General features: G+C 72.5%; 52 protein-coding genes (1 of these 52 cut by a window edge). 31 read left to right on the forward strand and 21 right to left on the reverse strand.

Translation table 11 applies throughout. The features are described 5' to 3' along the window. The first annotated feature begins 40 nt into the window (after window positions 1-40). Window positions 41-979 (forward strand): LysR substrate-binding domain-containing protein, encoded by a 939-nt coding sequence (locus ACIRVF_RS03855; protein ID WP_402813234.1) that lies wholly within the window; start codon window positions 41-43, stop codon window positions 977-979. A 68-nt stretch (window positions 980-1,047) separates the two neighbouring features. Here ACIRVF_RS03855 and ACIRVF_RS03860 read toward each other — a convergent pair whose 3' ends face one another. Together ACIRVF_RS03860 and ACIRVF_RS03865 are read right to left on the reverse strand one after the other, a co-directional pair. Further along, the gene (locus ACIRVF_RS03860; RefSeq protein WP_402813237.1) at window positions 1,048-1,434 is read right to left on the reverse strand and encodes a hypothetical protein; all 387 of its coding nucleotides are present in this window, start codon (window positions 1,432-1,434) and stop codon (window positions 1,048-1,050) included. A gap of 543 nt (window positions 1,435-1,977) precedes the next feature. Continuing rightward, window positions 1,978-2,712 carry a L,D-transpeptidase family protein gene (locus ACIRVF_RS03865; RefSeq protein WP_402813239.1) on the reverse strand — a complete coding sequence of 245 codons (735 nt, stop codon included), beginning with the start codon at window positions 2,710-2,712 and terminating at the stop codon, window positions 1,978-1,980. A 423-nt stretch (window positions 2,713-3,135) separates the two neighbouring features. Here ACIRVF_RS03865 and ACIRVF_RS03870 point away from each other — a divergent pair, with 423 nt between their 5' ends. Then, window positions 3,136-4,398, forward strand: a complete 1,263-nt coding sequence (locus ACIRVF_RS03870; protein ID WP_402813242.1) for a hypothetical protein — start codon at window positions 3,136-3,138, stop codon at window positions 4,396-4,398. 115 nt (window positions 4,399-4,513) lie between these two features. Here ACIRVF_RS03870 and ACIRVF_RS03875 read toward each other — a convergent pair whose 3' ends face one another. Beyond that, window positions 4,514-5,422, reverse strand: coding sequence for a LysR family transcriptional regulator (locus ACIRVF_RS03875; RefSeq protein ID WP_402813245.1), 909 nt, complete (start codon window positions 5,420-5,422; stop codon window positions 4,514-4,516). Window positions 5,423-5,709: 287 nt separating this feature from the next. Here ACIRVF_RS03875 and ACIRVF_RS03880 point away from each other — a divergent pair, with 287 nt between their 5' ends. The 5 genes from ACIRVF_RS03880 (at window position 5,710) to aspA (ending at window position 11,330) form a co-directional block, all read left to right on the forward strand. After that, window positions 5,710-6,498: a gamma-glutamyl-gamma-aminobutyrate hydrolase family protein gene (locus ACIRVF_RS03880; protein ID WP_402813248.1), complete on the forward strand. Its 789-nt coding sequence runs from the start codon at window positions 5,710-5,712 to the stop codon at window positions 6,496-6,498. Between the two features lie 86 nt (window positions 6,499-6,584). Further along, on the forward strand, window positions 6,585-7,265 hold the full coding sequence (locus ACIRVF_RS03885) for a FadR/GntR family transcriptional regulator (protein WP_402814591.1): 681 nt from the start codon (window positions 6,585-6,587) through the stop codon (window positions 7,263-7,265). Then, window positions 7,262-8,716 (forward strand): amino acid permease, encoded by a 1,455-nt coding sequence (locus tag ACIRVF_RS03890; RefSeq protein ID WP_402813251.1) that lies wholly within the window; start codon window positions 7,262-7,264, stop codon window positions 8,714-8,716. Before ACIRVF_RS03885 ends, ACIRVF_RS03890 begins: the two co-directional genes overlap by 4 nt. A 107-nt stretch (window positions 8,717-8,823) precedes the next feature. Then, window positions 8,824-9,864, forward strand: coding sequence for an asparaginase (locus ACIRVF_RS03895; RefSeq protein WP_402813254.1), 1,041 nt, complete (start codon window positions 8,824-8,826; stop codon window positions 9,862-9,864). A 56-nt stretch (window positions 9,865-9,920) separates the two neighbouring features. Then, complete coding sequence (gene aspA, locus ACIRVF_RS03900; RefSeq protein ID WP_402813257.1) at window positions 9,921-11,330, forward strand: aspartate ammonia-lyase; 1,410 nt, start codon at window positions 9,921-9,923, stop codon at window positions 11,328-11,330. 480 nt (window positions 11,331-11,810) lie between these two features. Here aspA and ACIRVF_RS03905 read toward each other — a convergent pair whose 3' ends face one another. Both ACIRVF_RS03905 and ACIRVF_RS03910 read right to left on the reverse strand, forming a co-directional pair. Continuing rightward, window positions 11,811-14,609: a hypothetical protein gene (locus ACIRVF_RS03905; RefSeq protein WP_402813259.1), complete on the reverse strand. Its 2,799-nt coding sequence runs from the start codon at window positions 14,607-14,609 to the stop codon at window positions 11,811-11,813. Next, a complete protein-coding gene (locus tag ACIRVF_RS03910) occupies window positions 14,606-14,845 on the reverse strand; it encodes a hypothetical protein (RefSeq protein ID WP_402813262.1) in 240 nt (79 codons plus the stop codon). The genes ACIRVF_RS03905 and ACIRVF_RS03910 overlap by 4 nt, the downstream gene beginning before the upstream one ends. A gap of 675 nt (window positions 14,846-15,520) precedes the next feature. Between ACIRVF_RS03910 and ACIRVF_RS03915 the strand changes: the two genes are divergently transcribed. From ACIRVF_RS03915 to menC, 6 genes are all read left to right on the forward strand, one after another. Continuing rightward, entirely contained in the window at window positions 15,521-16,240 is a 720-nt protein-coding gene (locus ACIRVF_RS03915) for a hypothetical protein (protein ID WP_402813265.1), read from the forward strand. Between the two features lie 381 nt (window positions 16,241-16,621). Beyond that, on the forward strand, window positions 16,622-18,199 hold the full coding sequence (locus ACIRVF_RS03920; protein WP_402813267.1) for a serine hydrolase domain-containing protein: 1,578 nt from the start codon (window positions 16,622-16,624) through the stop codon (window positions 18,197-18,199). Window positions 18,200-18,409: 210 nt separating this feature from the next. Further along, the gene (locus ACIRVF_RS03925; protein WP_402813270.1) at window positions 18,410-18,598 is read left to right on the forward strand and encodes a hypothetical protein; all 189 of its coding nucleotides are present in this window, start codon (window positions 18,410-18,412) and stop codon (window positions 18,596-18,598) included. Further along, a complete protein-coding gene (locus ACIRVF_RS03930; RefSeq protein WP_402813273.1) occupies window positions 18,595-20,193 on the forward strand; it encodes a PucR family transcriptional regulator in 1,599 nt (532 codons plus the stop codon). Before ACIRVF_RS03925 ends, ACIRVF_RS03930 begins: the two co-directional genes overlap by 4 nt. 53 nt (window positions 20,194-20,246) lie before the next feature. Next, window positions 20,247-21,056: a GNAT family N-acetyltransferase gene (locus ACIRVF_RS03935; protein ID WP_402813276.1), complete on the forward strand. Its 810-nt coding sequence runs from the start codon at window positions 20,247-20,249 to the stop codon at window positions 21,054-21,056. Continuing rightward, a complete protein-coding gene (gene menC / locus ACIRVF_RS03940; protein WP_402813279.1) occupies window positions 21,053-22,162 on the forward strand; it encodes an o-succinylbenzoate synthase in 1,110 nt (369 codons plus the stop codon). Before ACIRVF_RS03935 ends, menC begins: the two co-directional genes overlap by 4 nt. Before the next feature lie 209 nt (window positions 22,163-22,371). Here the strand turns inward: menC and ACIRVF_RS03945 are convergent, their stop codons facing one another. Further along, window positions 22,372-22,500 (reverse strand): hypothetical protein, encoded by a 129-nt coding sequence (locus ACIRVF_RS03945; protein ID WP_402813281.1) that lies wholly within the window; start codon window positions 22,498-22,500, stop codon window positions 22,372-22,374. 218 nt (window positions 22,501-22,718) lie between these two features. Continuing rightward, the gene (locus ACIRVF_RS03950; protein WP_402813284.1) at window positions 22,719-23,225 is read right to left on the reverse strand and encodes a hypothetical protein; all 507 of its coding nucleotides are present in this window, start codon (window positions 23,223-23,225) and stop codon (window positions 22,719-22,721) included. A gap of 389 nt (window positions 23,226-23,614) precedes the next feature. Here ACIRVF_RS03950 and ACIRVF_RS03955 point away from each other — a divergent pair, with 389 nt between their 5' ends. Next, window positions 23,615-24,286: a fasciclin domain-containing protein gene (locus ACIRVF_RS03955; protein ID WP_402814594.1), complete on the forward strand. Its 672-nt coding sequence runs from the start codon at window positions 23,615-23,617 to the stop codon at window positions 24,284-24,286. Between the two features lie 12 nt (window positions 24,287-24,298). On the opposite strand, the gene ACIRVF_RS03960 is transcribed toward ACIRVF_RS03955, so the two are convergent. Then, the gene (locus ACIRVF_RS03960; protein WP_402813286.1) at window positions 24,299-24,757 is read right to left on the reverse strand and encodes a hypothetical protein; all 459 of its coding nucleotides are present in this window, start codon (window positions 24,755-24,757) and stop codon (window positions 24,299-24,301) included. Window positions 24,758-25,328: 571 nt separating this feature from the next. Between ACIRVF_RS03960 and ACIRVF_RS03965 the strand changes: the two genes are divergently transcribed. The 4 genes from ACIRVF_RS03965 (at window position 25,329) to ACIRVF_RS03980 (ending at window position 28,295) form a co-directional block, all read left to right on the forward strand. Then, window positions 25,329-25,679 carry a hypothetical protein gene (locus ACIRVF_RS03965; protein ID WP_402813289.1) on the forward strand — a complete coding sequence of 117 codons (351 nt, stop codon included), beginning with the start codon at window positions 25,329-25,331 and terminating at the stop codon, window positions 25,677-25,679. Between the two features lie 191 nt (window positions 25,680-25,870). Further along, the gene (locus ACIRVF_RS03970; RefSeq protein WP_402813292.1) at window positions 25,871-27,514 is read left to right on the forward strand and encodes an MFS transporter; all 1,644 of its coding nucleotides are present in this window, start codon (window positions 25,871-25,873) and stop codon (window positions 27,512-27,514) included. After that, a complete protein-coding gene (locus tag ACIRVF_RS03975; RefSeq protein ID WP_402813294.1) occupies window positions 27,511-27,975 on the forward strand; it encodes a DUF6325 family protein in 465 nt (154 codons plus the stop codon). The genes ACIRVF_RS03970 and ACIRVF_RS03975 overlap by 4 nt, the downstream gene beginning before the upstream one ends. A 50-nt stretch (window positions 27,976-28,025) precedes the next feature. Continuing rightward, a complete protein-coding gene (locus ACIRVF_RS03980) occupies window positions 28,026-28,295 on the forward strand; it encodes an SHOCT domain-containing protein (RefSeq protein WP_402813296.1) in 270 nt (89 codons plus the stop codon). Window positions 28,296-28,332: 37 nt separating this feature from the next. On the opposite strand, the gene ACIRVF_RS03985 is transcribed toward ACIRVF_RS03980, so the two are convergent. Both ACIRVF_RS03985 and ACIRVF_RS03990 read right to left on the reverse strand, forming a co-directional pair. Beyond that, complete coding sequence (locus ACIRVF_RS03985) at window positions 28,333-29,196, reverse strand: YhjD/YihY/BrkB family envelope integrity protein (RefSeq protein WP_402813299.1); 864 nt, start codon at window positions 29,194-29,196, stop codon at window positions 28,333-28,335. A 14-nt stretch (window positions 29,197-29,210) separates the two neighbouring features. Beyond that, the gene (locus ACIRVF_RS03990) at window positions 29,211-30,560 is read right to left on the reverse strand and encodes a chloride channel protein (protein WP_402813302.1); all 1,350 of its coding nucleotides are present in this window, start codon (window positions 30,558-30,560) and stop codon (window positions 29,211-29,213) included. A 704-nt stretch (window positions 30,561-31,264) separates the two neighbouring features. Here ACIRVF_RS03990 and ACIRVF_RS03995 point away from each other — a divergent pair. After that, window positions 31,265-32,128, forward strand: coding sequence for a hypothetical protein (locus ACIRVF_RS03995; RefSeq protein ID WP_402813305.1), 864 nt, complete (start codon window positions 31,265-31,267; stop codon window positions 32,126-32,128). A 152-nt stretch (window positions 32,129-32,280) separates the two neighbouring features. Here the strand turns inward: ACIRVF_RS03995 and ACIRVF_RS04000 are convergent, their stop codons facing one another. From ACIRVF_RS04000 to ACIRVF_RS04025, 6 genes are all read right to left on the reverse strand, one after another. Beyond that, window positions 32,281-33,186: a class I SAM-dependent methyltransferase gene (locus ACIRVF_RS04000; protein WP_402813308.1), complete on the reverse strand. Its 906-nt coding sequence runs from the start codon at window positions 33,184-33,186 to the stop codon at window positions 32,281-32,283. 83 nt (window positions 33,187-33,269) lie between these two features. Further along, window positions 33,270-34,373: an NAD(P)-dependent alcohol dehydrogenase gene (locus ACIRVF_RS04005; protein WP_402814597.1), complete on the reverse strand. Its 1,104-nt coding sequence runs from the start codon at window positions 34,371-34,373 to the stop codon at window positions 33,270-33,272. Window positions 34,374-34,375: 2 nt separating this feature from the next. Then, a complete protein-coding gene (locus ACIRVF_RS04010) occupies window positions 34,376-35,779 on the reverse strand; it encodes an aldehyde dehydrogenase family protein (RefSeq protein ID WP_402813310.1) in 1,404 nt (467 codons plus the stop codon). Window positions 35,780-35,787: 8 nt separating this feature from the next. Further along, window positions 35,788-36,543: a (5-formylfuran-3-yl)methyl phosphate synthase gene (locus ACIRVF_RS04015; RefSeq protein WP_402813312.1), complete on the reverse strand. Its 756-nt coding sequence runs from the start codon at window positions 36,541-36,543 to the stop codon at window positions 35,788-35,790. A gap of 673 nt (window positions 36,544-37,216) precedes the next feature. Then, the gene (locus ACIRVF_RS04020; protein WP_402813315.1) at window positions 37,217-38,287 is read right to left on the reverse strand and encodes a site-specific integrase; all 1,071 of its coding nucleotides are present in this window, start codon (window positions 38,285-38,287) and stop codon (window positions 37,217-37,219) included. A 371-nt stretch (window positions 38,288-38,658) separates the two neighbouring features. After that, window positions 38,659-39,603: a pirin family protein gene (locus tag ACIRVF_RS04025; protein WP_402814600.1), complete on the reverse strand. Its 945-nt coding sequence runs from the start codon at window positions 39,601-39,603 to the stop codon at window positions 38,659-38,661. Between the two features lie 183 nt (window positions 39,604-39,786). Between ACIRVF_RS04025 and ACIRVF_RS04030 the strand changes: the two genes are divergently transcribed. Next, window positions 39,787-40,275, forward strand: a complete 489-nt coding sequence (locus tag ACIRVF_RS04030) for a carboxymuconolactone decarboxylase family protein (protein WP_402813318.1) — start codon at window positions 39,787-39,789, stop codon at window positions 40,273-40,275. A gap of 339 nt (window positions 40,276-40,614) precedes the next feature. Next, the gene (locus ACIRVF_RS04035; protein WP_402813321.1) at window positions 40,615-41,715 is read left to right on the forward strand and encodes a serine hydrolase domain-containing protein; all 1,101 of its coding nucleotides are present in this window, start codon (window positions 40,615-40,617) and stop codon (window positions 41,713-41,715) included. Between the two features lie 49 nt (window positions 41,716-41,764). Here ACIRVF_RS04035 and ACIRVF_RS04040 read toward each other — a convergent pair whose 3' ends face one another. Then, a complete protein-coding gene (locus tag ACIRVF_RS04040) occupies window positions 41,765-42,517 on the reverse strand; it encodes an acetoacetate decarboxylase (protein ID WP_402813323.1) in 753 nt (250 codons plus the stop codon). Between the two features lie 200 nt (window positions 42,518-42,717). Between ACIRVF_RS04040 and ACIRVF_RS04045 the strand changes: the two genes are divergently transcribed. From ACIRVF_RS04045 to ACIRVF_RS04065, 5 genes are all read left to right on the forward strand, one after another. Further along, window positions 42,718-43,647 (forward strand): 3-hydroxyacyl-CoA dehydrogenase family protein, encoded by a 930-nt coding sequence (locus ACIRVF_RS04045; protein WP_402813326.1) that lies wholly within the window; start codon window positions 42,718-42,720, stop codon window positions 43,645-43,647. 992 nt (window positions 43,648-44,639) lie between these two features. After that, window positions 44,640-45,305: a TetR/AcrR family transcriptional regulator gene (locus ACIRVF_RS04050; protein WP_402813329.1), complete on the forward strand. Its 666-nt coding sequence runs from the start codon at window positions 44,640-44,642 to the stop codon at window positions 45,303-45,305. A gap of 84 nt (window positions 45,306-45,389) precedes the next feature. Beyond that, window positions 45,390-46,124 (forward strand): leucine-rich repeat domain-containing protein, encoded by a 735-nt coding sequence (locus tag ACIRVF_RS04055; protein WP_402814603.1) that lies wholly within the window; start codon window positions 45,390-45,392, stop codon window positions 46,122-46,124. Between the two features lie 274 nt (window positions 46,125-46,398). After that, the gene (gene thrS / locus ACIRVF_RS04060) at window positions 46,399-47,673 is read left to right on the forward strand and encodes a threonine--tRNA ligase (protein WP_402813332.1); all 1,275 of its coding nucleotides are present in this window, start codon (window positions 46,399-46,401) and stop codon (window positions 47,671-47,673) included. Between the two features lie 129 nt (window positions 47,674-47,802). Continuing rightward, a complete protein-coding gene (locus ACIRVF_RS04065; RefSeq protein WP_402813334.1) occupies window positions 47,803-48,345 on the forward strand; it encodes a hypothetical protein in 543 nt (180 codons plus the stop codon). 99 nt (window positions 48,346-48,444) lie between these two features. Here the strand turns inward: ACIRVF_RS04065 and ACIRVF_RS04070 are convergent, their stop codons facing one another. Next, the gene (locus ACIRVF_RS04070) at window positions 48,445-48,855 is read right to left on the reverse strand and encodes a VOC family protein (protein WP_402813336.1); all 411 of its coding nucleotides are present in this window, start codon (window positions 48,853-48,855) and stop codon (window positions 48,445-48,447) included. Between the two features lie 67 nt (window positions 48,856-48,922). Here ACIRVF_RS04070 and ACIRVF_RS04075 point away from each other — a divergent pair, with 67 nt between their 5' ends. Beyond that, a complete protein-coding gene (locus ACIRVF_RS04075; protein WP_402813339.1) occupies window positions 48,923-49,399 on the forward strand; it encodes a MarR family winged helix-turn-helix transcriptional regulator in 477 nt (158 codons plus the stop codon). A gap of 2 nt (window positions 49,400-49,401) precedes the next feature. On the opposite strand, the gene ACIRVF_RS04080 is transcribed toward ACIRVF_RS04075, so the two are convergent. Further along, the gene (locus tag ACIRVF_RS04080) at window positions 49,402-50,016 is read right to left on the reverse strand and encodes a C40 family peptidase (protein WP_402813342.1); all 615 of its coding nucleotides are present in this window, start codon (window positions 50,014-50,016) and stop codon (window positions 49,402-49,404) included. A 233-nt stretch (window positions 50,017-50,249) separates the two neighbouring features. Between ACIRVF_RS04080 and ACIRVF_RS04085 the strand changes: the two genes are divergently transcribed. Then, complete coding sequence (locus ACIRVF_RS04085) at window positions 50,250-50,654, forward strand: RidA family protein (protein ID WP_402813345.1); 405 nt, start codon at window positions 50,250-50,252, stop codon at window positions 50,652-50,654. A gap of 81 nt (window positions 50,655-50,735) precedes the next feature. Here the strand turns inward: ACIRVF_RS04085 and ACIRVF_RS04090 are convergent, their stop codons facing one another. Beyond that, window positions 50,736-51,230 carry an SRPBCC family protein gene (locus tag ACIRVF_RS04090; RefSeq protein WP_402813348.1) on the reverse strand — a complete coding sequence of 165 codons (495 nt, stop codon included), beginning with the start codon at window positions 51,228-51,230 and terminating at the stop codon, window positions 50,736-50,738. Beyond that, window positions 51,227-51,694, reverse strand: coding sequence for an ArsR/SmtB family transcription factor (locus tag ACIRVF_RS04095; protein WP_402813351.1), 468 nt, complete (start codon window positions 51,692-51,694; stop codon window positions 51,227-51,229). The genes ACIRVF_RS04090 and ACIRVF_RS04095 overlap by 4 nt, the downstream gene beginning before the upstream one ends. 364 nt (window positions 51,695-52,058) lie before the next feature. On the opposite strand from ACIRVF_RS04095, the gene ACIRVF_RS04100 reads away from it, so the two are divergent. From ACIRVF_RS04100 to ACIRVF_RS04110, 3 genes are all read left to right on the forward strand, one after another. Continuing rightward, a complete protein-coding gene (locus ACIRVF_RS04100; protein WP_402813354.1) occupies window positions 52,059-52,724 on the forward strand; it encodes a ScbR family autoregulator-binding transcription factor in 666 nt (221 codons plus the stop codon). Between the two features lie 479 nt (window positions 52,725-53,203). Continuing rightward, complete coding sequence (gene ligA, locus ACIRVF_RS04105) at window positions 53,204-55,315, forward strand: NAD-dependent DNA ligase LigA (RefSeq protein WP_402813357.1); 2,112 nt, start codon at window positions 53,204-53,206, stop codon at window positions 55,313-55,315. 348 nt (window positions 55,316-55,663) lie between these two features. After that, on the forward strand, window positions 55,664-55,964 hold the 5' portion of the coding sequence (locus ACIRVF_RS04110; protein WP_402813359.1) for a putative protein N(5)-glutamine methyltransferase. It continues 491 nt past the right edge of the window; only the first 301 of its 792 coding nucleotides appear in the window; the start codon lies at window positions 55,664-55,666; its stop codon lies off the right edge, out of view.

The following is a 55,964-nucleotide window of genomic DNA, read 5'->3' on the forward strand; positions in this document are numbered from 1 at the left end:
GTCCAAGGCATGTCCTCTACCGCTGCCATAAAATCCCTTCATGGCAACACCGACGCTCCGACAGCTCGAATACCTGGCGGCCGTGGTCGACACCGGCTCGTTCACCCGCGCCGCCGAGCAGCTGCACGTCACCCAGCCCGCGTTGTCCCACCAGATCCGGGCCCTGGAGACGGCGCTCGGCGGCCCACTGCTGGAACGCCTGCCGCGCTCGGTGCGGCTCACCCCGACGGGCCGGGCGGTGCTGCCGCACGCCCGTGCCGCGCTGGCCGAGGCCGACCGGCTGCGGGTGGTGGCCCGGCGGGCCACCGGGCTGGAGGAGGGCGAGTTGGAGGTCGCCGCCGTCTACTCGATCAGCCTCGGCATCCTGCCGCCGGTGCTACGGGCCTGGCACCGCCGGCACCCCGGCGTGCGGATCCGGCTGCGCGAGTACGCGCACGCCGAGCGGCTCCAGGAGGCCATGGCGGCGGGCCGGGCCGACCTCGCCATCGGACCCGCGCCGGCGGGCTGGGAGGGGCCGATCCGGGAGCTCGGCGTCGAGGAGTTCACGGTCGTCCTGCCCGCCGACGACCCGTTGACCGACCGCGGTCCGGGTGAGGGCAGTACCGCTGGAACCGTCGCACTCGGCGCCCTCGCCGACCGCGACTGGGTCCACTACGCCCCCGACAACGGCCTCGCCGAGCTGCTCGACCAGGCCTGTGCCCGCGCGGGCTTCCACCCCCGGGCCGCGGTCCGCGCCGAACAGACCTCCGCCGCACCGCTGCTCGCCGCGGCCGGTCTCGGCCCGGCCCTGGTGCCCGCCGACATCGTCCCGCCGCACTTCGACGGGCTCCTGCTCCGCCCCGACCCGCCGATCCGCCGCACCCTCACCGCCTACACCCGCACCCGGCCCGACCCGCTGACGGTGGCCTTCGCAGAACTCCTCGCCCAGCGCGCCCGGATCAACCCGGCCGGGGAGGGCCCGGGCCTCCAGAGCCGGTGAGCTCCGGAGCCCGGTGGCTGGAGCCCCCGGCGCTACCTCCCCTGCTCACAGGGCGGGCTGACGCTCCCTCACACCGCGGCAAGCACGTCCTGGTGCACGCCGTCGAGGACGAGGCCGTTGTCCAGGCGGATGCGGACCGTCACCCGGGTCCCGCGGGCCCGGTGTGCGGTCCACTCCGGTTCCAGCGCCGCGATCTGCGCCTCCAGGCGCTCCCGGCTGGCCTCCGGCATGGTGTGCCCGTAGTCGTCGAACAGTGCCTTGAGCCGCTGGTACTCACGGACCTCCTCGCTCTCCGGGAGTTCGCCGTCCACCCGCTCGACGGTGCCCTCGGTCCCGGCTCCCAGCGAAAGGAACCCGACGACGGTCCCGGTCCCGGCCCCGGGATCCCTGCTGAGGGCCTCGCCGATCCCGAGGTCCGCCGTCAGCCTGACGCGCCGTCCTTCCTCCAGGGTCATCCCGTCCTCCGCCTCTCTGATCGCTCGGTGCCGCGGGCTCGGGGCGGCCGGCGGTCCGGAGCCATTATCCGTGGCCGCGGGGAGCGCCGGGTCAGGCGCGGCCCGCCCGCGGCGCGGAGCTCCGTCCTTCTTCGGGCCCTGCCCTCCGAAGGCAGGGGTCAGCCCTTTCCCGAAAGGGGGGGCCGGAGTTACCGGAGCAGCCTCTCGGCCACTCGAATTCCTGGCGGGCACCGACCGGTTTTTCCCTTCTCGCAGCAGGGCTCTGCCGTTCCATCGATCGTCGGCACCCCGTTTCCGTCGACGTCGTGCCGCGTGCCCGAGTGCCTTCCGCGGATCTGCCGGAGCCAGAGCATTCGGGCACAGCCGTGGAGGGGGGAAACGAACCTCCGCAAGCGCACGGCATCGTGCACCGCCGTTCTTGCCGGGCACATTGCGTTCCGTACGGAACGGCGGCCGAATCGCCGCCTTCGAATGATTTCCGGCAATGAGGGGACCTGATCAGCCTGATCGCACCATCGCAGTGGCCCTATGGCCCGTCCGGCCCTAGGCGATCGCGATCACGGGGTGGTCCGCGGGGTCGACCCACTGCATCGTCCGGGCCATGAAGTCGGCGGGGACGGCGACGCATCCGGCGGTGGCGCCGGCTCCGGGACCGAGGTCGTGGAGGAAGATGCCGGCGCCGCGGCCCTTCACCACGGGTGAGGTGTTGAAGTCGATGACGAGGACGTTCTCGTACTGGACCGGGTAGTTGATGAGGTGTTCGCTGCCGAGGGGGCCCTGATCGGTGAGGTGGAAGCCGCCCTCGGTGTCGGTGCGCATGCGGTTGTAGTAGGCGGAGGAGGGGTCCTGGACCCACCAGTCGTGCGCGGTGACGTGGTGGTAGGGCATCCTCGTGCCCGGGTCCGGGGAGATGCCGAAGGCCTGGGTCAGGGTGTACGTGCCGGTGGGCGTGGTCCCGGTCCCCTGGACGCGGCTGAGGCCGTCGTGCACGCCGCCGGACCCGATGCGCGCGTCGGTGGTGGAGTCGAGGGAGCTCCAGCGCCCGCCCTTCCGGGCCCACAGGGTCACGACAGCGCGCGTGCCGTCCGCCTTGACCGTGATCACCTGGTGGGCCTGGCCGGCTCTCACCGGTACGGGGAACGGGTCGTCATCGGCCCGGGCCCTCGGGGCGGGGCTCGCGCCGGTCAGCGTGGCGGCGACACCGAGCGTGAGGACCACGCTGACGCGACGGAGTGCCGAGCCGCGGCGGTCGGCGGCGGGTGTCCGGGAGACGGCCATGGGGGAGGGGCCCTTCGGGTGGGGGTGGCACGGGCGAAGCGCGACAGGGCGCGGTGGGCGGGGGCGGACGTGCGCCGCCGCAAGCCATCGGGTGGTGCTCCGGTCGGTCTCCCCGGCCAGGGTCCTCCGACCACGCCTGGCCATGATCGGCTGGCCCGGGCCGTCGCGCCAGCACCGACACCGCCGGGCCGAGGACGCGGTCGACGGCGGGCGGAGCCTCGACCGCCGGTCCCTCTCCCGGATCGTCGACGAGCGGAGTTTCGCGACCGGGGGCGCTCCGGCCGGGCCGCCGGAAGGACGTATACGGACCCTCATTGGGGGACAAGTCCACAACTGATCGGATTTGATCGGACAGGCTTTCGCACGGCAGGCTCGGTGCGCACAGTGGCGGGTCAGCCACGGTCCGCCACGGAGGGGAGCCGCATGTCCGGGACCGAACACCACAACAACCCAACCGCACACGTCGTCGTCGGGTACACCCCCCAGGAAGGGTTCGTCGCCGTCCAACTCAACCCGCCACCGGCGGAATACGTGTGGCACGACCGCCAGGCCGAGCACCGGCAGGAGCGTTTCGGGCCGGGAAACGGCTACCAGCAGTGGCTGGCCGTCGACGTCGCCACCGGCGCCGTGTGGTTCGGGGACACCGACTGGCGGACGAGGGAGGAGGGCTCCGGCGCCGGGCTCCCGGGACGTCGCCGGTGCGAGGCCGGAGACGGGGCCCTCCCCTCGCCGGCCGTCCTCGTCGTCCCGCTCACCCACCGCGCCACCGACGGCCAGGGCACGTCCACCTGGCGCTTCTTCACGGCCGAGGAACTCCACGCACTCGCGCAGCGCACACTGCCCACGGTCCAGCGGGTGGTCGACTCCCTGCACCGGGTGGGCCCGGCCTCCGACCTGGAATGGTCCGCAGAGGCCGCCACGGCCTGGGCCGACCTCGAACAGGCCTGCCGCTGCACCTCCGACGCGGCGGGAGCGGTGACCTGGGCCGAACCCCGTACGAGCCGGGTCCGCGGAACGCGCGTCGAAGTGGCGGACTTCCTCGCCCGGAACCCGGAGTTGTGCGATCCGTCCTGGGCGACGGCCACCGACGCGGAGCTGGACGCCTACGCCGCCTACGAACCCGAATCCGGTTACGGCGGCGTACCGGGGCGGATGTGCGCTCCGGCGAACGTCCGGATCGAGGAGGGCTACACGTTCTACGGCCACCGCGCGGCGCTGTACGCCTACCGTGCGGCCGCTTGCGGCGACCGTACGCCGGTCGAAGCCGGGACCTGGTTCCGGACCAGCGAGGCCGGGCGCGCCAGTTGGGAGGCGGCCAAGGTCGTGGGCGCGAGCCTCGCCGACGTCCCGGACTGCGGGCTGAGCCAGCTCGCCGACACCTTCCGCGGTGCCGCGGCGGACGACGGCGTGGTCCTCACCGGGCTGAACGCCTACCTGTGGCAGCAGCGCGCCGAGGAGCGGACGGCGGTCGACGAGACGCTCGCCGCCACCGGCGAGGAGCTGGAGCGGCTGGAGGGGATGGTCAAGGAACTCCGCCGCGTCCGCAACACCGTCCTGACCCGGGTCCTCGCCTGGACCGACGGGCGGGACGACGAAGAGATCGCCCGACTGGCCGCGACCACCCCGACGGCCGTGGCCGAATGGCGGGAGCGGCTCACCGCGAACCCGAGCGGCCAGCCGGAGTAGCGGGGCCGGAACAGCGCTGGGCGGCTTGCCAACAGCGCTGCGAAGTAACGGAGTTGGGCCCGGCAGTCGGCGTGCGGGGCGGGGGAGTGGTGGCCCCCGGGCCGTCGGCCACGCCTCACGAGAGAGCGGCCAGCGCCTCCTCCGCGAGCATCTGCTCCAGGGCCAGCAGGGCGCGCGGGGTGTGCCGGGTGTCGATGCGGACGGCGTAGATGAAGCGCGTCAGTTCCGGGTCGGCCAGCGGACGGGCCACGACCTGGGTGGTGCCCCGGGGGAGTGCGAGCTGCGGCATCACGGCGACGCACAGGCCCGCAGCCACGAAGCCCAGCACGGTGTTGAAGTCGTCGCCCTCGTACGCCAGCCGCGCCTGGAAGCCCGGCGTCTTGGCGATCTGGGCGAGCAGTTCCAGGCGCAGCGCTGCCTCCGGGGCCGCGATCCAGGTCTCGGACGCGAGGCTGGCCAGGTCGATGACGTCCCGGTCGGCGAGGTGGTGGCCGGCCGGGACCACCGCCACGACCGGATCCCGCGCGACGAGCGTCCGGCGCAGCGTGCGGGGCGGCGGCAGGGGTATGAAGTCGTAGTCGTAGCTGAGGGCCAGGTCCATGTCTCCCCGCTTGAGGCGGGCGTAGCCGGCTTCGGGCTCCAGCTGGGAGAGGCTGACCTGCACGTCGGGGTACGCCGTGTGCAGCTGCGCCAGCGCCTTCGGGACGATGCCGGCGGCGGCGGAGGCGAAGGCACCGAGCCGGATCCGTCCGGCGGTGCCGGCGCGCATGGCGTCGAGTTCCACGGACGCCGCCGCCAGGGCGATCCTGACTCCCTGTTCGGCGTCGAGCAGGACCTGGCCGGCCGGGGTGGGACGCACCGGCCGGCGCTCCAACACCCGGAGACCCGCCCGGCGTTCGAGTTCGGCGATCTGCTGCGAGACGGCGGGCGCGCTGTAGCCCAGCTCGCGGGCGGCGGCGGTGAAGGAACGGTGGCGGACCACGGCCTCCAGGGTGGCGAGCAGACGGGGGTCCAGTCTCTGCATCGTGTTAAGGCTCACTTATCTGTCGCGAAGACGTCTTTTCTTGTGCTTAAGGATGAACGGCAGCAGGATTCTTGCTTGCGGCCCGGATGCGCAAGCCTCCGCCCCCCGCTCCGTGGCCGATCGCTCCGTCCTGCGTCCGATCGCTCGCCACCGCGGGCGCGCCTCCGTGCGCCGCCGTGCCGTGCACCCCCTCCTCCGCAGTCCGCCCGCCGCACACGTGCGCCGGGCGGGTGGGCCGTGGAGGAGACGGCCGTCGACGATCGGCCCCAGCCCTGGAAGGACGTGGTATGCGCAAGCCACTCATCGGACTCACCACCTACCTCACCGACGCCCGGTGGGGCGAGTGGGCGTTGCCCGCCGCGCTGCTGCCCGCGGCGTACACCAGCTGCCTCCAGGCCGCGGGCGGCCACGCCGTCCTGCTGCCCCCGGACGCGCCGGAGGCCGCGGCCGACGTCGTCGCGAAGCTGGACGCCATCGTCCTGACCAGTGGCGAGGACCTGGATCCCGCGCTCTACGGGGCCCAGCCGCACCTGTGCACCTTGCCGCCGGTGCGCGAACGCGACCGGTGGGAGCGGGCCGTGCTGGCCGCCGCTCTCGCACGTGACATGCCGGTGCTCGGGATCTGCCGGGGGATGCAGCTGATGAACGTGCACGCGGGCGGCACCCTCGTCCAGCACCTGCCCGAGAAGGTGGGGCACCACGGCCACAACCCGTACGGGGGCCAGTTCGCCCCCCATCCGGTCACCACGGTGCCCGGAACCCGGCTCGGCGCGCTCCTTCCGGGCACCAGCCGGGTCGCCACCCACCACCACCAGGCGGTGGACTCCCTCGGGGCCGGCCTGGTGGTCTCCGCCCGTGCGGCGGACGGGACCGTCGAGGCGATCGAGAGCACCCGGCACCGCTTCGCCATGGGCGTCCAGTGGCATCCGGAGGCGGCCTTCGAGCCGGCCGTGGTGCACGCCCTGGTGGCCGCGGCCAGGCCGGACGACAGCGGCGCGGTGGTTCCCGCCTCCGGTCAGGAGCCGCGAACGGTGCGGCAGCCGAGCGGAGTCGTCGCGGCGACGCAGAGGCCTTGACACCACCGTGCGGGATCCCCCAGGATCGCCCCGTGAACCTGTCAGACAGCAAGACAGTCAGTCCAGTGCCCAGGCGCGTGAGCGCCATGGAAGCGGTGTTCGGCCACCTCCGCGGCGCCATCGAGCGCGGCGAGTACGTGGTGGGGGACAAGCTCCCCTCCGAAGCGGAGCTGTGCCGGACCCTGGAGGTCAGCCGGCCGGTACTGCGGGAGGCGCTCAGGGCCCTGCAGACCATGGGACTGACCGTCTCGAAGACCGGCAGGGGCACCTTCGTCGTGGCGAACACGGTCGAGGACCCCACCTTCGGCGACTACGCCGCCAGCGACCTCCTGGAGGTGCGCCGCCACGTCGAGATCCCGGTCGCCGGGTACGCGGCGCTGCGCCGCACCCCGGAGGACCTGGACCAGCTGACCCACCTGCTCGACCGGATGGAGCGGGAGACCGACACCACGGCCTGGGTCGCCCTGGACACCGTCTTCCACCTGGCGGTGGCCGAGGCCTCCCGCAACCCGGTCTTCCGCCGGGTCATCGAGGAGATCCGGGACGCACTGGCGCGTCAGTCGGCCTTCCTCAACGAGCTCGGCGATCGACGCGAGCAGTCCAACTGCGAGCACCGGGCGATCGTCGAAGCACTGATCGACGGGTCCGAGCCGGACGCGGTGGAGGCCATGTCCCACCACCTGCACCGCGTCGAGGCGACCCTCACCGACATCGTGCGCCCCCGGCGCACGGACATCCCCCCAACAGAAGGCAGACCCGAGGCGTGAGCGAGCAGTTCCTCAAAGACGAGAAGCGCCCCTCCACCCGTCACGTCGACGCCGGGGACACCGGCTACAGCAAGTCCTTGAAACCCCGGCACGTCAACATGATCGCCATCGGCGGTGCCATCGGCACCGGCCTGTTCCTCGGCGCCGGCGGCCGCCTCGCCGATGCCGGGCCCTCCCTGTTCGTCGCCTACGCGGTGTGCGGCGTGTTCGCGTTCCTCGTCGTGAGAGCGCTCGGCGAACTCGTCCTCTACCGGCCGTCCTCCGGCGCCTTCGTCTCCTACGCCCGGGAGTTCCTGGGGGAGAAGGGGGCGTACACCGCGGGCTGGATGTACTTCCTCAACTGGGCGACCACCGGTATCGCCGACATCACCGCGGTGGCCACCTACGCCCACTACTGGCACCTGTTCTCCGACGTCCCGCAGTGGGTGATCGCGCTCGTAGCCCTGGCGCTGGTCCTCACCGTGAACCTCATATCGGTGCGGATCTTCGGCGAACTGGAGTTCTGGTTCGCCATCGTGAAGGTCAGCGCGCTGGTCGTCTTCATGGGCATCGCGATCGTCCTCCTGGTCACCCAGCACCCGGTGGACGGCGTCACCCCAGGCCCCTCCCTGATCACCGACAACGGTGGCATCTTCCCCAACGGTCTGCTGCCGATGCTGCTGATCATCCAGGGCGTCGTGTTCGCCTACGCCTCCGTCGAACTGGTCGGCGTCACGGCCGGGGAGACCGAGAACCCCGAGAAGATCATGCCGAAGGCGATCAACTCGATCATGTGGCGGGTGGGCCTGTTCTACGTCGGTTCGGTGCTCCTGCTGTCGATGCTGCTGCCGTGGAACAGGTACACCTCCGGCCAGAGCCCCTTCGTGACCGTGCTGTCCCACATCGGGGTGCCGGCCGCGGGCAGCGTGATGAACCTGGTGGTCCTCACCGCGGCGATGTCCTCGCTCAACTCCGGCCTCTACTCCACCGGCCGCATCCTGCGCTCGATGGCCGTCAACGGCTCCGCCCCGCGCTTCACCGCCCGGATGAGCCGCAGTCAGGTGCCCTACGGCGGCATCCTGCTCACCAGCGGCATGTGCGTCCTCGGCGTGGTCCTCAACTACGTGGTGCCCGCGGACGCGTTCGAGATCGTGCTCAACCTCGCGGCGATCGGCATCCTCGCCACCTGGGGCATGATCATGATCTGCCACCTCTTCTTCTGGCGGAAGACCCGAGCCGGTGAACTGACCCGCCCCGCCTACCGGCTGCCGGGCTCGCCCTGGACCGAGATCGTGACGCTGGTCTTCCTCGCCACCGTCCTGGTCCTGATGTACGCCGACGGCGGTGCCGGACGCACCACCGTTCTCTGCGTACCGCTGATCGCCGCCGCGCTGATGGCCGGCTGGTACGCGATCCGCGGCCGCCGCGCCCGCGACGGCGCCCCGACCGACGGCGCCCGGTCCGACGGCTGACCCCGGGCGGCGGCCTTCGGGGCGGGGAACCCACCCCTCGGTTGTCGAGGGCCGCCGCCCGACCGGCCGACGGACCGGCAAGTGATCCACCACCGAGCGAGGCAGTGATGCACAGAACCACCCCCGCGCCCGCACCCGCGGTCCGCGAGCCCCGGTACGTCCCCGTCGCCCACGTCACCCGCGGCGGCATGATCGAGGGAGTCCACCACGGCTCCGTCGTCGTCCTCGACACAGACGGCGAAGTCCGGTTCCACCTCGGCGACATCGAGGTCGCCTGCTACCCGCGATCCGCCCTCAAGCCGCTCCAGGCCGTCGCCATGGTGCGGGCCGGGCTGCCGCTGGACGGCGAACTCCTCTCCCTCGCGATGGGCAGCCACTCCGGCGAGGAACGCCACCTCGCGGGCACCCGACGGATCCTCGAACTGGCCGGTCTCGGCGAGGACGACCTGCGCAACGTCCCCGACCTCCCGTACGACCCCGCCGTGCGGGACACCTGGGTGCGGGACGGCCGCCCGCCCTCCCGCCTTGCCCAGAACTGCTCCGGCAAGCACGCCGCGATGCTCTACCTCTGCAGGCTCAACGGTTGGCCCCTGCGGACGTACCTCGACCCAGCGCACCCGCTCCAGACGGTGATCGCCGAGGTCGTCGAGGAGCTCACCGGCCAGCGCACCGCGCACGTCAGCATCGACGGCTGCGGCACCCCGCTGTTCGCCGTCTCGCTGCACGGACTCGCCCGCGCCGCCGCCCGCATCGCCGGGGGGCTGCCGGGCACCGCCGAGTTCCGGGTCGCGGACGCGCTGCGCGGCCACCCGGAGATGGCCTCCGGGACCGGACGGGACACGGCCGCGCTGATGCGCGCGGTGCCCGGGCTGATCGCCAAGGACGGTTTCGAGGGCGTGCAGATCGCCGCGCTGCCGGACGGCCGCGCCGTCGCGGTGAAGATCGCGGACGGGGCGAACCGGGCCCGGATCCCGGTGGCGGCGGCCGCTCTGGCGCTGGCGGGCGTCGATCCGCGCCTGCTGGTGGACTGCGCCGGCGAGGCGACGGCCGGCGGCGGCCGACGCGTGGGCAGCGTACGGCCGGTGCCGGCGCTGGTCGACGCACCCGTGCCGGCACCGGCGCCGCGGGCCTGCGCCCACTCCGCGTGAGCGACCCCGACCCCGTCACCACCCGACCTCAGGACCAGGAAGAGGACCCGCACACCATGACGACCGCCACCCGGAGCGAGCACGACCTGCTCGGAGACCGCGACGTCCCCGCCGATGTCTACTGGGGCGTTCACACCCTGCGCGCCACCGAGAACTTCCCCATCACGGGGACGCCCATCTCCACCTATCCGCACCTGATCGAAGCGCTCGCCGCCGTCAAGGAGGCCGCCGCCCTCGCCAACGAGGAACTCGGCCTGCTGGAGCCCCGGAAGGCCGCCGCGATCGTCGCCGCCTGCCAGGAGATCCGCGCCGGAAAGCTGCACGACCAGTTCGTCGTCGACGTCATCCAGGGCGGCGCCGGCACGTCCACCAACATGAACGCCAACGAGGTCATCGCCAACCGGGCGCTGGAACTGCTGGGGCACGCCAAGGGCGAGTACCGGAACCTGCACCCCAACGAGGACGTCAACCTCGGCCAGTCCACCAACGACGTCTACCCGACCGCCGTCCGGATCGCGACCGTCTACGCCGTCCGCGGCCTGCTCGACGCGATGGCCGTCCTCCAGGACGCCTTCGCCCGCAAGTCCACCGAGTTCCGCGACGTGCTCAAGATGGGCCGCACCCAGTTGCAGGACGCCGTGCCGATGACGCTCGGGCAGGAGTTCTCGACCTTCGCGGTCATGCTGGACGAGGACCGCAGCCGGCTCGCCGAGGCCGTCGAGCTGATCCACGAGATCAACCTGGGCGCGACCGCGATCGGCACCGGCCTCAACGCTCCGGCCGGATACGCCGAAGCCGCCCGCCGGCACCTGGCGGACATCTGCGGGCTGCCCCTGGTCACCGCCGCCAACCTGGTCGAGGCCACCCAGGACTGCGGCGCGTTCGTCCAGATGTCCGGCGTGCTCAAGCGCATCGCCGTCAAGCTGTCGAAGAGCTGCAACGACCTGCGCCTGCTGTCCTCCGGGCCGCGCGCGGGCCTCGGCGAGATCAACCTGCCGCCGGTGCAGGCCGGTTCGAGCATCATGCCCGGGAAGGTCAACCCGGTGATCCCCGAGGTCGTCAACCAGGTCGCCTTCGAGGTGATCGGCAACGACGTCGCGATCACCATGGCCGCCGAGGCGGGCCAGCTCCAGCTCAACGCCTTCGAGCCGATCATCCTGCACTCGCTGTCGGAGTCGATCACCCATCTGCGCGCCGCCTGCCTCACCCTCGCCGAGCGCTGCGTCGTCGGCATCACCGCCAACACCGAGGTGCTGCGCGCGACCGTCGAGAACTCCATCGGCCTGGTGACCGCGCTGAACCCGCACATCGGGTACACGGCCGCCACCGACATCGCCAAGGAGGCCCTCGCCAGCGGCCGCGGGGTGGCCGAACTGGTGCTGGAGAAGGGCCTGTTGCCGGCGGAGCGGCTCGCCGCGCTGTTGCGGCCCGAGGTGATCGCGGGGACCGGCGCGCCCGTGCTCTGACGGAAGGTCGGGCGCGGGGCTGCTCAAGCGGTCCGCGCGGGCAGCAGCCGCGGCGCCGGGGTACCCGCAGCGGCCTGCGCGCCCCCGTGGACCGCCTCGACGCCCCCGGCGAGGTCGCGTTCCCCTTCCCCTGAACCGGAGCCCCCGTCGGTGACGGGGGCTCCCGCACGCCCGCCCGAATGGGCCTCACCGGGGAGTCCCGGCCCTCAGCGGGTCCGGCCGACCTGGGAGTTGACCGCACCAGTGGTCCTTCTCCATGTCGCCGCCTCCGTTGTGGGCCGGTCGAAGGCGGCCACGGCACCGGGCCGGAAGACCACGGCCACGCTGGACGCCGTAGCTGAAGCGGCCCGGCCGGTCGCCCGTCTCGACCCGCTCCGACCGGTGGTCTGCACCACCGGCCGCTCCTGGGACGTGCTCTTCACCGCTGCTCTCCTGTCTCGACGCTTTCTCCGGTTGCGGCCTGGGGTGCTGTTCGGGGTGTCATGGCTGTTCTCCGGCCCGTAGTTCGGTGGCGATCTGGCGGCGGCCGGCGATCAGGGTCTCGGCGGCCACGGCGAGGGCGACGAGCAGCGCCAGACCCGCGGTGGGCAGCAGGACGGGCATCAGTGCGGGGGTGATGACGTCGCCGACCCTGGCGCCGACGAGAGTGGAGATGTCGAAGGCCGCGCCGAGCAGGGCGACGGCCGCCAGGGCGGTCAGGCCGCCGCCGAGGACGGCGGTGAGGGCCTGGGGCAGGGCTTCGGTCGTGATCAGTGCCAGGCCCTGGCGGGGGCGCAGGCCCATGGTGCGCAGCCGGGCCAGGACGGCGGTGCGTTCGGGTGCCGCGCGCAGGAGGGTCAGCAGGACGGCGAGCAGGGCGAACCCGGCACCGGCGGCGGCCGCGTACCAGAACAGCCGGCCCGCGGCGTGCTGCAACGGGTCGTCCGCCAGCGCCGCCGCGTTCTCCCCGCTGCTGTGCACCGTGTAACCCGCCGGCAGGCCATGGGTGGTTCCACCGACGGCTGCGGCGCCGTCCGCAACCAGCTTTGCCAGACCGACCGGCCCGGCGCCGACATTGTCCCGAAGCGACGTTCTTACTCCTTCGGGGTCGATGTCGCCGACGGCGAACCACTTGTTGATCCGCTTGGCGTCCGGCAGCCGCTCCCACGCCGGGCCGGCGGCCACCACGACGAAGGGCTTGCCCGGATCCGGCAGGGCGGCGGTGGCGGTGACGGTTCCGGTGACGGTCAGGCGCAGGTCGTTGCCGTTGGGGGTGCGCACCTGGGACGACCCGGAGGCCAGGCGCTGGGCCAGGTCGGGGCTGATCAGCGCGGGCACCGGGGTGTCGCGGCCGCCGGGGCCCGCGGCGAGCTTCGCCGGGTCGAACTCGCCGACGCCCAGGGTGCGGGCGATCTCCGCGTATGCCGCGGGATCGGCCACCATCACCAGGTAGGCCTCGGAGTAGCCCTGGTCGGCGTCAAGGATGCGGGCCTTGTTCTCGACCCACGCTCCGGTCGAGGCGCGGACGCCCGGCAGTGCGGCAGCGGCCTTGGTGAAGGAGTCGGGAAGGGCGGCGTAGTCGGGGAGGGAGACGCCGATGTCCCCGCCGGTGGCGATGCGCGCGGCGCGGCTGCGCACGTGGTCGACGGTGTCGAGCACGGTGGCGCCGAAACCGGTCGTGGTGACGGCGATCAGCAGCGCGAGCAGCGGCAGCACGGAGGGTTTGCGGCGCCCCGAGCCGTCACGGGCGGCCCGGGCCAGGCCGAGGAAGCCGATCAGGCCGCGACCGCGTCCGGCGAGCCGGGCCAGCGAGCCGACCGCCACCGGCTCGATCCGCGCCAGCAGCAGCCCACCGGTCACGGCGAGCAGCAACGGCGCGGCCACCAACAGCGGGTCGACCGCGGCCCCGGGGTGGCCGATGCCCCGGCGGCGGACCTCCGCGACAGCGGCGGCGGTCGCGGCCGCCACGGTGAGTTCGCCGATCACCCGCCGGGCGCCGCCGGGTGTCCTACGGCGTACCCACAGCAGGGCGGCGCGGGCCGGGAAGGCCAGCAGGGCGAGCAGGGTCGCGGCCAGCGCCGCCAGCACCGCTTGGCCCCACCGGTGGGTGGGCAGCAGCGTCAGGGCCAGGGCGGTGGCGAGGACGGCGGCGGGCAGGATCGTGGCCGCACCCTCGCCGGTCAGCCGCAGCAGCACGCCGGTTCGGGAGCCGCCACGGGCGCGCAGCAACTGGATCTCGGCGGTGCGCCGGTCGGTGGTCAGGGCGGCGGCCAGGCACAGCACCACGGTGGCCACGCCCGCGACTCCGGCGGGGCCGATCGTGCTCAGCGGCAGCGCGGCCCGGTAGCGCTCGTCCGCCCGGGTCAGGATCTCCGGCAGCCCGGAGACGGTGTGCAGGTCGTGGCGCCCGGCGGCGCCCGCCAAAGCGGTTGCGGCGGGTCCGGTGAGGAAGGACCTGAGGGTGTCGCGGGTGCGGTCGAGCCGGTCGGCCCGCAGCGAGGCGGGATCGACGGGCAGCCGCCAGAAGTTCTCGCCGTTCGAGCCCCAACGGGCCAGCGCCGCCAGGCTGTTGCCGTCGACGAATCCGCTGGTCATCCAGTGTTCGTGCTCGGGGTCGGTCCGCAGGCAGGCGCGGGCCGGGCAGCCGAGGTTTTCCCAGAACGGGTCCTGGGGGTCGTTGATCCGGTAGAGGCCGACCACCACGGTGCTCCGCTGGGCGCCCGAGCCATCGACGCCGTTGTCGATGACGTCGCCGAGCTCGATGTGGATGGTCTCGGCGGCCTGCTTGCTGATCACGATCGGCAGCGGACCGCCGACGGTGCCGGGGGTCGGCCAGGTGCCGTCGGTGAGGGTGGCCCGGGCGGACAGGTCGTGCAGGTAGAGCAGGCCGAGGACCGGATCGGTCCTCTTCTCCGCGATCCGGACGTACTCGGGATTGCCCATGCCGCGGTCGACCAGGGCGCGGGCACCGTAGGCCCGGCCCGACGGAGCCAGAGTCAGTTCCCGGCCGACCGACCGGACCAGGGTCTGCTGCACCCGGTCGAGTTCGGACGCCGCGTCGCCGTCGATGACCTTGGAAGTGGTCTGCAGGCTGGTCGGGTTGAGGCCCTTCTGGCGGACGAAGTCCTGGAGCGCCGCGTCCGCGCCGCGGTCCGAGATGCGGGGGAAGGCCGCGGCGAGGAAGACGGTGACGAAGGCGAGCGCCGCCATCAGCACCGCGGCCAGCGGGCCGGCCCGCAGCCGGGTGCGGACCCAGGGCGCGGGCCGGTGGGTGTGCTCAGCGGGGGCCTGGGTGGTCACATCTCCTCCACGTGGCGCAGCCGGTTGGCCACATCTGGACGGCGGCGTCCGATGAGGAAGGCGGACAGCAGTGGGGCGAGGGCGATCGCGGCCGCGAACAGCAGTGCCTGGCCGGTGGGTGGCTCGATCAGTGCTTCGGGCATGGGTGGGCGGGCGGCGGGGACGAGGACGACGAAGGGCACAGCAGCAGTCGGCGGCAGTCGCCCACGCAACCTGCGCACGACGAAGCCGAGCATCGCCATTCCTCCCCCGGTCGGATCCCCGTCGCATCCCGGCCCCATTCGTCGAGGGCAATCGGTCGCGGGACAGCGGCTGATGCTGTCAGATTCGATCCGGGAACGGAAGGGACTTGCGCGAATCAACTGAGCAAGGAGCGAATTCCTTGTATTCCCGTCGGCCCCACCGTGGACGGCTCATTCAAATGCCATGCACACTTCACGGATTCGGACGCCGCACAACCCTTTTGACCAGGCAACTCCTTTTTCCCGAATTCTTTGCCCGGAAGGTTGAACCGAAGAAGCCGCCCTGGCCGTTCGCCAGGACGGAACCGGTGCCGCCGAGACCGGCTCGCCCAGGACGGCGGAGCCGATCGGCGTTCTGGCAGCGCCTGGCGGAGTCCTGCAGCCTCGCGGCGGGGGAATGGCACCGGGCGCCGGAGCGTCGACTTTCCCGTGCAGCGCGCCCACGATCACCGCCGGGTCGACGAAGCCCCGCAGCCCGGCCCTTTACCGAACGCGCCCCAGGAGCAGAGCCTTTGCGGACGCATGGTGGTGAGGGGTGGGTCGCACCCTGGCGCAGCTGGGAGATCTCTGACACCATCTCAGCCGACGTGAACGAATCGTGTGTCGATCGTTCACTCCACCTGCACAAGAACAGTCGTAGAGCGTCGTCGAGAAGATCTGAGGCCTGCCATGAAGACCTTACGGACCCACACCTCGCACGTGCTGACCGTCGTGCTGATGCTCCTGGCCCTGATCACCGCCGCGACCTCGCAGGCGCAGGCGGCCCCGCAGCGGCTCGCGGGAAGCACCACCGTCTGCTCCAACTCGCCCATCCCGGCCGGGTGGGTGGTCACCAGCTCGTACAGCAGCTGGGGCTGTCCCGGCACCGGGGTCTCGTACACGATCACCGACACGACCGGGCAGACCAACCTCACCATCTGCTCCTTCTCGCCCAAGCCGGCCGGGTGGGTGGTGACCAGCTCGTACAGCAGCAGCAACTGCGCGGGCAGCGGCGTCGCCTACGGCTTCCACAACGTGGCCAACGACACCAACGTCGGCGCGTGCTCGATGACCCCGATCCCGGCCGGGTGGGTGATCACCAGCTCCTACAGCAGCAGCAACTGCGCGGGGACCGGTGTGGCCTACTCGCTCCACAACACGGCCAACGACACCAGCGTCGGCGCGTGCTCGATGACCCCCGTCCCGGCCGGGTGGGTCGTCACCAGCTCGTACAGCAGCAGCAACTGCGTCGGAACCGGCGTCGCCTACACCCTCTTCAAGATCACCACTCAGACCTCCGCCGTCGTGTGCTCCTTCTCCCCCCTCCCGGCGGGCTGGGTGGTCAGCAGCTACTACCCGAGCAGCAACTGCTACGGCAGCGGCGTCGCCTACTCCATCCGCAAGGCCTGACCCGCCGACCGCCGGCACCGAACGGCCCGGGCCGGTGAGGCGCGGGGAAGCCGCGGAAGCCTGACGGCGGGGCCTCCGGGCGGCTCGGGAGCGCGACTCCTCCCGGCCGCCCGCAGGCCCCGCAGCCGTTGCCGAGTCCCTCGGGCCCGGCGGGTGCCAACTCGCCCGCCCACGCCGGTCATCGGCGGCACGGCGGACACCGTCCTCCCCGCCGGCGACACCTCCGCCGCCATCTACAACGCGCTCCCGGCCACGATGACCGACAAGACGGCATGCCGACCAACGCGCGTGCCGGCATGTCCTCCTGGCCAACGTCGGGCGAGCGGACTTTGCCGGTCAGGACAAACCCTCCGGGCGGTCGTGGCTGGGAGTCTGTAGCGCATGGCCATCTCAACAACGTTGTCCGAGGTCGTGGCCTCGGCGGTACGCCCCGGGGACCCGGGACTGTCGGTGGGGATCTCCACCGACGGGAAGCTGATCCACCACGCATCGGCGGGGTTGGCGAGCGTGGAGTTCGAGGCGCCGGTCGACACCCGGACACGGTTCGACATCGCTTCCGTGAGCAAGCAGTTCACCGCCGCCGCGGCGTTACTGCTGTGCCGGGACGGGCGGCTGTCGCTGGACGACGACATCCGGACGCACCTGCCCGAACTGAGGCTGTCGGTTCCGGTGACGGTCGGTCAGTGTCTGCGGCACACGGGAGGTCTGCGGGACTGGCTGGCCCTGATGACGATCGCCGGCCGGCCGCTGACGAGGATCACCCAGGACCGGACGCTGGCCTTCGTGGCGGGGCTGACCGAGGTCGACTTCGAACCGGGGACCGCCTTCTCCTACTCCAACACGGGGTACGTCCTGGTCGCCTCGCTCGTGCGGCGGCTCACCGGCCGCACCCTGGGGGAGTTCACCACGGACCGGATGTTCACACCGCTGGGAATGAACGAGACCGTGTTCCGCGAGGACAGCCAGGAGCCGTTGCCGCGATTCGCCTACGGGTACGACGTCACCCGCGGTGTCGTCCGGCGCGCCGACACCGAGGAGTCCGCGGTCGGCGACGGCGGACTGGCCACCAGCGTCGCCGACCTGGCGCCGTGGTTCGGGTTCCTGCAGGACGGCCGGGTCCTCGGCACCGACATCCGCGACGGGCTGTTGCGGCGGGTCGACTCCGGGGACGGGGAGGAGCCGTACGCGCTGGGTCTCTACCACACGACGATCGCGGGCCGCCCGGCGTTCGGCCACGCCGGCGGCCTCCCCGGGTACCGGTCCCAGCTGCTGTTCATGCCGGACGCCGACCTCGGCGTGGCGCTGCTGAGCAACAACTCCTCGATCCACTCCTCGAAGCTGGCCACCCAGGTGCTCCGGCTGGCCGCCGGACTGCCCGAGGACGATCCCGTCGAGCTGGTGGCGGACCAGGTGGCAGCCGAGTCCGCTGCCCGGCTGACGGGGGACTGGCTGGATCCGCGATCCGGCCTCACCCTCCGGATCGACGCCGTGGGCAACGGCCGGATCCGCATCCACGGTGCGCCGCCCGCAGGCGAGTTCGCGCCGGCCGTCGACGGCAGCTGGCAGGGCCTGGGGGACGGCGCCGGCTTCTCGCTGCGGGTGGCGTCCGACACGATCAGGATCGGATCGGTGTACCGCCCCGGCCGCGCCACCGAGTACCGGCGCTGTCCCCCCGCGGCTGCCGGTGCCACGCTGCCACCGGCCGTCTACCGCAGTCCGGAGCTCGGCATCCTGGCGACGGTCACCCAGGACGGCACGCTCGAACTCGGTCCGGAGTTCGTCGGCACGATCGAACCGGCAGCGGACGGCGCGTTCCGTGCGGGCGGCCTGTTCAGCCTGCGCCCCAGCGGCGACGACCTCCTGATCAGCACACCCGGTGTCCACCGGCTGCGCTTCGTCGGACAGCCCGGCGCCGCCGGCCCCCCGGGGGTTGTCCCCGGCCCCGGCCTCGCCCCCTGACGGCCCCAGCCCTGCGCACCACCCTGCTGTTCGGCACGCACCACGTGGCCGTGGTCCGGCGGATCGCCGACCGCACCGTCGTGCTCCCGCACGGCCGGGTGGTCGAAACGGGTGACACCGGGAAGGTTTTCGACCACCCGCCCGCGCGTACACCCGCCGCCCGATGGCTTCCGGGCCACCGGCGCGCCGACCGGAAGGACAGCCCAGCCCATGCGTGACCCGATCGTCTCCGGCGGCGAGGCCCACGACGGATCCGCCTCCGTCACCGCCTCCGCCTCCGCCTCCGTCACCGCCTCCGCCTCCGCCTCCGTCACCGCCGACGCTCATGTCACCGCCGACGCCCCCGTCACCGCCGACCGCGTGGCCGCCGTGGGGATGCTGCGATCGGAGCGGCGATGACGGCCCCCGCCGGGATCACCCTCGGGGTCGTGCTCGACAGCCTGGGACCCGGTCTCCTACGGCCGCTCGCACTGCCACGGGGTCGGGCGGTCCCCGTCGGGGCGCCCACGATTCATGACACCGACGCCCCCGGGACGGGACTGACCGACGCGATCGTCCTGGTTCCCGGCCGGCTGACCGCCGACGTACTGGAGTGGGCCGCCGGGCACCACGCGAAGGCGGTGGTCGTGCGAGCCGGTACCACGGACACGGCAGCGTTGACAGAGGCAGCCGAACGGACCGGGGTGGCGCTCCTGGAGCGCAGTGCCGAGATCTCCTGGGGGCAGCTCTACACCTTGATCGACGCGCTGCGTGCGATCACGAGCCCGGTGTTCGAGCCGAACAGGCACCGCTCCACCGACCTGTTCGCCCTGGCCAACGACATCGCCGTGCGCGCCGGCGGCGCGGTGGCGATCGAGGATCTGTCCATGCGCGTGCTGGCCTACTCCACGGTCCCGGGCCAGCTGGTCGACGACCCGCGTCGCGACGGGATCCTCGGCCGCCGCGTGCCCGACCACCCGACCCACGCCGAGGAGTACGCCGCTGTCCTGCGGTCCGACACCGCGGTCTGGAGCCACGAGCCGAAGGAGTACCGGCCGCGCCTCGCCATCGCCATCCGGGACGGTGGCGAGGCGCTGGGCACCATCTGGGTGATCCGGGGTGAGGAGCCCCTGGCGGAGGAGGCGGCAGACGTCCTCGCCGAGGGCGCGCGACTGGCCGCGCCCCACCTGGCCCGGGTCGGTCTCGCGGCCGATGCCGAGCGCCGGCAACGGGCCGAGCGTCTGGGCTGGTTGCTCCGCGGCCGGGGAGCGACCCGGGAGCTCGCCGACTCGTTCGGGATACGCTTCGACGGCCCGGCGACGGTGCTGCTGATCGGCCGCTTCGGTGACCCGGCCGGTCAGGCGCGGGGCGTGGCGCCGGACTCCGACGCCGAGTACGTCGGCGACCTGCTGCGGATGGGGCTCTCCGCCTACCGGCTGGGAGCCGCCGCGGGAGCGCTGGACGGTCAGGCCGTGGCGGTGGTCGACACGGCGTCCGACACGCCCGTGATCCAGCTGATCATCGCGACGGTGCTGGCCCGCGCGAGGGACACCCTGGGCGGCGGCTGGCGGGCGGGGATCAGCCGCACCCTTCCCGGCCTCGCCGACGTCTCGACAGGGCTGAGCCAGGCCGAGCAAGCGCTCAAGGTGGTGTGCGGACCGTTCGGCAAGGCGGAGATCGGACGGCACGACGAGCTGGCCGCCCCGATGTTCCTGCGGGACGTGTACGAGGCGATCCGGTACCGTCCGGCCCTGGGCGCGGAGCCCCTGTCGACGGTGCTCGACCATGACGCCCGGCACGGAACGGAGTACGAGAAGACGCTGCGCTGCTGGATCGCGGGGCACTACGACGTGCCACGGGCTGCGGAGGCGTTGACGCTGCACCCCAACACGTTGCGGCACCGGTTGCGCCGGCTCGCCGAGCTGATCGACATCGACGATCCGGACCTGCGGTTGGCGCTGGCGCTGCAGCTGCGGCTACGGCTGCCGGACATCGGCACAAAGGAGGCCAGGTGAACTTGGGCCCGCACGCCAATGGCCCGGGGCGGTCCGCCGGGCAGACTCGTCGCATGGTCGAATTTCCTTCCGCCGACGCGGAACGGGCGGACGTCCGAATCCAGTTGCTTCGGACCGTACCCCAACTCCAGCAGGCCGCCGCAGTGCTGCGAACCGTGTGGAACACCCCGGACAACGCCGAGCCGCCGTTGGCCCTGGACGTGATGTGCGCGCTCGCGCACACCGGCGGCTACGTCGCGGCGGCCTACCTCGGGACGGCGATGGTCGGCGTGACCGCCGGGTTCCGGACCGTCGGGGACAGCCTGCACTCGCACGTGGCCGGCGTGCTGCCGGGAATGCACGGGCGCGGGATCGGTGCAGCGATGAAGGCGCACCAGCGGAAGTGGGCCGCCGAGGCGGGCCTCTCGTCGATCTCGTGGACGTACGACCCGCTGATCCGCCGCAACGCCTACTTCAACCTGCACCGGCTCGGGGCGGTCGCGGAGGCGTACCTGCCCGACTTCTACGGGCCGTTGGACGACGGCATCAACGACGGCGACGACTCCGACCGGCTGTTCGTCAGCTGGCCGGTGCACGTGACGCCGCACGCACCGGCGCCGTTGCCGGACCTGGCCGCCGCGGAACCCGTGCTCGAAGCGGACGGCGACGGCGAACCCGTACCGCGCGCGGCGACCGGCGGCGTACTGCGTTGCGTCACCCCGGTGGACACGGAGTCCCTGCGGCGACAGGATCCTGCCGCAGCCCGACGCTGGCGGTCCGCGATGCGCGAGGCGCTCGGTGGCGCCATGGGGAACGGGTACCGGATCGAGGGGTTCGACCGGTCCGGCTGGTACGTCCTGCGACGGAAGGAAACATCGGAATGAAGCTGCAGCAGGCGGAGTTGCGTGAGGTGGCCCTGCCCCTGGTCGCGCCGTTCCGGACCTCACTGGGAACCCAGGACCACCGGTACTCGCTGCTGGTCAAGGTGACCACGGCCGACGGAGTCGTGGGCTGGGGCGAGTGCGTGGCCGACGACGATCCGACGTACAGCGCCGAGTACCTGGCCGGGGCCCGGGAAGTGGTACGTGCGTTCCTGCTGCCCCGGTTGTTCCGGACTCCCGAGCTGACCGCGGCGCTGGTGCCCGAGCTGCTCCGGCCGATCAGAGGGAATCCGATGGCCAAGACGGCCGTCGAGATGGCGGTGCTGGACGCCGAACTGCGGACCGCCGGCATCAGCCTCGCCCAGTACTTCGGGGCGACGCGGACCGAACTCGCCGTCGGCGTGTCGGTCAGCATCATGGACACCGTCGATGAGCTGATCAGTGCCGTCGACGGCTATCTCCGCGCGGGCTACGCCCGGATCAAGCTGAAGATCGCACCGGGCTGGGACATCGAGCCGCTGCGAGCCGTCCGGGAGACGTTCGGCCCGGACATCGCCCTGCAGGTGGACGCCAACACCGCCTACGGTCCGGCGGACCAGCCCCACCTGCGCCGGCTCGACGCCTACGGGCTGACGCTGATCGAGCAGCCCTTCGCCCCGGACGACCTCCTCTCGCACACCCGGCTGGCGGCTCGCATGGACACCCCGATCTGCCTGGACGAGTCGATCACCTCGGCCCGGGACGCGGCCACCGCCATCCGGCAGGAGGCGTGCTCGATCGTGAACATCAAGCCCGGCCGGGTCGGCGGATACCTGGAAGCCCGCCGGATTCACGACCTCTGCCTGGCGAACGGCGTACCGGTGTGGTGCGGCGGCATGCTGGAGACCGGCCTGGGACGGGCGGCCAACCTGGCGCTGGCCGCGCTCCCGGGTTTCACCCTGCCCGGCGACATCTCGGCCTCGGCCCGCTACTACACCCGCGACATCACCGACCCCTTCGTCCTCCACGACGGCCGGCTGACCGTCCCCACCGGCCCGGGGATCGGCATCGCCCCCGACCCCGACGCCCTGCAGGCCGCCACCACCTCCACGGAGCTCCTCACCGTCTGACCCCGTCGTGGGGCGGACGACGAGCTGGAGCCGCTGCTGCTCCAGGCGCCGAGGCTGACGGCGGGCGCGATGGCGGTGACCGGCGCGGCAGCGGCGTTGCGGCGGGCGGTGACGGACATGGGGGTGGATCCCCTTGTGAGGTGATTGACGGCCCGCCGGTGGGCGGGACACGCCGGACGTCGTGCCCGGCGCAGGAGGGAAGAGGGGGCTCAGGTGACGGTGACGACGGTGCTGTGCCAGCCGCTGGCGCCCGCCGGGTAGGGGGCGGCGCGGTCCTCGGTCTGGACCGCGCCGGTGGCATCGGCGTCACCGTCGAGCCCGCGGGCGGCTCCGACCACCCCACCACCGCGCCGCTCATGCTCCTGTCGTTCACCTGAGCCGAAGGATTTGTCGGCCGGTGCCTCCCCGGCGGGCTGTCCACGCGGACGGGCTCCGTCGCGAGCCGACCGTCCGGGACCGGCGAGAGCCATCGTCAGGACCTTTTGGCACGCGGACGTCTCGCAGTCCGGCGTCCGGTCACACGCGACATCGCACGGTCGGCCGAACCGGGTTCCGTCTACCGCAGAGGAAGGTTCTCCTCCTGGAGCCGGTGCAGCAGCGTCGCCCGGTGCAGCGCGGCGATCGGCTCCAGGAGGTCGGGGTGGCGCAGCAGGGGCGCCGCCTGGTGCTCGTGGTCGCCGGGCTGCAGGAGGCGGGTCACGGCACCGGTCGCGCCGGGGACCGTGGTGGCCTGGGCACGGAGGACGAGGGCGGGGTCGGCCAGCAGGCAGGCCGCCCAGCTGACGACGGTCTCGTCGACCCAGGTCCGCCAGGCGGCGTCCTCGGCGAGGCGCTCGTGTTCAGCGCCGGTGAGCCAGTCCAGTCGGGCACTGCCGCCCGGGCCCAGGAGGTGAAGCAGCTGCGCGTCGAGGTCGGTCGGGTAGCGCAGGACGGCGGCCAGAGTGACGGCTTGGCTCGCCTGCGCCTCGGCCAGGGCCCGGCTGAACGCACCGGGTGCCGGCGGGAAGGCGGTCAGGAGCCAACGGGCGCCGGCGGCTATGACGGGGGCGAGATCGGCGGACACGGTGTCCTCCTCGGAGCATGCTCGCTCGCCCGGCCGGGTTCAGCGAGTTACGGCGCGAAGCCGCACTGCTCCGCTCGTGGCGTGCCAGTGTAGGCGGGCTCGGCCCGGCGACGGCATGACGCCCGTCACGTCCGGCCGCGCCCTGGCGAGGTGCGGGTCTCCTCCCATCGGAGCCTCGTGAGCCGGAGGCCCAGGCATCGACTCGGGCCACCGCCGCACGTCGGTGGGAAACGTCAAGCAGGCAGGCCCGGTGCACACGATCTGGGGAAGTGCGGAACGAGACCCATCCGGTCGGGCCGGGAGACCGAATGGCCAGCGTGACCGTTCCGGTCCCCTTCTTCCGTCCGGGATCCGCCCGGCGTCCGCCACAGGAGTATCGCCTGATGAACATGACCCGCTCGGTGCGCACGTCCTTCGCCGCCGTTCTCGCCACCGGTGTGCTGGCCGCTTCGCTGGCCGCCTGCGGGAGCAGCGGAGGCGCGAAGGCGTCCGACGCCGCCAAGGGCACGGCCGGGGCCTCGGCGCCCTCAACGGACACGGCCGGCAGCTCCGCGACGGAATCCTCGGCAGCGGGGCAGGCGATGGCCGGCCAGCCGTTCGGCACCGCCTGCTCGGCCGTACCCAAGGACGGCGCCGGCTCCTTCGCCGGCATGGCCGAGGACCCGGTCGCCACCGCCGCCTCCCACAACCCCCTCCTGTCGACCCTGGTCACCGCCGTCCAGCAGGCCGGCCTCGTCGACACCCTCAACTCCGCGAAGAACATCACCGTCTTCGCCCCCACCAACGACGCCTTCAACAAGATCCCCAAGGCCACCCTGGACGCGGTCCTCGCCGACAAGGACAAGCTCACCAAGATCCTCACCTACCACGTCGTCCCCCAGCGTCTGGACCCCACCGCCCTCACCGGCGCCCACAAGACCCTGGCCTCCGACAACCTCACCGTCACCGGCGCCACCCCGGACTTCACCGTCAACAACACCGCCAAGGTCCTGTGCGGCAACGTCCGGACCGCCAACGCCACCGTCTACATCGTCGACACCGTCCTGATGCCCACCTCCTGACCCGGCATCAGGTCATCGACCGCGGTCCCCGGCCGACCCCCCCCCCGGGGCCGGGGACCGCACTCCGCGCATCAACGGAAGGATCTCGACGGCGCCGTCGGTCGACCCGTGGGGCGGCAGCGGGGGGCGTGCGCGTCCGCCGGCCACGACGAACTCGAACACCGACACCAGCAGCAGGGATGCCGTGGTGATCACGCGGTCGGTCGTGCGACCGTGGTGCACCGCCGCGAGCAGGCCCAGGCCGAGCGAGACCGGTACGAGCAGGAGCATCGTCGGTCCAGCCGGCAATGCGGAGTTGCCCACCCGGTCGCCGAGCATCGCCCCCACCGGCCGGCCCGAGGCGGAGGCGCCGAGGTCGCCCTGCAGCAGCCCGGCGGCCCAGTCGAGCGCTGCAGCACCGGCAACGGCGAGGGCCAGTGCGGCCGCCTGGCCGACTACCAGGTGCCTCGCTAGCCTGGGTGGTACCGGCACATCTCCCTGGCCATGGCCGCCCATGTCTCTCTCACCGTCGTGCGGGCCCAGCAGCTCGAAAAGGGGCCGAACCGGCTCGAACGCCAGACCTGAGCCCACCCACGGTCTCCGAGATCCGCCGGTTGATCACCGATCTCACGCGGCCTGTCCGCCGCAGCATCACCCACGTCCTGCACTCGTCCCGCTGCGGCGCCGGCACCAGGCCCGGACCCGTCACTGCACGAGACGAGGGCACAGCCCGAGAGCCGAACCCTCGTCACGGTAAGCACCGTTGCAGTACTGGCTCGGCCGGCTGACGGACCCCGGAGCCGGAGCCGTGTGGTCAGCGTAGGGCGGGGCGGCCGCCGTAGGGCCGGGCCTTCCGGCCGGGCTGGGCCGCTCGGACCGCGGCAGTGGTCCGTACGGCCCCATCCGTCGCCCGATCGCGCGCAGGAGCGGCGCCATGACGCACAGTGCTGCGGCCGTCCGGCCCCCGGGCCATGGGCCGGACGGCCCATGGCACCCCGCGCGGGCCCTGCGAACGTCGGAAGGGAACGATCGTCCCACCGCATCCAGCAAGGAGGCGAGGCACATGCCCGGCACCCACCACCTGGTAGCGCGTCGCACCGTCGCAACCGGACCCAGCGAGCTCGGACGAGTCGACTGGATCCTGATCGGCTCGTCGATGATCATCGCCGGCGCGATCCATCACGCGCTGTCGGGCGTCGTCGCGATCGCCAAGGAAATGCTGCGCCCCCCTCCGCAAGGTGCATCCGCGTCGGACCGCCCCGCGCCCGCCGCCCTGAGCATCGACGAGAGGGACGGCTGGATCTTCATCAGCGCCCTCTTCTTCCTGACCCACGCGATGGCCCACGCCAGAGCACGCGCCCGGGAGAGCGTCAGGGCGGCCATGAACCCGTCGCATCGGCGGGTGGGGGCGTGACGCCCACAGCACTTGGAACACGTGATCGGCGCCTCCGGGTCTTCACTCGATCGGGCGCCCAGGGGCGGCCGATCGGGTCGGGGTGCGGCGACACTGGCTAGGCGAACCGATGACCGCCGTCGCCGTCGCCGCAGGAAAACGGGCCCGTGAGCGCGTACCGCGGTCGGCCCACGGACCGTTCAGGAGGTGCCGTGAACCGGTGGAAGGCGCTGATCATCCTCGGGATGGCCCAGTTCCTCATGGTGCTGGACGCATCGGTGATGAACGTGTCGATCAGCCAACTGGTCATCGACTTCGACACCGAGGTGACGGCGATCCAGGCGGTCATCACGCTCTACACGCTGGTCATGGCAGCCTTCATGATCACCGGCGGCAAACTCGGCGACATGTTCGGTCGCCGCCGGGTGTTCGCCGGCGGGCTCGTCGTCTACGGGGTGGGATCGGCGCTCACCGCCGTCGCGCCCACGCTCGGGGTGCTGGCACTGGGCTGGTCCGTCATCGAGGGCTTCGGTGCCGCGCTGGTCCTCCCCGCCCTGGCCGCCCTCGTGGCGAGCACCTACCAGGGCCGGGACCGCGCGGTCGCCTACGGGGTCATCGGCGGCCTCGCCGGTGCGGGGATCGCGGTGGGCCCGCTGCTCGGCGGGTGGGTGACCACGTACCTGACCTGGCGCCTGGTGTTCGCCGGGGAGGCCGTCCTCGTGGTGGTCATCCTCCTCCTGATCCGCTGGATCGCGCCCCAGCCCGCGCCCGCGATCCGGCCCCGGCTCGACCTGGGCGGGGTGCTGCTGTCGGTCGCGGGACTGGCCCTGGTGGTGCTGGCCGTGCTGCAGAGCAGCTCGTGGGGATGGCTCCAGCCGCGCAACCCCCCTTTCACCGTTTTCGGGTTCTCCCCGACGGTCTTCGTCATCGCCCTCGGCCTCGTCCTGCTCTATCTCCTCCGCCTCTGGGAGGACCACCGGGCGGATCCGTTGGTGCGGTTCAGCCTGTTCCGGATTCCGAGCCTGCGTTCCGGCCTGCTGATGCTGTTCAGCCAGAACGTCATCCTGCTCGGCCTGTTCTTCGCCATTCCGCTCTACCTCCAGGTGGTGCTGGGGCTCAACGCCTTCGAAACCGGCCTGCGGCTGCTGCCCGTGTCGGTCACGATGCTCGTGGCGGCGCTGAGCGGTCCCGCGCTGAACAGGTTCGCGTCCCCGCGGACGGTGGTCCGGACAGGCCTGCTGGTACTTTTCGCCGCGACCCTGTGGCTGCTCGGCACCATCAAGCCCGAACTCGACGACCTGTCCTTCGCCCTGGCGATGGCGCTGCTCGGTCTCGGCATGGGCCTGCTCGCCTCCCAGCTGGGCAACGTCGTGCAGTCGAGCGTCGGCGAGTCCGAGCGCAGCGAGGTCGGCGGCCTGCAGTACACCGCCCAGAACCTCGGCTCGTCCCTGGGCACGGCGCTGATCGGGGCCATCGTGATCAGCGCCCTGGCGGCCGCCTTCACGGCAGCGCTGGCCAAGGATCCGGTGGTCTCGCAGACCGTCCGTCAACAGGCCGGCATCCAGATCGAGTCGGGGCTCAACTTCGTACCGGCCGACCAGGCCGCCGCTGCCCTCGCCAAGACCTCGATCCCGCCGGAGGAGGCGGACGCCGTCGTCTCGGCCTACCGGACGGCCCAGCTCAACGGCCTGAAGGTGGCCGTTCTGGCCGCCGCCGGCATCACCCTGGCCGGCTTCCCCTTCACCCGTCGGCTGCCCGCCACCAGGAGCGGCGACGGCCGCGTCCCGGCTCGCAACCGCGGTACGCCTCCGGGCGGACGCGGTGATTCCACCGAACAGCACGAGGAGCTGTCATGAGCGACACCATCGATGAAGAGTTCAACGAAGCCGGTCCGATCGACTACCTGATCGTGGAGTTTCCCGGTACCCGTCTGACCGGCGAGGGCATGCCCCTGCTCCTGGACCTGGTCGAACGGGGCATCATCCGGATCCTGGACCTGACCTTTGTCAAGAAGGAGCCGGACGGCTCGCTGACCGCACTGGAGCTAGCCGATCTGACCGGAGACGGACAACTCGACCTCACCGTGTTCGAAGGGGCCTCCTCGGGCCTGCTCGGCGATGACGACATCAGCGAGGCGGCCAAGGCCCTGGAACCCGGCAGCTCGGCCGCCGTCCTCGTCTACGAGAACCTCTGGGCCGCTCCGATGGTGGGAGCCCTGCGCCGCGCCGGCGCCCAGCTCGTCGCCAGCGGCCGGATCCCGGTCCAGGACGTGCTGGCGGCTCTGACAGCCGTCGAGGACGCCGGCAGCCCGGTCTGACCGGTGCCGTACGACCCGCACGAACCGAAGCACGACCGAAGGAGAAACCCGTGCCCGGACTGATTCGAGGAGTGGCCCGCACCGCTGCGGTCGCGGGAACGGCGACGGCCGTCTCCAACCACGTCTCACGGCGGCAGGCCGGCCGGTGGGCCCAGCAGGACGCGCAGGCCGCCGCCTCCCAGAAGCCGCCGCCGGCCGCTGCTCCCAGCGGCAACGACGACACGATCGCCCAGCTCCAGAAGCTCGGCGCCCTCAAGGAGCAGGGCGTCCTCACCGAGGCCGAGTTCGCCGCCCAGAAGGCGAAACTCCTCGGCACCTGACCCGTTACGGGCCGGACGCCGCTCCGCCCGTGATCCCTCAGCCCCGGCCGCGCTTCCCCGGTCGGGGCAGTCCTTTCAGGCCGGTGGTGACCGACAGGCCCCGCTCCCGCCAGACGATGCCGGTCACCGCCCCCAGGATGATCACCACACCGATGGCGACCAGCCAGGACATGAGGAAGAAGACCACCCCGATCGGTCCGTACTTGCGCGCGTCCTCCGTGACCATGTCCGAGGCGGTGAACTCGAACACCACCCGCATGCCGAGGTAGCAGAGGCCGGTCACGACCGCGGAAGGCAGCAGGTCCCGCCACGGGACCCTGCCCGCGAGCAGGATCCACATCAGCAGCCACCAGAGCGCCGTGGCGACGGCCAGCACGAACGCCCCGAGCAGCACCGGCCCGCCGGCGCCGCGCACGGCGGGCAGGACCCAGGTGGACAGGGGCGTGACCGTCATCAGCAGGGCCAGCGCGAGCACCTGGTGGGGCAGGTCCCGGGTGCCCCGGCGGGGGAGCTCGAAGAGCCGTTGGTAGAGCTGCTGCAGCGCCGCGGCGGCCGCGATCCCGCCCAGGACGAAGAACACCGACGCCGCCCCGGTGACAGCCCTGCTGGTGGCGGTCGACGACGCGAACAGAGCACTGACATCGGTCGACGCCTGGTGGTCGAGGCCGAGGTGCCGGACCAGTTCGGTCACCGTCGACCGGCCGACCAGCGCGTTCGCCACGATCATGAACGGGAAGAAGCAGAGCAGCAGGGTGGCGGCGAACTGGATGCCCAGGTTCATGAAGCCGATCTCTTGCAGCCGCTGCCACAACACCCCGGCCCACGTACCGGAGAACCGCTTCCTGCCCGACTCCACCGCCCGCCTGACGTGCCGCACGCCCCAGCGGTCATCGGCTCCCATGCTCCGTCCCCCCTTCAGCCGCGGACGACAGGGGCGGTCGATCCCGCACCGCTGGGACCGATCCGCAGCGTCAGGACGTAGGCGACCACCACCGAGACGATCACCAGCGGCATGACGGTGAGCCCGTCGGCTCCCAGCAGCAGGGTCGCGAGCAGCACCGACGTCATCGGCAGCCGCAGCAGCGCGACGCACAGGGCACCGATCCCCGTCGCGAATGCGGCGGTGAGCGGCAGCCCCGCCAGGTGGGAGAGGGCCGTGCCCCCGGCCGCCCCCAAGAACATCGCCGGGAACACCGGCCCGCCCCGGAATGCGCTGAGCGAGGCGCAGTAGGCCAGTCCCTTGCAGGCGACGAGCATGACCAGGGCACCCACCGAATAGCCCGCGTGTCCCGCCAGCAGCGGGCCCATCGCGCTCTGCCCGGAGTAGAGCACCTCGGCCGCGCCCTTGCCGGTGGCCTCGGCGTAGGCGATGGCGCACCCGGCGACCACCAGGCCCATCACCACCGTCGCGGGCACCGTGCGCCGCTCGACCCGCGCCCGGAGCAGGAGGGCCAACCGGCGGATACCGGCGCCGAGCAGGGCCGCCGCCACCCCGATCACCAGCGCCCAGCCGAACTCCGGGAGGTCGGGTCGGTCGGCGTGCGGCACGTCGGTCAGCGTCAGGGAGTAGGTGCCGAGACCGGTCCAGCTGCCGAGGCCGAGGAAGACCAGGGAGCCGATACCGGCGGCGAGCAGGCCGGGGACCAGCACCGCCCCCATCATCGGGCCCCCGAGCCCCGAGGCCTCCATCAGCAGGAAGGCGCCGAGCAGCGGCGATCCCAGCAGCGTGCTGACGGCCGCGAAGCTTCCGGCGGCCCCCACGACGGCGACGACCGACGGGGCGACGTCCCGGCCGGGCCGCTCGACCGCCAGCACCGCCAGCCCGCCGCCCAGGGCGATCAGCGGCGCCTCCGGCCCCAGGACCGCGCCCAGGCCGAGGGTGGCCAGCGCGGCGAGGAACACTCCCGGTAGCTCGATCGCGCTCGGTGCGCCCGTGGCCGCCAGGCCTGCGGTCGGTTCGTGCCCGCCGGTTCCGGGGAGGCGGCGGACAGCCGCGCCGACCAGCAGCCCGGCGACGCCGAGCAGCGGCAGCGGCCACCAGGGCGGTGTGCCGTGGAAGCCGAGCGCCTTCGGCAGGTCCGTGTAGGTCGCCGACTGCAGTCTGGAGACCAGGGCGAGAAAGCCGTAGGCCGCGGCCGAGATCAGCACCCCGAGGACGGCCGCCAGCGCCAGCAGCTTCAGGTAGCCGAAGGTGCGGACGAGCGCCACCGGATCCGATGGGTCCGCGCCGGGTGCCGGGGACCGGTGGTCGGCCGACAAGCGCATCGCCCTCCTCGGCTCCGGTCTGCGGGTGGACACGCGGCGGCGGCCGCGTCCCCGACGTCTATCACGCAGCGGCTTCCACCGCGGAACGATCCGAACGCAACCGACCGGTGCCGCGCCGAGCCTCACCCGACCGGCCCACCGCCGGAGCCCGTGGTCGTCCCGGGACCCACGGGGCGGTTGGCATTCGCGTTCGGGGGACTCGGAGGCGAGCCTTCGGGTGGCCGTTCGTGTGCGGCGCTAATGTCCTCGCAGACTGAGAGAGGGGTGCGCATGCGAGGGCGCGGATTCGAACGGACCAGGGTGGTAGCGGCTTCGTGGGGGCTGGGGTTGGGGCTGGCGTTGACCGGATGTGGGACGAGTTCGAGCCCGGCCCACCAGCAGACCACCTCGGCCTCTCCGAACGGCGGAAGCGGCGGGGGCGGCGGAGGGGGCGAGCTCTCACCGTCCGCCTCGGCCTCGCCGAGGGGCGGGGGCGGTGGGGGAGGTGGAGGAGGTGGGGGCGGTGGAGGAGGCGGGGGCGGTGGGAGCGAGTTCTCGCCGCTGCAATCACCCAGCACGAGGACCAATTCGCACACCCCCGGCAATGGCCTCACCCCGTCCACGGCTTACTCGTTCTCCTACTGCCCATCCCCGTCTCCGGGCCAACCGACGTGCCCCACGACCGCCGGCCGCCCGGGGGGCAGCGGACCGTCGTCCCACACCCCGTGACCAAGCCGCCCGTCCGGAAGCCGGGCACCGCCGACGAGACGACGCCGGCAGGGCTCATCAAGGCGGTGGCCGCCCAGGCATCCTTCGTCGCGGCGCTGATGTTCTACGCCGGCGTGCTTTATGACAGCGCCTACTACGGCTACTTCCACCTGTCGCCGATCTCCATCGGGTTCACCTTCCCTGAGCTGGTGATCCAGAGCCTGCGGCTGCTGGCCCTTCCGCTGCTCATCCTGCTCTCCGTCACCCTGCTCGTGTTACAGCTCCCGGACCTGCTGTCCCGACTGCCGGGGCCCACGCAGCGGGTCGCCCACAGCTCGCTCGACGCCATCGCACGCCGGCACGTCTTGGTGCTGCTGCTCGGCGTGCTCCTGCTGCTCGCCTGGCGGCCGCTCCAACTGCGCGGCTGGGGCTGGGTCGCCCCGACCACCATCGCGGTCGGGCTCGTGCTCGGCCAGACCAGGTCCGCCAACGGCGGCCACCGGCCCAAGGGGATGCTTCGTCACGCCGTCCCGGTGTTCGCGGCAGGCCTCTTCCTGCTCTGGGCAGTCGCCCTGGTTGCGGCCCGGATCGGCCGCAGCGACGCCGAGGCCGACGCCCGCACCGTCGAGGATCGGACGGCAGTGGTGGTGTTCAGCACCAAGAGCCTCAAGCTCAGCCCCCACCGATCACTCCACGAGCAGTGCCTTGGCGCTGAGGTCGACACCCTCTACCACTGTCGGTACGAGGGCCTGCGCCTGCTGGTCACGCGTGGAGGCCGCTACGACCTGCTCCCGCTGGACTGGCAGCACGACTACGACCCGGTCTACGTCCTCCAGGAAAGCGCCGACCTCCGCGTCGAGCTGCTTCCGGGTACCCGGTAGCCCTGGGCCGGGCCGAACCCCAGGACCGATCTGCTCCCGGACGGCGAGGTAGAGCACCTACAACGCGGCCTGTTCCGAGGGACGTCCTCACGGCCGTCCATGTCCATTCCGACCGCCACGTAGACGGGCTTCGAACTCACGCGCCGCGGACGTCATGGCCGGGGCTTGTGAGCGAACACCCACCGGTTTCCCTCCAGCGCGTCGTTCGGTTCGGGGAGGGGGCCGCGTTGGAGTCGGCGGGTGAACTCGAAGGGTGTGTGCATCGAGGTGGACCAGCCCTTGGCCGTCAGGTCGCCCGCGGAGTCGGGTCGTGGACCTGTGTCGAAGAGGCGGAGCAGGTCGATGCCGATCTGTTCTCGCGTCGCCGTGTAGATCGGGCTGTCGCGGTACGCAAGCAGGTCCTTCTCCAGTTTGGCCTCGAAGGCCAGAGCGCTGCCTGCGGTGGTCAGCCTGTCCACCGTGTCGATGAGGTACGTCTCGGTGGGGCCCGGCAGGTAGAAGAGGAGTCCCTCGGCCAGCCAGACGCTCGGCACGGCCGGGTCGAAGCCGGCGGTGGTCAGCGCGGCGACCCAGTCCGCGCGCAGGTCGACCGGTACGGGGACGCGCTTCACCTTCGGGGCAGCCGAGAGGTCCGTGAGCACCCGCTGCTTGAAGGCCAGCACGCCGGCCCGGTCGATCTCGAAGACCGTCAAGTCGGACGGCCAGTCCAATCGGAAGGCGCGCGTGTCCAACCCCGCGCCCAGCAGCACCACTTGGTGGGCCTCGGCGCCGGCCGACCGGAGGAGGAAGTCGTCGAGAACCCTGGTCCGCAGGCCGAAGTAGCGGGCGAACCGCCCCCACAGCGGGTTGTCGTCCCCGCCCGGGACCTGCTCGATGCGTACCGGCCAGTCCGCGCATGCAGGGGCGGCGCGCACGAAGTGTTGCGCGTAGACGTCCTGGGCCAGGCTGTCGTGGCGGTGGGTCTCGATCGCCCGTGCCGCGGCGACCAGGAGCGCGGTCAGGCCCACACCTCCGTCCACGCCTTCCGCGTCGGTCTGCTGCGGCGCTGTGCGGGCCATGTTTCCTCCGTCGGCGGGAGCGGGGAGTGTGAGGTGTCTGCTTGTCGGACGGGGTGAGTCCGTGCTGTCGCGTGCCTCGTGCATCAGGCGGCCCGCTCCGGGAGCAGGACGGGCTTCACCACGCGGCCCGCGTCGCAGTCGCGTTCGGCCTCGTTGATGTCGGCCAGCGGGTAGGTGCGGATCAGCTCGTCGAAGGGGAAGCGGCCGGCCTGCCACAGCCCGGTCAGCCGAGGTATCAGCAGTCCGGGTACGGCGTCCCCTTCGCAGATGTGGCGGATGCTGCGCCCCCGGTCGAGTGTGCCCGGTTCGAGCGGCAACGGGGTGTGGAGGCGTGCCACCAGGCCGAGGCTGCCGGTGGGGCGCAGTGCTCGGAGCGCGTTGTTGATGAGCGGGGCCGAGGCCGTGGTGTCCAGGGCGTACTGCGTGCCGCCGTCGGTCAGCTGCCGTATCCGCTCGGGCAGGCCGGCGGTTGCGGCCGGCAGTGGGATCGCGCCGAACCGTTCGGCCAGGGCGAGCCGTTGGGGATGCCGGTCGACGGCCACGGTCCGTACGCCGGCGGCGGTGGCCGCCATCACCGCGGCCAGGCCCACGGCTCCGGCGCCGAGGACCGTCAGGGTGTCGCCGGGGCCCGCACCGAAGGTGTTCAGCACGGCTCCGGCGCCGGTGAGGAAGCCGCAGCCGAGGAGCCCGAGCAGTTCGAGCGGCAGCGCGGGGTCGATCCGGACGGCATTGCGGGCCGGGACGAGCGCGTACTCGGCGAACGAGGACTGGCCGAACCAGCGGGGGGCCAGCGCTTTCCCGGTGGCGTCGGTGAGCCGCGGCGATTCCTCCTCGCGTCCTCCGTAGAGGTTGAGGGAGGCGAAGGAGTCGCAGTAGGCGGGGGCCGCGCTGCGGCAGTTCCGGCAGTGTCCGCAGGAGTCGAAGCTCAGCACGACGTGGTCACCCACGCTGATCGCGGCGTCAGGGGCGCCGCCCGTGCGCACCACGACCCCGGCGCCCTCGTGGCCGAGGACGGCAGGCAGCGGGCTGCGGCCGGCGGATCGCCGGACCGCGAGATCGGTCCGGCACATCCCGGAGCCGGCGATCTCGACCAGGATTTCGCCGGCGGCGGGTTCTGTCCGCAGGTCCACCTCCTCGACCGTGAACGGGCTCTCGTACGAGCGCAGTACGGCCGCCTGGAACTTCACGGTCACGCCTCCTGCGGGCGGTGGACGACGAACGGCCGCAGGTTGCCGTAGAGCCCCCATGGTCCGCCCGCGACGCCGACTCCGCTGTCCTTGACGCCTGCGAAGGGCTGGGCGAGGGACAGTTCGGCATGGTGGTTGATCCAGGCCGTACCGCATTCGAGCCGGTCGGCCACCGCCTCGGCCCGGTCGAGATCGGTGCCCCAGACGGAGCCGCCCAGTCCGAAGCCGGTGCTGTTGGCCGCGTCGACGGCTTCATCGACGCTGCGGTACGGCAGGACCGGAAGGACCGGTCCGAACTGTTCCTCGGTCACCACCGGACTGTCGGGTGGGACGTCGGTGAGGATCGTGGGAGCGAAGAAGTATCCCGGCCCGTCCAGCCGGTGGCCGCCGGATGCCGCCCGGGCGCCGCCTGCCAGGGCCTGCTCCGTGACCTGTTCGACCCGGGCCAACTGCGAGGCGTTGTTGACCGGTCCCATCCGTGTCCCGGGGTCGAGGCCGGGCCCGACGGCGACGGTCTTCGCGCGCTGGGCGAGGGCTTCGACGACCTCCGCGTGGAGCCGGGCCGGGACGTAGACGCGTTTGACCGCCATGCAGACCTGCCCGCAGTTGCGGAATGCCGCCCAGAACAGCCGGTCCGCGATCCGGTTGACGTCGACGTCGTCCAGTAGGACGGCGGCGTCGTTGCCGCCCAGCTCCAGGGTGACCCGGGCGAGCGAGGCCGCCGCCGCTGCGGCGACGGCCCGCCCGGTGGGCACGGACCCGGTGAAGGTGACGTGGCGGATGCCCGGGTGGGACGCGAGGCGGGCACCGAGGGGTTCGCGGCCGGTGACGACGGTCAGTACGTCCTCGGGCAGGGCGGTGGCGAGGACGGAGCCGAGCAGCCGGGTGGCGAGCGGAGTGAACGGTGACGGTTTGAGGACCATGGTGTTGCCCGCCGCGAGCGCGGGCGCGAACTTCGCCGCCGCGAGCTGGAGTGGAAAGTTCCACGGCACGATCGCGGCGACGGGCCCGAGGGGGCGCCAGCGGACCTCGCTGTGCACGGGCCGGCCGTCGTCGATCCGGCGGGTCCGGGGTGCCAGGTCGGCGAAGTAGCGCAGGCGGGCCGCAGTACGGGCGACCTCCGCATACGACTCGGCCAGCGGCTTGCCCTGTTCCCGGGTGAGCAGCCGGGCGAGGTCGTCGCCGGCCGTCTCCACGGCGTCGGCAGCGCTGCGCAACGCGGCGGCACGGGCGGCCGGGTCGGTCCGCCAGCCGCGCCAGGCCCGCTGGGCGCGGGTGACCACGTCGTCCAACTCGCCCGGCTGCTGGTCGGGGGCCTCGTCGAACGCCTGCCCGGTGGCGGGGTCGACGACGGAGAAGCGTACGGCCCGGCCACCGGGCACGCTGTCGGCCTCAGGCATCGGCATGCCGGAGGTCATTTCACGGCGGAGACGCTGACGGCGTGCTCACGTGCCTGCCGGTCCATCTCCGCCCGGAAGGCGGTCACCAGGTGCGGCTGAATCCGCCCGGCGTTGCGGTCGCCGCCTTCGCAGACCGCTCCCCGCACACCCACGATGTCCGTGCCCATGCGGGTCAGCGGGCCGAGGTCTGCCTGCGTGACACTGCCCGCGAGGGCCGCGAGCAGACCGGAGGCGTGGGCCAGCCGTACGAACTCGGCACAGACCTCCGGAGGAACGTGGTCGAACAGTCGTGTCCCGTCCTTGACGGCGGTGTCGAGCATGGCCGCGTCGGCACCGGAGCGGGCGGCGATGTCGGGAACGGCAAGCGGGTTGACGCAGCCGATGCGGTGGGCGTCGGCGTAGCCGGAGGCCACGACGAGCGCGTCGGTGCGGTGGTCCTTCACCGCCCGGACGACCGCGCGCATGACCTCGATGCCCTGATCGGGCGTCGTGCATCCGTAGAGGCCGACCTTGATGTACGTGGCGCCGGAGACGACCGCGCCGAGCGCGGCCTGCGCCACCGTGCCGGGCTTGTACGGGACGTCCCCCACCGTGGCGGACACCGGCTTGTCCGCCGGCACCGCGTCGCGGATCTCCCTGATGACCCAGGGAAAGTTGGCTCCGAGCGAGCCCTCGTCGGGCTTCTTGACGTCGACGATGTCCAGATGCTCCGCCGCCTTCACGCAGTCGAGGGCTTCCTCGACGCTGTCCGGGGAGATGAGAAGCAACACCGTGAACTCCTTCCGCCGCATGTCCACCTGGCCGAGGGACAGGGGCGCGGATCGTCTGGTTCATGTGCGGTGCGCTCATCATTTCCACAACCCGTGGGCACCGGTAGGGCGCGCAGAGTTCGCATGGGGCGCTCATGCCAACGTGGTGTGCGCCGTGCTCGCCGTGCTCACTGCGCCTGCCGTGTCGGTCCAGGAGGACCCGGTGGAGCTCGGCTCACACCGGGGCCGTGCTCCACTCGGTGGAGCGCGCCGCCCTCCCGCAACGCCCCTGCGCCTCGGTCGAGGTCGAGACCGGCCGGACCTTCGCCGACACCTGGACGCAGGCCGACCGGGGACTCCGCCGCCAGCCTCCTCCGCGGCCTCAAGGCCCGTCTCCGCAGTGCGGTAGGCGGCGGTGGGCGGGCAGCTGAGGGCGGGTGGTGTCGGTCATCTCGCGCTGTCTCCGGAAGTCGACGGCGGGTACGAGCGGACTGCCACCAGGAGGGTGACGGCGCCCGTGCTCGGGCATCGTGCTCGTGATGGCTCGGAGCCAGGCCGGACAGGCGTCGTCGTCCCAATCGTCGAGGATCCGGGACAGGAGGTAGGCAACCGCGTTCCCGGTACCTGGGTGAAGAAGTCTCCGGACAAGTGCGCCCCGTCCCGTCAACTGGCCGAGGGCTCCGAATACGAGGCCCTACCGATCAAGCACCTCCTCGACCAAGGCCGGGCCCCGGTTCGTTGGGTCGAGCCGGCTGTCCGGTGCCGCTGCTTCGGGGACGCCGACGCCGACGCCCGCGGGTGTGCGGGTGCGGAGGAGGCAAGTCGCACCGTCGGGGTCGGCCGGTTCGAGTTCGATGGCGCGGCGTAGCTGTTCCATGCGCCGGGGCAGGGGCTGCCAGCCGGGTTCTGCGGCCATGTCGGCGTTGAGCTCGTGGATCGCGCGGGCGTAGGCGCGGGCCAGGCCGCGGAAGTGCAGGGGTAGGCCGGGGCGGGGGTGGCCGCTGGGGGCGGTGCTCACCCACAGGGCGTCGGTGGTCTCGTTGTCCGGGCCGGTGGGTTGGGTGGTGTCGCGTGCGACGAGGTGGCTGCGGACGGTGAGCCAGTGGCGCAGCGCGGCCCGGGTGGAGTGGGACAGTGCGACCGTCTCGATGGCGGGTGTGGTGTGCGGGTTGCGGTGCTGGGGGAGGCGGGTGAGGCGGATCGTTCCGTGGTGCAGGTCGACGTCGTCCGTGCGCAGGGCGCAGAGTTCGCCGGCGCGGCAGCCGGTGTCCAGCACGGTGCCGATGATCGCGAGGATCCGGCTGCGGGACGCGGACCGGCCGGGGCGGGCCGAGTGTTCGAGGTGGCCGAGGAGGATGCTGCGCGGGCGGGCGGCGACCACTGGCCGGAGTGCGACCTGCGGCGGGTTGCGGTCCGGGAGCGTGACGGCGAGGCCGGCCCGGGCGCCGAGGATGCGGAGGCAGTCCTCCCGGACGCGCATGGACGCGGGTGAGGCCTGGCCCGGTCGTGCGGTGGGCTTGCGCCGCAGCAGGCCCCGCTCGGCGGCGATGAGATAGGCAGCGAGGGTGTCCGGGGCGAGGAGCAGGGGGAGCGAGTCGGCGGCTGTCTTCGCGATGGCGCCTCGCTCCAGGGCGGTGCGCAGTTCGCCGGCGACCCAACGCAGCTGCTTCGCGCGGGAGTTGCCGGTGGGTGGTTCGCAGGCCCGCTCGACCAGGTCGTCCAGCGCCTCGATCGAGGGTGCCGCTGCCGTTGTGACGTCCGCCATGGGGTCACCCTAGCGACGGGGAGGGTCGGGCCGGCGGGTTCTCGCCGTCGGCGGGCTCTCGGAATGTCCTTCTGGCCCGGGGCTAATAACTGGCTTGGGGCAAGATCATCGGTGGAGTGCGGGCGGCATGGTGGCTGTCTTCTCCGGCGTGCCCGTTCAGGGGGTGATCGTCCTTCGGCAACTGGCGAGGGGGCCATGCCAGGGTGTCCGCCGGTGCTTGCGGTGGCACCCGATGACGACATCCCGGGCTCCGGGCACGCGTTGGTTGGTTCTGACGGGCCATCTGCCAAGAGGCGGCGCAGGGGCTCGGGTCGGGGGGGGGGGGGCCCCCGGGGGGCCCCCCCCCCCCCCCCGACCGCCTGAAGCCCAGGTCAGTGGGTACGTCCGCGGGGCTTGAGGGGGATTCCGGGGAGTTCCGGGGCGGGCAGGCGGTCGCCGGGGTAGCCCTCGACGGCGCCGAAGCGGTCGGGGTTCGCCGAGCTCATCCATTCTTCGCGGGCTCGGGTGATGTCTTCATGAGACCGCCCGATGAAGTTCCACCACATGATGATCTGTTCCTCGAAGGGCGTGCCGCCGAGGAGGACGAGGCGGGCGGGGGTGTCGGTGGTGTTGGTGACGGTGAGGCGGGTCGGGCCGGGGGCGAGGTAGCCGAGGTTGCCACGCTGGAGGGCGGTGCCGGCGAGGCGGACCTCGCCGCGATCGACCAGGACACCGTGTTCGAAGGCGGGGTCGACGGCCAGGGTCACGGTGGCGTGCGGGCGGAGGGTGAGTTCGGCGCCGAGGAGCGGGGTGAAGGTCGGCACCGGGGAGGTGCGGCCCGCCAGGGTGCCGAGGAAGACGCGGGCCTCGCCGCCGTCCAGGGCGACCGGCTCGGGGACGTGGTGGTGGAAGTTCCGTGCGGTGTGGCGGTGTTCGTCGGGCAGGACGACCCACAGCTGGACGCCGTGCAGCACCGTGGTGGCGGGGGTGGAGACCTCGGAGTGGCAGATACCGTGGCCGGAGGTCATCAGGTTGAGCTCGCCGGGGCGGACGAAGGCGTGGACGCCGAGGCTGTCGCGGTGCTCGATCTCGCCGGTGAAGAGCCAGCTGACGGTCTGCAGGCCGGTGTGGGGGTGCGGGGCGACGTCCATGCCGCCGGTCAGGGCGACGTCGTCGGGGCCGTAGTGGTCGACGAAGCACCAGGCGCCGATGAGCCGCCGCGAGCGGTGGGGGAGGGTGCGGCGTACCGTCATCGCGCGTGGACCGCCGAGCGGCACGTCCCGGGCGGACAGGACCTCGACGTACGGGACCTGCGCCTCCTGCGCCTCCTGCGACATCTGAGACTCGTGCGACTCCTGGGGTCGAGCGGTGCGGTGCGGCGTGGTCTCGGCGGTGCTCACGGCTGCGGTCCCTCCCTGGGCGGATTTCGGTTCAAGATAGTTCTGGATTCAACTATTATGCCATGGCAGAGTGTCGAGCGGCAGTGAGCCGATGGTGTCCGTGGGAGTCGAGGAGTTCAGGTGAGTGGTGTGACGGTGGTCGCGGCGGAGCGACGGGTGTTCATCGACAAGCAGAGCCCCAAGGCCTACCAGGCGCTGCTGGCGGCCGCCGAGGCGGCTCGGGAGGTCGCGGCGGAAGCGGGGCTGGACCGGCGGCTGGTGGAGCTGGTCAACCTGCGGGTCTCGCAGATCAACGGCTGCGCCTACTGCCTGAACGTGCACACCCGGGCCGCGCTGCGCGCGGGCGAGACCACCCAGCGGCTGGGCGTGCTCCCGGCCTGGCGGGACGCCGAGCTGTTCACCGCGCGGGAGCGGGCGGCGCTGGCCCTGGCGGAGGCGACCACCGACCCGTCGGACATCGTCGCGCAGCAGGCCGCCTATGCGCTCGCGCGGCAGGCGCTGACCGAGGAGGAGATCTCGGCGGCGATCTGGGTGGCGATCGCGATCAACGCCTTCAACCGGGTGTCGATCATGAGCAAGCACCCGGTCCGCCCGACTCCGGGGGTGTAGGCCCGTGTGGGGTGGCCGGTCGGCTCCCCCGTTCGGCGTAGCGCCTACGTTGGTCGGAGTACGACCGGTTCCTTCCGCTGGAGGATGACGGAGTATCAGGTATGCGACCAGGCTGTGGTCCAGAGGCGGGCGCAGGTCCGCCGTGGACGAGGGGGTCGCATGGTGCGTCGTACGGTTTCCGGGGTGGCGGCGGCAGCGCTCTGCCTGGCGCTGGCCGCACCCGCTGCTTCGGCGGGCGCCGTCGAGCGAGGCGAACGCGGCGGGGGAGTCGAGCGAGGCGGGGGAGGCGGGGCTCCGTCGGTCACCGCGGTCGCGGACGGGGGCAGGGCCGCTGCCCGGATGGCAGCCCTGAAGGCGGTGACCGGGGCCGGGGCGGCCGCGGCGATCGCCGAGGTCAGGGACGAGGACGGGGTCTGGCGCGCCGGTACGGGCGTCGCCGACCTCGTCACCGGTGCCCCGGTGCGGGTGGACGGACGGTTCCGCGCCGGGAGCATCACCAAGGTCTTCACCTCCACCACCGTGCTCCAGCTGGTCGGGGAAGGACGGATCGGCCTGGACGACCCGATCGAGCGGTACCTGCCGGGCACCGTCCCGAACGGCGGGCACATCACGGTCCGCCAACTGCTCAACCACAGCTCGGGCCTGTGGGACCCGACCAACGAGAAGGGCGGGTTGTTCCCGGACGCGACGGACCCTGCCGCGATCCAGGACTGGCTCGACCGTGGTGGCCTGACCCGCACCGTCACCCCGGCGCAGGTGGTGGCCGCCTCGGTGGCGCATGCGCCCAACTTCCCGCCAGGGTTGAGGTTCAGCTACTCCAACGTCAACTACACGCTGCTCGGCATGATCATCGAGCGGGTGACCGGTCACGGCTACGCCCAGGAGATCAGCGCGCGCATCCTGCGACCACTCGGGCTGAGCGGGACGTACTTCCCCGGGCGGGCCACCGGCATCCGCGGCCCGCACGCCCACGGCTACTGGACGCTCGGCGAGGGCCCGACGCCGGACGGCCGGAGCGACCGGGACGTGACGGTGGCCAGCGTCACCTGGGCCAACTCCGCGGGCGAGCTGATATCCACCCTGGGCGACCTCAATCGTTTCGAGCAGGCCCTGCTCGACGGGAAGTTGCTGTCGCCCGGGCTGATGCGGGAGATGAGGACGACCATCCCGGTGGCCGAGGGGCAGCACGCGCTGGAGTACGGGCTGGGGCTGGCCCGGCTGCAGTTGTCCTGCGGACCGGTCTACGGGCACGACGGCGAGGTGTTCGGTTACAGCTCGCAGCTGTGGAGCTCCGGCGACCGGCAGGTCGCGATGTCCGTGACGTCCAGGGGCGATTCCGGACAGGCCGTGGCGCAGCTCATCGCGCAGGGCGGCTTCCTGGAGGAGGCCTTCTGCGGCGCCCACCGGGGCGGGGGTGATGCCCAGCCGAAGCTCGGCTGAGTCCCGCCCGGCCCGGGGAGCCAGGAGCAGGACGGCTCGCTGCCTGTCGTCACGCCGAGCGGCGCTGCTCCGCTAGGTAGTCGTGCACCGGTGCCACCGGGGCCAGGGTCAGGTCGGTGACGATGTGGCTCGCCGAGACGACCTCCAGCACCGGCAGGTCGGCCAGCGGCGCCATCACGTGGGCGTTGAGCTGGAGGCGGGCCGGGCCGGCCCAGGCCTCCTTGACGGTGACATCGGTGATCCGGGTACGGACCAGGTCGCACACCCGCAGGCCGCCGGCGTAGTCGGGGATCACCTTGACCGCGAAGGTCGGCACGGTGATCTGGGCGCGAGCCTCCTCCCGGTCCAGCGGCTGCCACTTGTAGGCCATGGTCGCGGTGGCGACCCGCTGGCTGCCGTAGTCCAGGGTGCCGACCAGTGTGCTGGCCTCGGTGAACAGCCGCGGCGAGCCCATCACCTTGGGATAGGCGCTCAGCTCCCGGCCGGCGGCGGTGGCGGCGAAGTTGTCCAGGTACATCGCGTGCAGGTACTCGCCGTGCTCCTCGCCGTGGCGCACCGGGATGACTTGCCCGGCCTCCACGTACGGGCCGAAGCCGTCCACCTCGCCCATCTTCATGACCTCGAAGCGCACCAGCGGCTCCTCGATCTCCAGGGGCTCGGGGACGACCGCGCGCAGCGCCTCGGGGTCGGTCCGGTAGACGACGTTCAGGTACTCGCGGTCGGTGAAGCGGGTGGCGCGTGGCGGGTAGACGGGGGCGGTCAGCGGGGTGGCGGCGTGGCGGACGACCTGGTCGGAACGCATCGGGGGCTCCTTCGGTGGGCGGGGTTGTGCGGTCTCCTCGAACGGATACCATGTGTATCGGATACATCGTGCATCCGATGGCCGATGCGGTGCAAGCGCCGGAGATGCCCAGCGGGCGCCTACGCCCACAGCGGTGCCCGGCGCGTTCCCGCCACCGCCGCAGCCCCTCGGAGCGCAGCACAACCAAGGAAGTGATCTCGATGCCGTACACCGCCCCCAACCCCACCGGCCGTCCCGTCGCCGTCGTCGGAGCCGGCACCCTCGGGCGCCGCATAGCGCTGATGTTCGCCACCGACGGCGGCGAGGTGCGGATCTACGACCCCTCGGCCGAGCAACTCGCGGCTGCCCGTACCTACGTCGAGGAACAGCTGCCGGCCGTCGCCGCCCGGATCGGCGGGGAAGGGCCGGGCGCCGTGGCCGTCACCGGCGACCTGGCCGAGGCGCTGCGCGGTGCCTGGCTGGTGATCGAGGCGGTTCCGGAGCGCCCGGAGCTCAAGGAGCGGGTCTTCGCCGACCTCGACCGGCACGCCGACCCCGACGCCATCCTGGGCAGCAACTCCTCGTCGTACCCCACCAGCCGCTTCGTCGAGTGGGTGCGGGAGCCCGAGCGACTGGTCAACATCCACTTCTACATGCCGCCCACCCAGAACGCGGTGGACGTGATGTCGAGCGGCCGCACCGACCGGGCCGTCATCGACCTGCTGCTCGCCGAGCTCCCGCGCCACGGGGTCTTCCCGTTCGAGGCCCGGCGGGAGAGCACCGGCTTCATCTTCAACCGCATCTGGGCCGCCATCAAGCGCGAGTCGCTCGCGGTGGTCGCCGAGGGCGTCGCCACCGCCGAGGAGGTGGACGCCATGTGGTCCGTCAACACCGGTCTGCGCGGCGGCCCGTTCCGCGCGATGGACCAGGTCGGCCTGGACGTCGTGCTGGACATCGAGGAGCACTACGCCGCCGAGCGCCCGAGCCTGCCCACCGGCCCGCGCATCCTGCTGGAGGAGTACGTGACCTCGGGACGGCTCGGCGTCAAGACCGGACGCGGCTTCTACGACTACGGCGCGGGATCCGACTCCACGCCCCGCCCCCGCTCCGGCGGCCGCTCCACCTCTGCGGAGGGCGCCGCTGTGGCCTGAATCCCGTCCCGGTGGTCCCGGCACGGGTGCCCGCGCCGGGACCGATCACTCCACCTGGCCGCCCCCCCGCACCAGACTGTTCCGCGAGTCCGATCCGCTGCTCATCCCGGACGCCTGGCCGGCGCCGGCCGCGCCGGCCAGGCCGCACGGCGACCGGCAGGTCGACCTGGCCGTGGTCGAGGTAAACGGCTCCGCCGCCGCGCGGTGTCGCTGCCCGTCGATGCCACGCCGGACGACCACTGGGCGCAGGCCGGCTTCGGACCGGGCGGAGGGCCCACGGCTGGGAAGCTCGCGGGGGACGGGCACGGTCGGCGGTCGGCCCGCCCGTCCGGGGTCGGCCCGCCCGTCCGATGGGAATAGCGGCCGGTGGTGCTGAGGGCAGGGCGTCATTGGGCGGCGGCCGCCAGGGCGGAGGGAGCGGATGGTGGCGCGGCACGGCGGACCGCGCGACGTGGGCGATGCCGTTGACGGTCTGCCCGTTCGCGGTCTCCCCGTTCCAGGTCTGCGACGGGGAGGTGTCGGGCCGCATCGCGCCCTCGGCGGTGCGCACGATGTCGGTGGTCCGACCGTCCCGGTGCCACTGCGACCAGCCGTCGTCGATGGGCACGGTGTTGTAGCCGGCCGCGACGAGTCCGTTGGCGGACATGAACTCGATGGACTGGCCGGCCTGTTGCCGGGTGGTGTTCGGGCCGAAGGTGTTCCAGGAGTTCGACCCCATCGGCCGGGGTGAGGGCCAGCCCGTTGTCGAGGCGGCGGTCGGGGTCGGGGTGGCGGGTAATGCGCCCCGTGGGGAGGGACCGTGAGCGCCAGCGCGGTGAAGGCGCGGGCCAGACGGTCGGGCCTGCCCGCCGGACTCCTGCAGCACCCGTCGGTGAGTCCCGCCGCGAGGAACGACAGGTCCGGAGCTGGTGCGGCCCCGGCCACCCGTAGACTGGGCCGGGGCCGCCCGGCGGCACCGCCGAGCGAAGAACGAGAGCCGAGGACCGCAGTTCGTGCCCAAGTCACCCACGAAGCGGCGCCCGCTGACCGTCGCCGCCCTCAACGAGAGCGCCCTCGCCCTGTTCACCGAACACGGCTTCCACGCCACGTCGATCCGCGACATCGTGGCCCGTGCCGGACTGACCCGGGGCGCGTTCTACTCCAACTACGAGGACAAGGAACAGCTTTTCCTCGCCCTCTACGACCAGCAGATCGACAAGCTGCTCGCCGACCTGCGCACCGCCTTCACGAGCGCGAATACGAGCAGGGGCAGGAACGCGGACACGGACGCGGACACGGACGCGGACACGGACGCGGACACGCCCCAGGACGTCCCGTCCCGGCTGCTGCGTGAACTGGCCGAGCGGCGCCGGGAGGACGAGGGCTGGTTCCTGCTCTCGATGGAGTTCACCCTGCACGCCGCCCGCCACCCCGAGGTCGCCCGTAGCCTCGCCGAGCACGAGGCCCGGCTGATCGACGGGCTGGTCGAGCTGATCGAGGAGGCCACCGACCACGCCCCGGAGATCCGCCCGCGCGACCTCGCCCGGCTGCTGGTCATCCTCCACGAGGGCGCCACCGCCATGCGTCTCACCGAGGAAGCCCGTGGTGAACAGGCCGAGTTCCCGGAGGACCTGCTCCACCGCGTGGTGGACGGGCTGTTCCACCCCGCCGCCGGGTAGGGTCCCGTACGCCGGCCGTCGGCGCCGCGGCGGTGCGCCCCGACCTGGGGACGGCGGAGGCGGAGAATGACGGGCGTGACAGACATGACGCTCAACCTCTGGCGCCAGCCGCTCGGTCCGGTGGCCGCCGAGGTGCTCAGCTCGGTGTGGGACCGCAACGAGCTGACCGTGCTCATCCTCGCCGAGGGTGCGCTCTCCGAACTCCCGCCCGGTATCAGCAGGTTGCTGAGGCTGCACACCCTCGACCTCGGCCACAACCTGTTCACCGAGGTGCCCGCCGAACTCACTGGACTCACCTGGCTCAGTGACTTCCTCTATCTGCACGACAACCGGCTGACCAGCCTGCCGGACTCGATCGGGCGGCTCACCGAGCTGCGCTACCTCAACGTCGGCGAGAACCGGCTCACAGAACTCCCCTTCACCGTCGGGGAGATGGCCGGACTGGTCGAACTGCGGGCCCAGCACAACCGGCTGACCGCGCTGCCGGAGCCCATCGGCGCGCTCGGGGAGCTGCGCGAACTCTGGCTGCGCGGCAACCGGTTGACCGGCCTGCCGGCCTCCTTCGGGCTGCTGTCCGAACTGCGCGAGCTGGAGCTGCGCGAGAACGCCGTCGCCGAGTTCCCGGCCGTCCTCGCCGGACTGCCGCGACTGCGCCGGATCGACCTGCGCAGTAATGAGATCGCCGAACTGCCCGACTGGCTGGCCGACCCGGCCGTGCTGCCCGCGCTGGAGAAGCTCGACCTGCGGTGGAACGACGTCCAGGTGCCGGAGCGGGTGGAGGAGGCGCTCGCCGAGCGCGGCTGCGTCGTCCTTCGGTGAGCCGGCCCGATCCGGGCCGGCCCGATCCGAGGTGGCCCGGTCCGAGCCGGCGCGGTCCGGGCCGGTTTGCCGTGATCCCGCCCAGGAAGATCAACGCGCACACCGAAGAGCTGCTACCGTGGAACACATGAAGCGCGCTGCACTCGTGACGACGACGCCGGAACAAGTCCCGGCGCGCTGACTGCTGACCAAGTCCGAAGCCCCGGGGCCGAGTGCCCCGGGGCTTCGTCGTTCCCGGCTCCACTCGCCCCGCATCCCGAGTGGAGACCACCCCGTGAACGAGCAGCTCAAGAACGACCATTCCGACAACGAGCACCTCAAGAACGACCACCGCAGGCTCGGCCGCGAGCTGGACCTGTTCGACACCGACCCGCTGATGGGCTCCGGACTGCCGTACTGGCTGCCCGACGGCGCCGCGATCCGGCACACCCTGGAGGAGTTCATCCGCGGCCGCGAGCGCCGGGCCGGCTACCGTCACGTCTACTCGCCGGTGCTCGGCAAGCGCGAGCTGTACGAGATCTCCGGCCACTGGGACCACTACCGCGACGAGATGTTCCCCCCGATGGAGCTCGGCTCGGAGGAGATGGTCCTGCGCCCGAGCCTGTGTCCGCACCACGCGCTGATTTTCCGCTCACGTTCCCACAGCTACCGGGAACTTCCTTTGCGCATGGCCGAGTTGGGCGGCATGTACCGCTCCGAGCTGTCCGGTGTGCTCGGCGGTCTGACCAGGGTCCGGGCGATCCAGCTGAACGACGCGCACGTCTTCTGCACCCCCGAGCAGGCCGCCGACGAGGCCGTCGCCGCCCTGGAGCTGATCCGCGAGGCGCACCGCGCGCTCGGCGTGGTGCCGGTGCGCTACCGGCTCTCGCTGCCCGGCGGGGGCGGCAAGTACGTCGCCGATCCCGGGCTCTGGCAGCGGGCCACCGCGCTGCTGACCGACGTGCTGGAGCGCTCCGGGGTGCCGTTCGAGGCGGCGGAGGGCGAGGCCGCGTTCTACGGTCCCAAGATCGACGTGCAGATCGCCGACGGCGCCGGGCGCGAGTTCACCCTCTCCACCGTCCAGATCGACTTCCACCAGCCCGAGCGCTTCAACCTCCACTACATCGGCCCGGACGGCGCCAGGCACCGCCCGGTGATGGTGCACCGCAGCGTGATCGGCAGCGTCGAGCGGGTGGTCGCCCACCTGATCGAGCTGTACGGCGGAGCGTTCCCGGCCTGGCTGGCGCCCGCCCAGGTGGTGCTGCTGCCGGTCTCCGACGCCGAACTGCCGCAGGCCGAACGGCTGCGACAGCGCTGCCTGGACCTCGGGCTGCGGGCGGAGGTGGCCGGCCCGGAGCACGGCAGCCTCGGCGCGCGGATCCGGGAGGCCCGGCTGGTGCCGTACCAGGCGGTGATCGGCGCGAAGGAGGCCGTGGACGACCGGGTCGCGCTGCGGCTGCGGGACGGCCGCCGGCTGGAACCGATGCCCGCCGAGGAGGCCTGGTCGCGGATCGGCGCGCTGGTCGCGGACTGCAGCGCCGAGCTGTGGCGGGACGAGCCCGCCCGGTGAACCGGGGGCATACGTACGACTAGTGCGGTGTCCGGTGTGTCGGCGGGGCCAGGGGCGGCGGCCGCCCGTCGAATGGGCGCGGCGGCCGAGTCCACGGCCACCGATGTCCCCATGGTTCCGGAGGTACCCATGCGCAGACCGCGCAGGCTCGTCGTTCCCGTCCTCACCGCTTGTCTCGCCCTCGCCGGGGCGCTGGCCGCCGCTCCGGCGAGTTCGGCCGGGCTCCGCCCGCTGCCCGTGCCGGAGGTGCAGTACTGCGCCGCCGTCCTCGGCCACCTGCCCGGCGCCGACGGCGTCTCGCCGGTGCTCGGCCGGGCCTGCTCGCCGGACTCCGCCGCCGACGCGCTCGCCCTGGCCGACCACCGCCCCCGTGCGGCGGAGCAGCCGGCCGACCGGACGCTGCTGCTGGAGGAGTACAAGGACGTGGACTACGGCGGCGGCGTCATCTACTCCTTCTTCGGGGACGCCGGAGGCTGCGACTCCACCGGCTACCACCTGGTCAACTACTTCGGGGTGGCGCTGAGCGTTTCCTCGATGAAGGGCTACAACAACTGCAACACCGTCCACCTCTGGTCGACGCTGAGCAAGGAGGAGACGCTGGGTCTGCCGGCCTCCTACCTGGGGCCGGACTTCAACGAAGCGGTCCGTGAGCTGCAGGTCTTCCACAGCTGAGCGGCCCGGGGAGCGGCCGGCCGCCGGGGGGAGGGGCCCCGCGGCCGGCCGGACGTCCGGGCCGACGGCGGGTCCGAGGTACGGCAGGGCCGTGGACGCTCAGTAGGACTGCAGCTCGATCAAGTGCCCCTCGGGGTCGCGCAGATGGGCGCTGCGCAGGGTGGGGGCCCACTCCGGGCGGTCGGTCGCCGGGGCGACGAGGGCGCCGCCGTGCTGGAGGCAGAGGGCGAGCGCCTTGTCCACGTCGTCGACCCGGAACACCAGCATCGCCGCGTCCTGGGTGGGGGCGGTGGGGTGGCCGGGCAGCCCGTCGGTGCCCAGGGCGGCGGCCATCGCGGCACGGTCGTAGAGCACCAGGACGGCCTGCTCGTCGACGTCCCAGTTGGCGTACGGGCCCTCGGGGGCGCCCTTGACCAGGTCGGCTCCGGTGAGCGGGGGCAGTACCGCGCGGTAGAAGTCGAAGCACTCGGCGAAGCGGGTGACGAGCAGGCGCGGGTAGAGGGCGTCCACGGTCGAACTCCTGGGATCGAAATAGTGGGTCGGACCCCACTATAGGGAGGGACCCTAGAATGCCGCCATGGCCTCCGAGATCCCTGCCCCTTCCGACGGGCTGCCGCCGACCCTGCTGGAGCTCAGCACCTTCCTGCTCGCCCGGATCGGCCGCACCGCGCGTGCCCGGCTCGCCGAGCACCTGTCCGAACGGGGCCTGCGGCTCTGGGACATGGCGGCGCTCGCGGCGCTCGCCGACTTCGGGCCGCAGGCCCAGCGGGACCTGGTGCGGCGGCTGGGCATCGACCCGAGCGACCTCGCGAAGGTCGCCGACCAGCTGGGCGCGGCCGGGTACGTCGAGCGCAGCCGGGACCTCGCCGACCGGCGACGGGTCACGGTCTCCGTCACCCCAGCCGGGCGGGCGCTGCTGGCCGAACTGGAGCAGCAGGCCCGGGCGGTGCAGGACGAGGTGCTGGCGCCGCTGGACGAGGGCGAGCGGCGGGTGCTGCAGGGGCTGTTGCGGCGGGTGAACGAAGGGGCGGCGCTGCGGCGAGGGCCGGCGTGAGCTCAGGCGGTCGGCGGCGCCGGGCGGCGGGCGCCCGCGAACTCGCCCGCCCAGCGCGGGAGGTCGAGTGCCTTCTCCACCTGGGCGACCAGCGTGCCGGTGCGCTCGGCGTGGATCATCGCCCCGTCGCCCGCGTAGATGCCGACGTGGTGCAGCGGGGCGTCGGGGCGAGAGAAGAACAGCAGGTCGCCGGGGGCGAGGGCGTCGCGCTCGACCGGCGCGCTGCGGTTGAACTGGGCGACGGTGTAGTGGCCGAGCTCGACGGTCCCGTGGCTGGCGAGGTACCAGCAGTAGAGGGACAGGCCGCTGCAGTCGAAGCCGACCGTGCTCTCGCCCAGGCACACGCCGTTGAGGTAGCCGTTGTCCTGGTCGCAGAAGCCGAGGCCCGGCCCCAGCCGGTCACCGCCACCCCAGGCGTACGGGACGCCGATCTGCGCGGCGGCGACGGCGGCGACCCGCCGGCCCAGCGCGGCGGCGGTCTCGGACGGGGCCGCGGCGTCGGCGGGTTGGGCCGCTGGGCCGAGGGCCGGGACGAGGCTCGCGCCGAGCGCGAGGCCGAGCACGCGGCGGCGTCCGACTCCGGAGGCCTGGTCGTGGCCGGGCGGTTGGGGCTCCATCGGTCGGCTCCCGGGGGCTGTCGGCGGCGTCGGCCGCGGTGCTGGTCGCCCTGATGGCGTGGGCGGGAACCAGGATCGCGGTTCGGCCGCTCGGTCCGCCATCACCCGCACAGGTGAATCACGGGCACACGGGCCCTGGCAGGACCGGGAGTTCACCGTAAATCGGTTTGACGCTCGTTCGTGAGGGGCCAACGATGAGCGCGAACGTTCGGTCACAATCCTCGGAGGGCCCCATGAGCAACGCCGTCAAGCTGGTCCGCAGCGCCCGTCTGACCCCGGCCGTCGACTACGCCTACGCGGCGGTCGTCGATGCCCCAGCCCGCTCGCTCTGGCTCGCCGGGGCCTGCCCGTTGGACGAGGAGGGGCGTACGGTCGCCGTCGGCGACTACGAGGGCCAGACGCATCAGGTGATGCGCAATCTGATAACCGTGCTGGAGGAAGCGGGCGCGGGGCTCACGGACATCGCCCGGACCACCGTGTACGTGGCCTCCAGCGATCAGGCGGACCTGGGGAAGGTGTGGAAGGTGTACCGGGAGTACCTGGGGGAGCACGACGCCCCCAGTACCCTGCTCGGCGTCACGGTGCTCGGCTACAGCGACCAGCTGGTTGAGGTGGAGGCGGTGGCCGTGCTGCCCTGACGGCGGTGGCGGGCCCGGCGCTCCGGCCGCCGCCGTACGGGCCGCGGCGGTTCGGACGGCTGCGGTGCGCGCGACTGCCGTTCAGGAGGATGCGTCGGCCAGCAGGGCGTCGAGCTTCCGGTAGCCCTCGACCACGCCGTGCTCCATGCCGCTGGCGAGGATCGCGTCCCGGGCCGCCAGGCTGTCGACCACCGACAGCACGGTGACCCGGGTGCGGCCCTCGCCGACGGGTTCGAAGACGGCGGTGTCCAGCGAGACGCCGTCCGGCACGCCCTCGAAGGTGAAGGTCTGGACGAGCCGGGTGGCCGGGCGCACTTCGTGGAAGGAGCCGTAGAAGGCGGCGACCTCCTGGCCGTCACGGTGCATGGAGTAGCGGTAGTGGCCGCCGGTGCGGCCGTCCCAGTCGTCGATCTTCATGTCGAGGTCGTCGGGGCCGAGCCACTGGGCGACCAGCTGGGGTTCGATCCAGGCCCGGAACACCCGCTCCTGCGGGGCGTCGAACTCGCGGACGATCCGGATGGTGGGCAGCGTCGGGTCCGCTTCGATCCGGGTCTCGTGGGCGGGGGTGGCAGTCATGACGGGTCTCCTTCGGCGGAATCGGGGGCGGGTTCGGGTCGGTCGCGGTGGGACCGGGTGTCGGCAACCGTCGGACCGTGCGGGTCCGGGGACGGACGGCGCTCCGGGGCAGCGGGTGTGTCGGCACCCGGGGCGGTGTCGCTGTCGCCCATGGCCGCGAGCACGGCGTCCAGGCGGCTGAAGCGTGCCTCGGCCTGGCGGCGGTAGCGCTCGATCCAGCTCGTCATCAGGTCGAACACCTGCGGCTCCAGGTGGCACGGTCGCCGTTGGGCGTCCCGGCTGCGACTGACCAGCCCGGCCTCCTCCAGCACCTTGAGGTGTTTGGAAACGGCCTGCATGGACATCGCGTAGGACTCCGCCAGTTCGCCGACGGTCGCGTCCCGGTCGGAGAGCCGGGCGACGATGTCGCGCCGGGTCGGATCGGCCAGGGCCACGAACGCCCGGGACAGCTGGTCGACGGCCACCGCACACACCTCTGTTCATCCTCAACCGTTTGGTTGAGAACAACGGTACTCCGGGTGTGCCACGTATTCAACCGATCGGTTGTGGAATCCCTCGGGGCGGTGGCTGCCGACAGGAAACCGATCGTTCGGTTTCTGCCGACAGCCGCAGCGGGAGGAATGCTCGTCGGCGGACCGTCCAGGAAGTCCGGCGTGTGGCCGCTCCGGCCCTTGGGTGACGGCCCGTTGGAGCGAGCGACGGGGGGCTGGCGGCTGAAACGCCGGGTGAGTTGACGGTCCGACACTGTCCTGTCGCCCGCGAACCGCCCGTAGTTAAGGTACGGGGTGTTTGGTTTTGTTTTCCGGAGCTCAGGGCGGGGTGGTTGCGGTGGTACGGCAGGAACGGGCGCTCCGGACGCGTCGGCTCATCCTGGAGGCCGCGGCGTCGGTCTTCGACGAGTTCGGGTACGAGGGTGCGACCATCGGGGAGGTGGTCTCCCGGGCGGGGGTGACGCGCGGTGCCGTGTACTTCCACTTCGCCTCGAAGCGTGATCTCGCGCAAGGTGTCGTCGAGGAGCAGTTCGTCCAGGACGGCGTACCGGAACGCACGTGCAAGCTCCAGGAGTTCGTGGACACCGGGATGGTGGTCGCGCACCTGATGCCGCGTAACCCGCTGCTCAGTGCCGGCGCCCGGCTCTCGCTCGGCCACGACGCGTTCGACGATTTCGGCGGTGGGGCGATCCCCGGCTGGATCAGCCGGATGGAGGCGCTGCTGGTCGCCGCCGGTGAGCGCGGCGAGTTGCTGCCGCACGTCGTCCCGGCCGACACCGCGTGGCTGATCACCGCTGCCTGGACGGGTGTTCAGATCCAGTCGCACAAGCTCTGCGGCCGGGCCGACCTGGAGCTGCGGGTGTCCGGCCTGTTCCAGCACCTGATGCCGAGCGTCGCGGTGCCCGGCGTGCTCGGCTCGCTGCAGATGGGGCCGGACCGCGGCGCCCGGGTGGCCGCCGAGGTCGCGGCGGCCCGGGTGGCGGACGAGGTCGGTGTGGGCTGAACGCGCCGGCCCGAATCGGCTCGGGCACGGCCGGAAGCGGCCCTGGTCGGGGGCGGGTCGGGTTGAGCGCCTTGCGGTCTCCCGCTCGTGGGGCAAGGCCGGCGCCCGAAAACCAGCGGATCGGTTTGTTCTCTGGTTGTTCTCTGTCGACGGGCCGCTCCCTCCACCGGGCGTGGTGATCTGGACGGCCCGCGCCGCGGCCGCGAGGGCCGCGGGCGGCAGGCGGCATCCGGTCCGGCGCAGCAGCCGCCCGGCACCCTCGTGGTGCGCGCGGGGCTTCCACGGCACCCGGTCCGACGTCGCACGGGACTTGCTTCCCGCTGCCCACCGGGCGGGTGACCCGTCGACTCGTCCCGCCGGGCGCTCCGGCGGGTACCGTCCCAGGCCGACAACGCCGCATCCGACCCGACCGGGCCCACCCGGTGTGCGCCCACCCCGCGGACAGGTCGAATGTCAGTGCGGCTCGCCATGATGGCGTTATGAAGGACGCAGCCACCACGGCCATCCCCGCCGCCCTCGCCTCTCCGGAGGCCTACGCCGACGCCGTCGCCACCGCCGTACGGGCCGCCGCGGCGTACTACGCCGACGGCTCGACCACGCTGGGGGACGACGAGTACGACGCCCTGGTCCGGGCGGTCGAGGCGTACGAGCGTGAGCACCCCGAGCAGGTGCTGCCCGAGTCGCCCACCGGCAAGGTGGCCGGCGGCGCGGCCGTGGGCGACGTCCCGCACAGCACGCCGATGCTCTCGCTGGACAACGTCTTCTCCGCCGAGGAACTGGAGTCCTGGGCCGCCGGGCTGGAGCGCAGACTCGGCCGGCCGGTCGCCGCCTGGTGCGTCGAACCCAAGCTGGACGGCCTCGCGGTCGCCGCCCGCTACCGGAAGGGCCGCCTGCACCAGGTTCTCACCCGGGGCGACGGCCTGGCCGGCGAGGACATCACCCCCGCGGCCGACGCCGTGCTCGGCCTGCCCGCCCGGCTCGCCGAGCCGCTCGACGTCGAACTGCGCGGCGAGGTGCTGCTCACTCACGAGCAGTTCGACCAGGCCAACGCCGTGCGCACCGCCCACGGCGCCACCCCCTTCGCCCACCCGCGCAGCGGCGCCGCCGGCACCCTGCGGGCCAAGGACCGCCCCTACCGGGTGGAACTGACCTTCTTCGGCTACGACGCCCACGGCCTGCCCGGCCTCGGCCACGCCGAACTGCTCACCCGCCTCGCCGAACTCGGCGCCAACACCGCCGCCAGCACCCAGGCCGCGCCGCTGCGCTGCGCCACCCTCGCCGAGGCCGAGCAGCGGATCGAGGAGATCGCCGCCCTGCGCGCCGTCCTGCCGTTCGGGATCGACGGGGTCGTGGTCAAGGCGGACGCGGTCGCCGACCAGGAGGCGGCGGGCTCCGGCTCCCGGGCGCCGCGCTGGGCGGTGGCCCGCAAGCTCCAGGCCCAGCACAAGGTCACCCGACTGCTCGGGGTGGAGTGGAACGTCGGCCGCACCGGCATCATCGCGCCCCGCGCGGTGCTCGACCCGGTGGTGATCGACGGTGTCACCGTCACCTACGCGACGCTGCACAACCCCGCCGACATCGAGCGCCGCGGGCTGATGATCGGCGACCAGGTCTTCGTCTACCGCGCCGGGGACGTCATCCCGCGGGTCGAGGCGCCGCTGGTCGACGAGCGCACCGGCGCCGAGCAGCCGATCGCCTTCCCCGAGGTCTGCCCGCGCTGCGGCGACGCCATCGACCGCGCCGAGCAGCGCTGGCGCTGCGTGCGCGGCCGGGGCTGCCAGGCCGTCGCCTCGGTGATCTACGCGGCCGGGCGCGACCAGCTCGACATCGAGGGCCTCGGCGGCACCCGGGCCGTCCAACTGGTCGAGGCCGGGCTGGTCGCGGACCTCGCCGACCTCTTCACCCTGACCAAGGAGCAGCTGCTCACCCTGGAGCGGATGGGTGACACCAGCGCCGACAAGCTGCTCGCCGCCATCGAGACCGCCCGCACCCGTCCGCTGAACCGGGTCTTCTGCGCGCTCGGCATCCGGGGCACCGGGCGGACGATGTCACGCCGGATCGCCGCCCACTTCGGCGGCATGGCCGCGATCCGGGCCGCCGACGCCGTGGCGCTGGCCGGCGTGGACGGCATCGGGGTGGAGAAGGCGGCCGTGATCGTCGCCGAACTCGCCGAGGTGGCGGGCCTGCTGGACCGTCTGGTGGAGCAGGGTGTGGGGACGCAGGTGTCCGAGCCGGTCGTCGCGGCGGCTGCGGCCGGCCTTGCTGCGGCCGTCTCGGGCGAGGGCGTCGCCGGGGAAGCCGTCACGGTCGAAGGCGCGGCGGTCGGCGGCGCGGCGGCCGGTCCGCTGGCGGGGCAGAGCGTGGTGGTCACCGGCAGTATGACCGGCGCCCTGGCCGAACTCTCCCGCAACGAGATGAACGAGCTGATCGAGCGCGCGGGCGGCAAGGCCTCCTCCTCGGTGTCCAAGCGCACCAGCCTGCTGGTCGCGGGCGAGAAGGCGGGTTCCAAGCGCGCCAAGGCGGAGGAACTCGGGGTGGCGATCAGCACCCCGGAGGAGTTCGCCGTGCTGGTGGCCGGCTTCCTCGGCTGAGCCATCCGCCGAGCCCGCGGCCGGAGCGCCACGGCCCCGGTGTCCCTGCCCGGGAGTCCGGGCCGGGGCAAGGGGGTTCGATCGCATGCGGTGTTCGATCGCACGCGGGGTTCGATCGCATGCGGTGTTTGATCGCGGGCGGGGCGGGTGCGGTAGGGTACCGACGCCGAACACGACCGCGAGCCAGGGAGGTGAGACCCATTACCGGTATGTCCGAGCGGGTGCTCCCGGAGCGCGGCCGTGCGGGCGCACCGCGCGCGTAGCGCGGGCGCACCGACGCGGCGTCGGCCCTGGCGGGAGCCCTGACGGAGTCCTCCGATCTCCTCCCGTCGTCCCCAAGGGGTCCCCTTGCCCGTTTTCTCCTCCGTCGCTCTCCGTTCCTCGGTCGTCTCCCAACTGCGCTCCGCCGGTTGCGTCTTCGCCGAGGACGAGGCGCGCATCCTGCTCACGGCCGCCACCACGACCGCCGAACTCGCCGGTATGGTCCGCGCCCGCGCCCAGGGCCGGCCGCTCGAACACGTCGTCGGCTGGGCCGAGTTCGCCGGTCTGCGGATCGCCGTCGACCCGGGCGTGTTCGTCCCGCGTCGGCGCAGCGAGTTCCTGGCCGCCGAGGCCGCCCGGCTCGCCGGACCCGGCGCGGTGGTGGTCG

Origin of the sequence: Kitasatospora sp. NPDC101157, assembly GCF_044768255.1 — a bacterium.
Taxonomy (GTDB): Bacteria; Actinomycetota; Actinomycetes; order Streptomycetales; family Streptomycetaceae; genus Kitasatospora.

Excerpts from the sequence above, each read along its gene's own strand:
- ACIRVF_RS03925 (WP_402813270.1), top strand. The coding sequence starts at position 18,410 with ATGCGTGACCCGATCGTCTCCGGCGGCGAGGCCCACGACGGATCCGCC.
- ACIRVF_RS03865 (WP_402813239.1), bottom strand. The coding sequence starts at position 2,712 with ATGGCCGTCTCCCGGACACCCGCCGCCGACCGCCGCGGCTCGGCACTC.
- ACIRVF_RS03915 (WP_402813265.1), top strand. The coding sequence starts at position 15,521 with ATGAAGACCTTACGGACCCACACCTCGCACGTGCTGACCGTCGTGCTG.
- ACIRVF_RS03990 (WP_402813302.1), bottom strand. The coding sequence starts at position 30,560 with ATGCGCTTGTCGGCCGACCACCGGTCCCCGGCACCCGGCGCGGACCCA.
- ACIRVF_RS03955 (WP_402814594.1), top strand. The coding sequence starts at position 23,615 with ATGACCCGCTCGGTGCGCACGTCCTTCGCCGCCGTTCTCGCCACCGGT.
- ACIRVF_RS03895 (WP_402813254.1), top strand. The coding sequence starts at position 8,824 with ATGCACAGAACCACCCCCGCGCCCGCACCCGCGGTCCGCGAGCCCCGG.
- ACIRVF_RS04075 (WP_402813339.1), top strand. The coding sequence starts at position 48,923 with ATGGCCTCCGAGATCCCTGCCCCTTCCGACGGGCTGCCGCCGACCCTG.
- ACIRVF_RS03875 (WP_402813245.1), bottom strand. The coding sequence starts at position 5,422 with ATGCAGAGACTGGACCCCCGTCTGCTCGCCACCCTGGAGGCCGTGGTC.
- ACIRVF_RS03855 (WP_402813234.1), top strand. The coding sequence starts at position 41 with ATGGCAACACCGACGCTCCGACAGCTCGAATACCTGGCGGCCGTGGTC.
- ACIRVF_RS04085 (WP_402813345.1), top strand. The coding sequence starts at position 50,250 with ATGAGCAACGCCGTCAAGCTGGTCCGCAGCGCCCGTCTGACCCCGGCC.
- ACIRVF_RS03920 (WP_402813267.1), top strand. The coding sequence starts at position 16,622 with ATGGCCATCTCAACAACGTTGTCCGAGGTCGTGGCCTCGGCGGTACGC.
- ACIRVF_RS03975 (WP_402813294.1), top strand. The coding sequence starts at position 27,511 with ATGAGCGACACCATCGATGAAGAGTTCAACGAAGCCGGTCCGATCGAC.
- ACIRVF_RS04020 (WP_402813315.1), bottom strand. The coding sequence starts at position 38,287 with ATGGCGGACGTCACAACGGCAGCGGCACCCTCGATCGAGGCGCTGGAC.
- ACIRVF_RS04010 (WP_402813310.1), bottom strand. The coding sequence starts at position 35,779 with ATGCCGATGCCTGAGGCCGACAGCGTGCCCGGTGGCCGGGCCGTACGC.
- menC (WP_402813279.1), top strand. The coding sequence starts at position 21,053 with ATGAAGCTGCAGCAGGCGGAGTTGCGTGAGGTGGCCCTGCCCCTGGTC.
- ACIRVF_RS04065 (WP_402813334.1), top strand. The coding sequence starts at position 47,803 with ATGCGCAGACCGCGCAGGCTCGTCGTTCCCGTCCTCACCGCTTGTCTC.
- ACIRVF_RS03985 (WP_402813299.1), bottom strand. The coding sequence starts at position 29,196 with ATGGGAGCCGATGACCGCTGGGGCGTGCGGCACGTCAGGCGGGCGGTG.
- ACIRVF_RS03870 (WP_402813242.1), top strand. The coding sequence starts at position 3,136 with ATGTCCGGGACCGAACACCACAACAACCCAACCGCACACGTCGTCGTC.
- ACIRVF_RS04025 (WP_402814600.1), bottom strand. The coding sequence starts at position 39,603 with ATGTCGCAGGAGGCGCAGGAGGCGCAGGTCCCGTACGTCGAGGTCCTG.
- ACIRVF_RS03885 (WP_402814591.1), top strand. The coding sequence starts at position 6,585 with ATGGAAGCGGTGTTCGGCCACCTCCGCGGCGCCATCGAGCGCGGCGAG.
- ACIRVF_RS04055 (WP_402814603.1), top strand. The coding sequence starts at position 45,390 with ATGACGCTCAACCTCTGGCGCCAGCCGCTCGGTCCGGTGGCCGCCGAG.
- ACIRVF_RS03860 (WP_402813237.1), bottom strand. The coding sequence starts at position 1,434 with ATGACCCTGGAGGAAGGACGGCGCGTCAGGCTGACGGCGGACCTCGGG.
- aspA (WP_402813257.1), top strand. The coding sequence starts at position 9,921 with ATGACGACCGCCACCCGGAGCGAGCACGACCTGCTCGGAGACCGCGAC.
- ACIRVF_RS03910 (WP_402813262.1), bottom strand. The coding sequence starts at position 14,845 with ATGCTCGGCTTCGTCGTGCGCAGGTTGCGTGGGCGACTGCCGCCGACT.
- ACIRVF_RS03930 (WP_402813273.1), top strand. The coding sequence starts at position 18,595 with ATGACGGCCCCCGCCGGGATCACCCTCGGGGTCGTGCTCGACAGCCTG.
- ACIRVF_RS04040 (WP_402813323.1), bottom strand. The coding sequence starts at position 42,517 with ATGCGTTCCGACCAGGTCGTCCGCCACGCCGCCACCCCGCTGACCGCC.
- ACIRVF_RS03935 (WP_402813276.1), top strand. The coding sequence starts at position 20,247 with ATGGTCGAATTTCCTTCCGCCGACGCGGAACGGGCGGACGTCCGAATC.
- ACIRVF_RS04000 (WP_402813308.1), bottom strand. The coding sequence starts at position 33,186 with ATGGCCCGCACAGCGCCGCAGCAGACCGACGCGGAAGGCGTGGACGGA.
- ACIRVF_RS03880 (WP_402813248.1), top strand. The coding sequence starts at position 5,710 with ATGCGCAAGCCACTCATCGGACTCACCACCTACCTCACCGACGCCCGG.
- ACIRVF_RS04035 (WP_402813321.1), top strand. The coding sequence starts at position 40,615 with ATGGCAGCCCTGAAGGCGGTGACCGGGGCCGGGGCGGCCGCGGCGATC.
- ACIRVF_RS04045 (WP_402813326.1), top strand. The coding sequence starts at position 42,718 with ATGCCGTACACCGCCCCCAACCCCACCGGCCGTCCCGTCGCCGTCGTC.
- ligA (WP_402813357.1), top strand. The coding sequence starts at position 53,204 with ATGAAGGACGCAGCCACCACGGCCATCCCCGCCGCCCTCGCCTCTCCG.
- ACIRVF_RS03965 (WP_402813289.1), top strand. The coding sequence starts at position 25,329 with ATGCCCGGCACCCACCACCTGGTAGCGCGTCGCACCGTCGCAACCGGA.
- ACIRVF_RS04090 (WP_402813348.1), bottom strand. The coding sequence starts at position 51,230 with ATGACTGCCACCCCCGCCCACGAGACCCGGATCGAAGCGGACCCGACG.
- ACIRVF_RS04080 (WP_402813342.1), bottom strand. The coding sequence starts at position 50,016 with ATGGAGCCCCAACCGCCCGGCCACGACCAGGCCTCCGGAGTCGGACGC.